This is a genomic window from Roseibium sp. MMSF_3412, assembly GCF_030733265.1.
In the GTDB taxonomy this organism is placed as follows: Bacteria; Pseudomonadota; Alphaproteobacteria; order Rhizobiales; family Stappiaceae; genus Roseibium.
In genome coordinates this window covers 169237-226907 of sequence record NZ_JASHJI010000005.1, presented here as the reverse complement: position 1 = coordinate 226907, position 57671 = coordinate 169237, and the positions used below count along the sequence as shown (strand labels likewise).

Sequence of the window (57671 nt, the reverse complement as noted above, 5' to 3'; positions counted from 1 at the left end):
ACATGTCGGCCAATGTGCGCGGCGACGGCTGGGCAACCCGGCATGGTGCGCTTCAACCCGGGGCTCCGGCGCTCGATTGTTTCCCCTATGAGGAATGGGCGCGGCATTTGCGCCGCGCGGCCAGAATGGAACGTGGCCCGGACCTGCAATACAGAAATTACTCGGGTGTACCGGCTCTCAAGGAACAGCTGGCACGGCACCTTGCATCGGAACGCGGTGTGCGCGCCCGGCCGGAGCAGATCCTCGTAACCAGTTCCATGCAGGCGAGCCTGTCGCTGTTGTCGATGGCGCTCGCCGAGCCCGGCGAAAATGCCTGGCTGGAGGAACCGGGTTATCTCGGTGCCAAAACGGCGTTTCACGTCGCCGGATTGAACGTGCATCCGCTGCCCGTCGATCACATGGGCGCGGACGTTGACCGTCTGCTGTCGTCCGGTACGAAGCCCCGACTGATCTACGTGACGCCGTCGCACCAGTATCCTCTGGGCACTCGCATGCCGCTCGGGCGGCGGCTCTCCCTGCTCGAGGCGACGCGTTCCGCAGGCGCGGTCATACTGGAAGACGACTATGACAGCGAGTTCCTGTTTGAAGGCAGACCCGTCGCGGCGCTGTATGGCCTCGCAGAGGAAGGCCAGGTGATCTATCTCGGAACGTTTTCGAAAAGCCTTCTGCCCGGCCTTCGGCTGGCCTATTGCGTTGTGCCTTCCAACCTTGCGCACCCCTTGCAGCAACTGATGCGCAACATGGGTTGTGCCGCAAGTGTTCAGGTGCAAGTCGCGTTGGCGCAGTTCATCGATAGCGGTGCCTACCAGAAGCACCTGAAGCTGATCCGCAAGATATACGAAGAGCGCGGAGCGCTTCTGGTCAGGACGCTGAAGGAACGTTTGGGCAATCGGGTCGACGTTGACATGCCAAACGGCAATGTGCAGGTCGCGATGCTGTTTCGCGAACCGGTTGACGATGTTGCCTTTGCACAGGCCATGCAGGAACGCGGCTTTTCGGTCTCGCCGCTGAGCAATTGCTATCAGGGTGAAACCCGGAAACCGGGTCTCATCATCGGTTTTGCCGACGCTACGCCGCGCCAGATCGAAAACGGCGTGAACACGCTGGGCAACCTGCTGGATGAACTGCCGGTACGAGCGCGGCGCCGGGCCGGGATTTGATCACAGGCGCATTTTCGGAACGTCGCCCCGCACAATCAGGCTGGCTTCCGTCGACGAAATGATGTCGTCAATCGTCACATCGGGGCCCATCTCCTTCAGAACCAGACCATCTTCCGTCGGTTCGATGACGGCCATCTCCGTGACGATCAGGCTGACACGGCGCTGGGCTGTGAGTGGAAGCGTGCATTCGTGCAGAATTTTCGGTTTGCCCTTCGCGGTGTGGACCATTGCGACAATCACATGTTTCGCGCCGGCGACGAGGTCCATCGCACCGCCCATTCCGGGAACCATCTTTCCTGGCACCATCCAGTTGGCGAGATAGCCGCGCTCGTCGACCTGAAGCCCGCCCAGAACCGTCATGTCGAGATGTCCGCCCCGAATCAGGCCGAAACTCATTGCGCTGTCGATAGACGCAGCGCCCGGAACGGCGGTCACAAATCCGCCGCCCGCGTCGGTCAGATCGGGATCTTCCATGCCCTCGGGCGGCCTCGAACCGAGACCGATGACGCCGTTTTCAGCCTGGAAGAACACATTGACTTCCTTGGGCAGGTAATTGGCCACCATGGAGGGCAGGCCAATGCCGAGATTGACCAGGGAATCCGGTTCGATCTCCTGCGCCACGCGCCGTGCGATGATTTCCTTAGCTTCCATCGGGCTGTCTCTCCAGAAGATGATCCACAAGAATACCGGGTGTTTTCACACTGTCGGGCGAGATGACGCCGACCGGCACGATTGTTTGCGGTTCGGCGATGACGGTCTCGCCCGCAAGCGCCATGATCGGATTGAAGTTGTGTGCGGTCAGCGAATACTCAAGATTGCCCACGTAGTCGGCCTGATGCGCCGCGATCAAAGCAAAATCCGCGTGGATCGGTTCTTCCAGGAGGAAGTCCTGTCCTTTCACGGTGATGATCTGCTTGCCTTCCTCGACCATTGTACCGAGGCCGGTCGGCGTCAGGATACCGCCAAGACCGACACCCGCTGCGCGGATCCGCTCCACCAATGTCCCCTGTGGGACCAGGTCGACGTCGATTTCACCTGAGATCATTTTCTGCTGGGTTTCCGGATTGAGCCCGATATGAGAGGCGACGACCCTGGATATGGCACCTGCCGTGACAAGCTTTCCGATGCCGCGACCGGGCATCGCGGTATCGTTGGCAACGACCGTCAGGTCCTTGGTTCCCCTGGCGACGATCGCATCGATGAGCCGGTGAGGGGAGCCGACCCCCATGAAGCCGCCGATCAGCAAAGTCGATCCGTCCGGAATGAGCTCGGCAGCCCGAGCCGCCTTGATGGCCTGTTTCATTGAGCGCGTCCTCGCAGTTCAATTCGCAGTGCGGAGACTAGCGTCTGCCAGGGCTGATGAGAAACGAATATTGTGCGACGCGGCATTTTTACGGAGCGGCCCGGCCGGCGTGCCGGCTGTTGAAGTCCGAATTCAGTCGGGACTGTTTTCGATGCAGTCGGCGGCATGGTTCGCGGCCGCAAGTATCTTGCCGTGATCCTGACCGTTACGGGCCAGCGCGTTCAGCCCGAGCAGGCAGGCCAGCGCGAACGCGGTGACTTCCCGTGCCTTTGCTTCGTTCCCGAGACCGCTCTCTCGCGTCAGCGCATCGTGGATCCTGCGTTCAAGCGTGTTCATGCGTGCACGCACGGGGTTGTCGCCGTCGCCTTTCTCGTTGAGCAATGCGCCGGAAGAAGTCAGCAACAGACAGCCTCGCGGGGTGTTTTTCGTCATGAAGATGCCGACATGGCGCACAAGGGCGGCAACCGCCTTCAGCGGATCCGCTTCCGCGTCCATCTGCTTCAAACCCAGTGCGGTGGCTTCATTCCAGTATTTCTCAAGCACGGAGTTGAACACGTCGTCCTTGCAGCCGAACGCGGCATAGAAACTGCCGCGCTTGATACCGGCAGCGTTCTGCAGGTCGTCCACGGAGGTTCCCTGATAGCCTTTCGTCCAGAACACGTCGACGAATGCATCGAGGGCCTGTTCCATATCGAATTTTTTCGGGCGTCCTGCCATCTTGCCTCTGTGTGCGGACGGGCCCCGGCAGTCCTGTGCCGGAGCCCGTTCGTTCATTCTGCTGCGGCCACTTCCGGTTTCCAGTCGAATTTCCTGAATGGTGCATCAACCGGAGTATCGGCCAGGTGGTTCACGTAATTAGACATGACTTTCTGGGCAACGCCAAGAATGATGTCGAGAACCTGACGTTTCGAATAGCCTGCTGAAAGGAACGCGCTGACGTCGGCGTCGGAGACGACACCGCGCTGGCGCACGACTTTCAGCGTGAACTGCCGCAGCGCCTCAAGCTTGTCGTCCTCGAGCGGGGCCGCATTTCTCAGGGCTTCGATAACCCCGTCATTGACCTTCTGCATATGCGCGATCGCTGTGTGCGCCGGCACGCAGTAGTGACACGCGTGTTCCACGTTGATCGTCATCCAGACAACAGTCTGTTCAACAACCGACAGGCTCGTCTGCTGAAACAGTTCATGAAGCTTTTGATAGGCTTCAAGGTGTTGCGGCGACTCTGCCATGACAGCGTGAAGGTTCGGGATCATGCCGAAGGCCTTGAGCGAATTGTCCAGAAGCGGACGGCTGTCTTCAGGTGCTGTTTCCTGCGTGTGAAGCGTGAATTCCGTCATGTTTGGTCTCCATTTTGAGGGTGTCCAACACCCGTCCTGCCAGTTTCTTGCAAACGGCATATAGGCATTCTGTACTGAGTAGTCAAAAATTAAGTTGAACAGAAAACCCGCAGAAATCCGGCCTTTGCAGAAAGGTTCACCGAAACGTGAAAAGTTCGGTCATCTGGACAGGTGTCCCGTTTGGCAGATGGACCGGCAACACGAGACACACTGGAAGCGGAGCCGTCTCGCGGTGCCGGCAAGGATCTGCCGTTCACGAAGCTGCAGCCAGATCTGGAAAACCGGACTGAAAGAACGGGATCATCCGACAAAGCGGCGATATGGCGGGCTCGCTCGCTTGACCTTCAACCGAAAGCCACTTAAGCCGCTAGCGCCAGTCGGCCGGACAGCCGCTGCCGCAAACGCCGAAAGGCCGCGGGAGAGGAAAGTCCGGGCTCCATGGAAACACGGTGCCGGGTAACACCCGGCGAGGGCAACCTCAGGGAAAGTGCCACAGAAAGCAAACCGCCCCGGCGTGCCGGGGTAAGGGTGAAAGGGTGGAGTAAGAGCCCACCGCGCTTCTGGTAACAGCGGCGGCACGGTAAACCCCACCGGGAGCAAGACCGAATAGGGACAGCATAGGCCGGGAGCGATCCCGGCACAGGCCGGTTTCCAGACCAGCTGTCCGGGTTGGTTGCGAGAGGTGTCCGGCAACGGACATCCCAGATGAATGGCTGTCGCGCCCGTTTCGGCGGGCCATACAGAACCCGGCTTACAGGCCGGCTGGCACATTTCCCCTTCCTGGTGCGCAGGGAGGCTTGCAGGTCAGGAATGGTTTCGCGGTATGGAGCGTTTCCACGAGGTTTCGTGGAACGGGGATCCGTTCCAGTGCACTGTCAGGGTACCATCAAGCAGGAAGAAGCTCCGGGTGCACCTGGTCCGCAGGGCGGTCTCAATGCGCGCGATGCCGTCCGGCCGTTCGAAACGCATCATGTGTTTGAAGTCGCAGGATGCAGACAGCGGATTTTCCGGCTGCAGCTGCATTTCGCCGCAGGTTTCGTAAGCGAATGTCGTCCCGATCGCAGGGTGGTGGACTGCGGTTTCACCCTGGTGCCAACCGGAGACCACACTGCCGTCTCCGTCGATGCGCCTGTACCGTGAAAGACGCGGCGCGGCGAGAACCTGATGTGTCTTTTCGGCAGGCAGATCGAGCGGTTCCGGCAGCGGCATTCGCAACGCTGCGATTTCACCTTCATGGCAGGGGAGATCGACGTAACCGTCCGTTATCCGGATGTCAGTCAATTCGGGTGGCGTCCAGATCAGCGGCCAGTAGGAAGTCCCAATGGAAAGCCGGATTCTATGCCCCCTGGCGAAACGATACGCCTTGGTATGAAACCGGATCTCCACCTGCCGGGGTTCGTTTGCGAAGCAATTGTCCGGTTCATCAAGCGCATCGTCCAATGCGAGATTGCGCACGGTCAGCGCAACCCGGTTCGAGCGTCCGTCCGGGGCGACATCGCAGAGCCGCAGGCAAAGCTGGCTGCGAGCCTGCTCCGCAGACACCGTGAGGATTACCTTTGCACCTCCGAAGAGGACGACGTCGCTTTCCAGGGGAAGGCTGTCGAGGGCAAGTGTTCGTGCATCCTCTTCCGACTGGTCCAGCGGCAGGCCGCCAAAGCGTCCGAAATACCCGGTGTCGCCGGACGCCTGACCCACGCCCAGGTCGTGCTTGAGATCGAAATCTGTTTTTGATGGCGTGTCTGCCAATCCGGTTGAAGACAGGAACAGTCGTCTGTTCGTCGTGTTCCGGCTGGCAGGTCCGCTTTCCATCCATCGGCCTTTTCGCACATCGATCGCATCCGCAGGGTCTTCGAACTCGCGCAGCCATACCCGTAGTCGCGGCCAATCCGGAACCGTTTCCTCCTTGAGCCAATTATCCCACCAGCGCAGAGCCAGGTGCTGAAATCCGATCCCGGGTCCGGGGTGCCCCTGGTCCGGATAGTGGTGTCCCCAGGGGCCGACGATCCCCCAGACCAGATCGGACCTTGCATCCACCAGCGACATGACCGAGTTCGAATAGCGGTCCGACCAGCCGCCAACGGCGAGGACGGGGCAAGATATGTGGTCCGTTTGATGCTTGATAGAGCCGTGCCGCCAGTAGGTGCCGCGTGCTTCTTCGCCGACCCAGTTTTCGACCGGGAAGGAGAGGGTTTCCAGCCTGGTCTTCCAACGTTCCATCCAATCCGGCCCGACCTGTTCGGAAGGCGGAGAGGCGAGTATCGCCGGGAGCGTTGCTCCCCACTCGAAGGTGTCGGTAAGCAGCAAGCCGCCCTTGTGGTGAATGTCGTCTTCATATCGATCGTGCGTTGCACAGACGGCGATGACGGCCCTCAATGCGGATGGGGCACTGATGCTTGCCTGCAAACTTGCCGTGCCTCCCCAGGAGGTTCCGAACATACCGACACGGCCATTGCACCACGGCTGTTCTGAGATCCAGTCGATCACGTGGCGTGCGTCGGCAAGCTCTTCCTCGCGGTACATATCCGGCATTTCGCCTTCACTGTCGCCCGAGCCGCGCATGTCCACCCTGAGACAGGCGTAGCCATGCTGTGCGAAGAAGGGATGATTGCGCTCGTCACGAGCGCGAACCATGTCGTGCTTGCGGTAGGGTATGGTTTCGACAATGGCTGGAACCGGCTGTTCCGCGGCGCCGACAGGCAACCAGAGCCGTACCGCAAGGCGGATGCCATCGGGCATGGGAACCCACAGGTGTTCTGTTTCCTGAACTTTCTGAACACCGGACAAATGCTTGTTCATGCTGACCTGAAACCTGATTCAGATGCCGGGGCACCCGATAAAAGTGCCCCGTTTTGACCGTCCGCGGTCAACGCTAGGATTTAAACCACCATCGGCGCGGCAGACGGCTATCGTCCATTCTGCGGGTGACACCGACCGGGCCGTGTCCAAGCTTGTCGGATTGCCCGATCAGGATATTGGCAAAAGCAAGAACGGCAGTGCCGCTTTCTTCCCAGAAGATCCGCTGGGCCTCGAAATACATGTCTCGGCGCTTGGTCTCGTTTGCCTCGGACCGAGCGGCAATGAGCAGGTTGTCAAAGGTTTCATTGCGAAACGCGCTGGAGTTCCATGCGCTGTCCGAGGTGTAAGTGGAACTCAGCATCCAGTCCACCGTCGGGCGTCCGTTCCAGTAGACCATGCACCAGGGCACCTTGAGCCAGACCTCCGACCAATAGCCATCAGCCGGACGGCGATCGACCTGAACGGTCATGCCGGCATTCGCCATGGAGTTCTGCATGAGCACCGCAGCATCCACCGCACCGCCAAAAGCACCGTCGCTGGTTGCCAGTGTCAGGTCAGCGCTGTCCAGGCCGGCCTGTTTCAAGTGGAAACGGGCCTTGTCCGGATCAAATTCACGATGCTCGAGTTGATCATTGTAGAACTGCTGTCCGCGGCTGATCGGAAGGTCGTTGCCGATGGTTCCAAAACCGTTCAACACCTTGTCGACGATTTCCTGACGATTGATGCCCCACTTGACCGCCTGCCGAAGATGCGGATCCGTGAACGGTTCCATGTCCGCACGCATGTCGCAGGTAAAGTGCTGTGTTGCCGGGACCTGGACGAGTTCAAAGCCCGGTGCCTGGGCAAGCCGGTTGGCGGTCTTCGTTTCCGGGGACCCGATCGCATGCAGTGTTCCGGACAAGAGACCCGACATACGCGACCCGGGATCTGTGATGTTCAGCAGTTCCACTTCGTCGAAATAGCCTTGATCGTCCCGGTAGAAATTGGCGAATTTGCGCCCGAGATACTGGACACCCGGCTGCCAGTCTTCCTTGACATATGGGCCCGTGCCAACACCCGATGCCCAATCTTCATTGCCTTGCTTGCCGATGATCATCGCATAAGAGGAAAGATGAGACGGCAGGTCGAAGTTGACTTCCCGCTGCTTGATCAAAACCGTATCAGGGCCGTCGGCACGCAATTCTTCGAAGTTCTGGACGATTTGCTGCGCCTCGGCGACGCGATTGTCCTTGTTCAAATGCTGCTGAAGCGACCAGACCACGTCGTCTGCAGTCAGGCTCTTGCCATCATGAAACTCGACGCCCTTGCGCAGTTTGAAGGCCCATGTGCCGTCCGGATTGCTCTCCCAGCTTTCAGCGAGGCTGGGGCGCGGCGCCCCGGTGTCATCGATCTCTGTCAGCGTGTCGAAGCTTGAGAGGATGGAAAGCGTGGGATGGTCAGCTCCGTTCATCTCAATCGGGTTGAACGTGTCCGTTGTTGCGCCGCCATCTGCGCCGGCTTTGAGTGTGCCACCCTTTGCTGCCGTAGCAGCGCGGGCTTCGGACCACAGTCCACCGGCAAGCGTGACGGACACGCCTGCACCAACGGCCGTACGCATGAAATCGCGGCGGGAAACACCTGATGCGGCATGTGATTTCAGGTGTGCCAGTTTCGAATCATTCATGACTTTTTTCACCCTCCGGAATGGAAACAAGGACGCCTGGTTTTTGTAGTGAGTGGCGACTTGAGTATTATATTACGCTCAAAAAAGAATTATTTGCAAAAATTCTTTTTTGAGCGCGTTGTTGAAAAATTTTTCTGGTCCGGTACCTTGAGCAGAATTCTTAAGTTCAAAGGATGAGGCGCATGCATGGCTGACAGCGGCAACGTGGTGTCATTGGCTGAAAACCTGCTGTCCCTGGGATCGGAAGTTCGCCAGCTTCGCAAGGCGCGGCAAATGACCTTGAAAGACCTGAGCAGCGCCAGCGGGATTTCGCTTAGTCATCTCAGTGCGATTGAGCGCGGCGCTTCCAATCCGTCGATGGACATGCTGGAAAGGTTGTCGGCTGCACTTTCGGTGTCCCCGGACTGGTTTTTCGCCAGGCGTCCCGGTGAAGGCCCGATGGAGCGTGCCTATGTCGTGCGTTCGCAGAACCGCAGAAACCTGAATGCGCTTTACGGACAAGATGCATCCGAGCTGGGGTATGCAGACTCGCTTCTGTCAAGTTCCGTCGGCGGTGAATTCTATATGGGACTGGCGGTCTATAAGCCGAATTCCGAAACGCCCAGCAACCGGTTGCAACGCCATGACGGCGAGCAGCATGGCCTTGTGATCGAAGGAGAGCTGGAGATCCAGATTGCCGAGGAAGTGATCACCCTGCGTGAAGGCGACAGTTACAGTTTCGACGCGCGCATTCCACATCACGCACGCAATCGCAGCGACCGTGTCTGCAAACTTATCTGGGCCGTGTCACCGGTCGTCATTCCGAACGAATTGGCGAACGCCGGAGACATGCAGCCCGGCACTCGCGAAAAGCAACAGCGCTAGAAAGTCGCCTGCGTTACTTGAGAAACCCTACTTCGTTCGCAGGTTCTTGTTCTTATGCGCCGGGCCTCCTTTTATCCCGCCACGTATTGCGGCGTGCTCGCTAGGAATTCTCCATAAGCATCGGCATCCGGATAGGAAAACTGTTCTGCAAACGGGTTCGAGCGTTTGGTCTTTCCGGCTCCCATATCCGCCAGCAGTTCGTCGAAATGCCGGAAATGAAACGGCGCGGAGCACAATCCGCCATAGACCTTGGCGGCGGGCCGTTCCTTGCGACGCCATTCAAGCATCGCTTCAATATCCTGTGTCATCTCTGCCGCGCTGGGCTGTTTGGCCAGTTTGCCGTCCGCATACCGAACCAGCCAGTTTGCGATCATCTCGGCCGAGAGCATCGTACAGAAACTGGAATTGAAGCCGACGAAACCCATGTCAGGCAAGTCGGGGTTCACCGCCAGCCTGTAAACACGGTACTGACCGTCGGGCTCGATCAGCTTGTCCTGAAATTCTTGTGCCAGGTAGGGCACGCCGAGCTTCCAGCCAACCGCGAGGACCGACAGGTCGCAGGGCACCTTGTCGCCGTTCGTCAGGACAACGTTGCCCTCCTCGTACCGCTCAAAGGTTCCCCTGACAGGCTTGATCGAGCCGTCCCTGAAGCCCTCGAACAGGCCCGGGGTGACGATGGGCAGTGAACAGGACGCTTCCTTCTCGATCGGTGCGTCTGGCACCATGTCCCATTTCTTGAGGCCAAGCTGCAGTTTGAGCAGGGTTTCAAGACCGCGGAAGTTGGCCCAGATCAATGGCTTGAAGGCGGCGAAGAGCGCCTTGCCGAGCGGGGAGCGACCCCAACTGTTGAACTGCTGTTCCTGCGCGCGCATGTAGAGGAGCCGTTTGAAATTGATGCCGCCGACGAAATACGGCACCCGCCAGACGGGCTCCCGGTAGACCAGTGTCACCGATCTGGCTCCGCTTGCGGCGGCATTCACGGCAATGTCTGTGGCCGATTTTGAGCCTCCCAGCACAACGACATGCTTGCCTTTTGCCGCTTCCGGGTCGGTGTATTCCGAACTGTGCATGACCTTTCGCCCTGAGGCCACGAAGTCATCCTGACCGGGGTGGGTGATGATGTTCTTGTCCGAAAACTGCCCGGTGCAGACGGCGACGAAATCAAAGTCCTGCGTCCGCACAATTCCGCCGGCCTCAAGCGTGAGCGTCCAGCCGGGCTCTCCGTCCTTCCTGCGATCCATGGAACGGACAATGGTGTTCAGCTGAAACAGTCTCGCCAGTTTGTGCTTGTCGGCATAGCTATGAAGATAGGCATGGACCTGAGGTCCCTTCGGCCATTCGGGATAGTCGTCCGGCATGGCAAGATCGGTGTACCTGTAAAGATCCTTCGGAGACTGGGTCTGGACGCCGGGATAGGACCTGGACAGTTCCCACACGCCGCCGAAATCGTGACTGCGCTCGAAGCCGAACACTCTGTGACCGCGCTCGTCGAACGCCTTTGCTGCGGCAAGACCGCTCACGCCGCCGCCGATAATCGCGACGTTCATCCGTTTCGTCATGTCAAAATCCTCCTGAAACCCTGCGATCCGTTCACGCCTGATCGGGCGGGGGGAGGAAGTCGACTTCGTGCAGGGCCGACAATCGAACGAGTTCCTGCGGGTCGGTCACACCGTTGAGCGCAATAAAGAGGTCGAAAAGCTTGCGTGCCGGAGCAACGCCGAAGACACAGGTCGCGGTCTCGCCGGAGCGGTTGAAGATGCCGTGCGCTTCGCCCATGGGCATGCGCACCGTGTCGCCCGCTTTCGCCACATGGGTCTCGCCGCCCATTTCGACCTCCAGCTCGCCTTTCAGCATGACGATCCACTCGTCCTGGGTCGGGTGGACATGCGGCGGGACAAAACTCTCCGCCGGAACCACGGCGTGCCAGATGAAGGCGTTGGTGCTGTGGATCTTGGGTGTGTAGGTCTGCCCGACAACGTTCCAGCTGATGTCGTCCAGGCCGGTGGCCGCGGATGTGATGCCTGCGCCGTTCTGCATGTTGTTCCCCTCCGTGAAGCAATCTGTCGGTTGGAAAATGCTAAGCTGCGGACACCGGTTTGTTTTATCCAGATTGCGAAAAAAACAGACGCATTGCTCCAATTCGCCGCGTTGACCGGCTCGAATGCTTGATCGAACCGCGAGCAGGCGGCATGATTTGTCATGCTCCGGACCGCGCGCAATTTGCCGCTTGGCGACTTCAACTGCTTCGAAACGTTCGACGTTGACGAGGCGCGCGAAATCGTCGCGCGCAAATTCTGCAGTCACAGGCTTGAGCGGATGTCAGCAAGCGACCGTTTCAATGCCTGCCAGAACAGGGTCGAAGGCAAGCGTCTTTCCCTGAACTACATTCGCTACGGGGCGGACGTCACCATTGATCCGGGTGAATTGTCGGATTTCTATCTGATCCAGATACCGATTGCCGGTACGGCAGACGTTCAAAACGGAACCCGGTCGGTCTGGTCGTCGCCTTCCACGGGCGTGGTCCTGAATCCCGACAGAAACACCACGATGCGCTGGCATGCGGGCTGTGAGCAGGTTCTGGTGCAGATCGAAAGGAGCTACGTTGCCGAAATCGCCACACGGATGACCGGGATCGGACTGAACGCGATCCGTTTTAAGCCGGGGCTCCATATGAACCGGGGACCGATCGCCGTTTGGACAAGGCGTTTGCGTGGCCTTTTCGGTGCGGCGGCGTCGGGGCAGATTTTCCGTCATCCGGACGACCCTTGCCAGCGGCAACTGGAGGAAGCCCTTGTGACGTCGCTGCTGGAAGTCCAGGCGAACACGGCGTCGCACTTTTTCAAAGAACCGGCAGCGGGTACTGCGCCGGCAATTCTGAAAAGAGCGATGGCCCTGATCAACGAAAGGTTCGATCAGGACATCAGCCTGCTCGACATCTGTGCCTTCGCCGGGACAACCCCGCGTAATCTGCAGATCCATTTCAAACGGGAGCTGGGATGCAGTCCGATGGAAAAGCTCCAGGACATCCGGTTCAATTTCGCGCGGCACCTGTTGCTGTCGGATAGCGGAAGCCTCTCCGTTTCAGAGATTGCCGAGATGTCGGGGCATCGGCACGCGGGCCGGTTCTCGCAAGGCTACAAGATGCGTTTCCAAGAGACGCCCAGGCAGACGCTCCGCCGCAGGCGGTTCTGCTGACCTGACCGCGCTGGGTAGCCGGTGTGTCCGAAAGTTTTTTGTTTGAATGGAAGAAATTCTTATCTTAAGTGTTTTATGTATTCGTGAAAATTTTCAAATTGAAATTTGAATAAATTGTGTCATGACGGTCACTGTATCGCCTTGAACATTTAATGTTTTGTCCATGTTGCAAACTTTCTTCCTTCCTAGTCTTGATTCGTTTTAATCAATACAGGTGGGAGAAAGATGGCAGGCACGTTCGAGGATTTTCTGGCGGCATTGCTCGCCTTTGAATCGGGATGGGACAGGGACCGCTACGATGCGGGCATCATTCAGGACTGGCAGCTCGATCAGTGGGCCGGAGGTGGTGTTGAAACCCGCTTTCCGCAATATACCAGTTGGTCTCAACTGACAGACGCCGAATGGGAAACAATGGCGTACCAGTCGATGAACTCGCTCGGGTTTGTCGGTTTCCAGTTCGGTGAAGCACTGCTGATCGACCTTGGATATTACGATGACACCGTCTTTTACGGGAATGGGGCAGCCACGAACACCTGGGACGGCACCTGGACCGGCAAGAATGGCGTGACATCGCTTCAGGATTTCACGACCAAGGACGCACAGACCGTCGCGATCCAGGAAGCCTTCGGCTACAATCTTGAGGTTCTGGAAACGCAGCTCGCGGGCAGCGGCCAGTCGCTGAGCGACTTCATCGGACAAACGGCCAGCTACACGCAAAACGGTCAGACCGTCACGGTGGAACTGACACTGACCGGTATTCTGGCGGCGGCGCACCTGCGCGGTGCCTGGGGCACGGCATCGCTCCTTCAGGGCGGGGCAGTCAGCACGGACGAATACGGAACGTCGATCCTTCAATATATCGATCAATTCGGCGGATATTCCGCGCCGACTATCGAGCAGATGATCGCATTCTACGAAGACCGGCTCACCGGCGACGAGGGGCTTGGCACACCGGGTGAGACGCCGGGCGGAACACCGTGCGCGGGTGATCCGGGCAGCAATGGCGGCGCGGGTGTCTCGGAAAGCGATGCCGACGTGGTCATTACATGGGCCTGGGGTCAGGAAGAGGTCGTGACCGGTTTCGATCCGGCAAACAATACGATCTTCATTGACTGGATCGGGGCCGCGGATCTTGTTGTTTCCGAAACGTCTGAAGGTGCCGTCTTTGCAGTTCCCGCCAACAGCCAGAGCACGACACTTGCCGGCGTGCAGCTGAGCGATCTGAGCAGCGCGAATTTCACCATCCTGGACGCGACGGCAGCAGCAAAGGTTCTGGCTCTGGTTGGCGACGGCCCCAGTGTACCCGACACACCGGATACGCCGGATATACCCGATGAACCGGATACCCCGGCCGAACCTGATGTGCCCGATGAGCCCGACACACCGGGCGAACCGGATACGCCCGTTACTCCCGTGCCGCCGGCAGCGCCCGACGGCTGGAACGGCACTGCCGGCGTGACGGCAGCGACTGCCAGCGTGGTGATCACCTGGGCGTGGGGCACGAACCGGACCATTTCGGATTTCGACCATGAGACCGACACGATTTTCATCGACTGGTTCGGACCCGAAGCGATCGAAATGACGGAAGTTGGCGGCAACACCGTTTTCACGATGGCGAGTAACAATCAGACGCTGACACTTGCAGGTGTTGCGCCGAATGATCTTTCCCCGGCCAACTTCACCATCATGAGCGATGCGACGGGGCAGGAAATTCTCTCCGGTGTTGGCAGCGGCCCGGCGGATCCTTCGGGCCCCGTTGCCCCCGTTGATCCGGACCCCACAGATCCTGTCGATCCCGGAACTCCGGACGGGCCTCAGATGATCATGATCATGCCGCAGAGCCCCTCACGTGTGATCGACGATTTCAATCCGGCCACCGACATGCTTCATCTGCAAGCCGGCATCATAGCGGAACGGCTTGAGTTCGCCGCGTATCCGTCAACGATCGCAGATGTTTCTGCCGGCCTGACGGTGCGTGTTCTCACGCCGACGGGAGAAATCGCCAGCGAGACGGTTCTTGTCGGTGTAGATGCTTCGGACCTCACCATGAACAATTTCATGGTTGCCGAGGAATCCGCCCTGAATGAGGTTGCAGCCCTCCTCGGCCAATCTGTTGAAACGCCCGGCGCGGGCGGCTTCGATGTTGTCTACGACACCGACGGCTCCAATCCGCCGGTTCCGGCTGGCGCGAGCGTGCTGGGCGGCGTCAAGTGGCCTGCGGATTTCGGCGCGGACGACATTATCGGCTTCGATCCGGCAGCCGACGAGATCGATTTCGGCAACGCATCGGTTCATGGCCTGATCCTGACGATGACACCTGCGGGCGAACCGGTGATCGACAACCCCTGGGGACCGGACATGCAGATCCTCCAGGGCGTTCAACTCTCGGAGCTGTCGATCGAGAGTTTCGGAATTGTCGGCAACGAGCACCTGCGTCAGGACCTGGGCGGGATTCTTTCCTGGGAGACCGGCGTTGGCCCGCGCGACGGCGACACCGTCTACCTCCGGTCCCACGAATACGGCGCACGCAACGTCATCGATGGCTTTGACCCGGCGGCGCAGAAGATCAGTTTCCTCTATTTCGGGACGCGGGAGCGTCTGAGTGTGGAGGATACTCCGGAGGGCATGGTGATCAGCTCCCTGCCGAGCGGTCAGAGTTTTGTCTTCTCCGGTGTTTCAAAGTCCGATCTCATCCCTGGAAATGTCGAGTTCCATCATGACCAGGTCATGGAGGACAATCTGGAAGCGCCCTTCGGCTTCGATCAGAACGATGTCACGCTGGTGTCGCGGAGCGCGCTCCTGACCCCTGCGGCGCCTCCCGGCGCGACGACGGACGGCGATCAGGTAAGGGATGGCGTCGGCGCTGTGACCGGGGCACCGGAAACACCGGATACACCTGATGCACCGGATCAGCCGGTCGTTCCTCCCGCTTCCGATGACGACATCGTGCTGCAAGACGGTGCGGACACGGTCCTGGTCACTTGGGACTGGGGACGGAAGTTCGCCGTCAAGGCCTTCAATCCGGCAGAGGACAGTTTGAACTTCAGCAGCCTGGGAGCGTCAGATGTCTCTCTCAAGGAAACCACCGAAGGACTTCACATTACGGTCGAGAACAATGGCGGTCACAGTCTGCTTCTGGAAGGGGTCCAGGCGGAAGATCTGTCGGCTGCAAACTTGACCGCGGCTGACTGGAACACCGTTGTCACTGATCCGGGCGGCGTTGCCGACCAACTGGAAAGTCTCGGCAATTCCGAGTTGCTTGGCTGATCTGCTGTCGTGTCATCGCAGTGAAGGCGCCGCGCATTTGCGCGGCGTTTTTGTTCTCCACAGGTCATTCACACGGGCGGTTTCGGGCGGCAGTTTTTGCCGGGTTGAGGTGGGGGTAAAGACAAAACCTCCGTAATCCTGCGAATCTGATTCTACAAATCTGTCAAGGCTTCATTAAGCATGTTTCGATTAACGTCATGCGATGGGGTCGTGAGCGATCAAATCCAGCCAGAATCCATGGGAATCCATTGACTGCCCATGTTTTCCCATGGTATCCCATAAAGACCCAGAACAGGGGATGCGGGCCCATATCAACGCGGTCCGGGGCATTGATTTACGGCTCGGTGGTAGCCGGTTTTGCAAAATGCATGTCCTTGGTCGTGTGGACCGTTTCCTAACGATGGGTGATTTGGGGATTTCGACAGGTGGGGACCTGTCTGAAGGGGATTTATGGCCGGATTTGTTTCTCACTTTACCAACCGGCTGGATGCCAAGGGTCGCGTGTCGATCCCTGCACCCTTCCGGGCGGTCTTGGCGAGAGATGGATTTGAAGGGCTTTACTGCATTACCTCCGCGCATTGCGATGCCGTCGATGCCGGCGGGAACGACCTTCTTGCTGAGATCAGCAAGCGTTCAGAAGCGTTTGCAAAACTGTCTCCGGATCATGACGCCCTGGCGGTCGCGCTTTTCGGTGCGAGCGAAAACCCTAAGATCGATGGGGATGGCCGCGTGACCATTTCCGACATGATCAAGGAGCACACCGGGATCGCCGACCAAGTCACCTTTGTCGGGCTGAATTACAAGTTTCAGATCTGGGAGCCGGAAAAGTTTCGCGAGTACCGCGCCGAGGCCCAAAGACGCGCACTCGCGATGTTGTCGGGGCAAAGCCCCGCGCCTTCACAGGGAGAGCCGTCATGATGGCGCTCGGCGACAGGGAAGCTGCTTCTGCCGCTGGCGGACCCGAGCGTCACGTGCCGGTTCTCCTGAGTGAAGTTCTTGAGTGGCTCGACCCCAAGCCGGGCGAGGTTATCGTTGACGGCACGTTTGGGGCCGGCGGCTATACGCGTGCCATCCTGGCGAAAGGCGCGCGGGTCGTCGGTATCGACCGGGACCCTGATGCGATTTCCGCAGGGCGTGCGCTGGAAGAAGACAGCGATGGCGCACTGATGCTCGTGTCCGGTCAGTTTTCCGATCTTGAAAGTCATGCGCGCAGCAGCGGCTTTGACGCTGTCGATGGTGTTGTCCTAGACCTTGGCGTGTCCTCGATGCAGCTGGATGAGGCCGAGCGCGGGTTCTCCTTTCTGCGTGACGGTCCGTTGGACATGCGTATGGAGCAGGCAGGGCCTTCCGCTGCCGATGTCGTCAATGAACTGCCGGTCCGGGATCTCATCCGTATCATCGGTCTTCTGGGCGAGGAAAAACGCGCGACTTCCGTTGCTCATGCCATTGATGCGGCGCGTAAGGAAAAGCAGTTCGACAGAACGCTTCAACTGGCGGACCTGATCGAGAAGGTGCTTGGGCGGTCGCCCAAGAAGGCTCAGATCCATCCGGCAACCCGCACGTTCCAGGCACTGCGGATCTACGTGAACGGCGAACTGCATCAGGCTGCCGAAGCGCTGGGCGCGGCGGAGCGCATCCTGCGGCCCGGCGGACGCCTGGTTCTGGTGAGTTTCCACTCCCTGGAAGACAGGATCGTGAAGCGGTTCTTCCAGGATAGGACCAGAACACGCGGCGGCGGTTCGCGCCACATGCCGGAAGAAGAAGTTCCGCCGGCAACATTCGAGCTTCTGACCCGCAAGGCGGTTGAGGCAAAGGCAGAAGAGACGGCAGGTAATCCAAGGTCGCGCTCGGCAAAGCTGAGGGCAGGGCGGCGCACGGACGCGCCCGCGCGCGTCATGGATGTGCATGCTGCCGGCGTTCCGCGACTTGCGGAATATCAGGGGCTTGGGGGCTGACGATGGTACGCACGCTGAACATTCTGTTCATTCTCGCCGTCGTGATCGGTGCGGCAACCGTTTACGATATGAAGCTTGCAGCGACCAAGTCGGCTGCGAAGGTCGCGGACTTGCAGCGGCAGATCGACGAAGAGCGCAACGCGATCCGGAACCTGAAGGCCGAATGGAGCCTCTTGAACAAACCGGACCGTCTCCAGGGCCTCGTCGAGCGCTACAACACCTATCTCGAACTGGATGCGCTTGACGTGAAGCAGATTGTTGTTCCCGAAGATCTTCCGGCGCGCCCCGTCATGCTTGAGCCTATCGGCGGCTCCAACCAGATGGGCGGCTATGCCGGCTCATCGGCTGCGATCCAGTAGGGGGCCCTGATGACGATCGTAAGCGAACCGGCAAGTTTTCTTCAGGTCAGGCGTTCCAGCCCAAGGAGCGTGCGCGGTTCAGTGTCTTCCAGCGCCGTCAGGTCCCGTGTCATCGTTGCCATGATGGCGTTTGCCTGTGTCTACGCCGCCATTGCCGGACGGCTCGTGCATCTGGCGCAAATGGAAGAAGCACCGTCGCATGCCTGGATCTCCGCGCAGGATTCTGTCTCTGCATCCCGGCCGGACCTGATCGACCGGAATGGCGAGATCCTCGCAACCGATATCAAGACCGCGTCGCTTTACGCGGAGCCGCGCCGGATCATTGACGTCGACGAAGCGGTCGAGGGGCTGATCAGGGCCTTGCCGGAACTGGACGAGAAACTGGTGCGCCGCCGCCTCGAAAGCGGTGCCGGTTTCGTCTGGCTGAAACGGGAAATGACACCGCAAAAGGCAGACGAAGTCCACAATCTTGGCCTGCCGGGCATCGGTTTCCTGTCGGAAAATCAAAGGTTCTATCCGGGTGGCCCGACGGCCGGCCACATTGTCGGGTCGGTGAATGTCGACAATCAGGGTCTCGCCGGGATCGAAAAGCATATCGACGACGAGTGGCTGGCGGACCTGCAGTCACTTGGCTTTGCATCGGACAAGTCGATGGAGCCGGTCAGGCTTTCCGTGGATCTGCGTGTTCAGCACGTGGTTCGCGACGAACTGGTCAAGGCAATGGAACGGTACCGTGCCATTGCGGCCGCCGGCATTGTTCTGGATGCCAAGACCGGTGAAGTCGTCGCCATGTCGTCATTGCCGGACTACGACCCGAACGACCGGGCGCAGGCCCTTGAGCGCGACCGGTTGAACCGGGCGACTGGCGGTGTCTTCGAGATGGGCTCGGTGTTCAAGGCGTTCACAACCGCGATGGCACTCGATTCCGGGTCCGTTTCCATCAATGACAGCTTCGATGCAACGCGTCCGATTCGTGCAGCAGGGCGGACAATTTCGGATTTCCACGGGAAAAACCGGATCCTGTCCGTGCCCGAGATCTTCATCTACTCGTCCAATATCGGCACGGCCAAGATGATGCTTGCGACAGGGGTTGCGCGTCAGAAGGAATTCCTGGAACGGCTTCACCTGACGAAGCGGCTTGCCACGGAATTGCCCGAAAACGCCGCGCCGCTCCTGCCTCCGAAGTGGAACGAACTGGCTGCCATGACAATCTCCTTTGGCCATGGCCTCTCAGTCACTCCGATGCAGACGGCGGTTGCCGCTGCGGCTGTGGTCAACGGCGGAAAACTGCTGCCGCCGACCTTCCTTCCACGGTCTCAGGAACAGGCGCAAGCAGTTGGAAAACAGGTCATTTCGCCTGATGTCAGCCGCATGATGCGCTACCTGTTCCGCCTCAATGTCCTGTCAGGGTCCGGCCGCCGTGCCGACGTTCCGGGATACACGGTCGGCGGCAAAACCGGCACCGCGGAAAAGATTGAAAACGGGCGCTATGTCAGCAACAAGCGGCGGAATTCCTTCCTGTCGGCCTTTCCGATGGATGATCCGAGATATGTTGTTCTCGTGGTCATTGACGAGCCCAAACCAGAGCGCAAGGGCATCGGTGCAACTGCGGGATTGAACGCGGCACCGACGGTCGGCGCAATCGTGAGGCGTTCAGCCCCGATGCTCGGTGTGATGCCGCGTTTCGGCAAGGGGGATGAACCGATCGAGATTTCCTATTAAGGAGACATAAGGAAGTCAGGCACCGGCGGGGTCGCAGCCGGAAATCGGTGCCAGCGCATTCAGACGACGACGCACAAACCGAACGATCAGGTGCAATGGATCTTGAATATTTGGCCGACGGCATTCCCTTGCCGGTTCAGGCGAAAGGTCTTGAAATTACGGGGCTCACGGCTGACAGCAGGTCCGTGCAGCCCGGATACCTGTTTGCCGCCTTCAAGGGCTCGACCGTAGACGGGACACGTTTCGTTCCGAATGCGGTTGCAGCCGGAGCGGTTGCGATTCTGTGCGCCCGGGAAGCAGCGGACGCTGTCAAGGCACAGGTCGCCGGAGACGTGGCGGTCATCACCGCTGAAGAGCCCCGCAGGGTCTTTGCACGTCTTGCAGCCAGATATTACAGCCGGCAGCCGGACGTGATCGTCGCGGTTACCGGCACAGCCGGAAAGACATCGGTTGCGCATTTTGTCCGCCAGATCTTTCAGGCGGCGGGCCACCCGGCTGCAAGCCTCGGGACGCTCGGCATCGTCAAGCCCGATGGCGTCACCTATGGCGGTTTGACGACCCCCGATCCCGTGGCTCTCCACAAGGAACTGAGCGAATTGGAGGCGGAAGGGATCAATCATGCAGCCCTTGAAGCCTCGTCGCACGGGCTGGATCAGTACAGGCTGGATGGCGTGCGCCTGACGGCGGCGGCCTTCACGAATCTGGGCCGCGACCACATGGACTACCATCCAACCATCGAGGACTACCTGCGCGCCAAACTCCGCCTGTTTAAGGATCTGTTGCCTTCCGGTGGAACGGTCGTTGTCGATCCGGGTGAAAAATATGCAGACCGGGTCCTGGATGTCGCAACGCAGCGCGGCTTGCCCGTCTTCGAAGTCGGGGAAACGGGACGGGATCTGAAATTGACCGGCCTTCGAGCCGAAGGCGCCGGACAGGAACTGACGCTCCAGACGGAGCGCGGGGAATACAGGGTCACACTGCCCCTGATCGGCCGTTTTCAGGTCTCCAATGCGTTGATCGCGGCAGGACTGGCCGTCGCTGCGGGAACGGATATGGGGCTTGTGCTGCGGTCTCTTGAAAACCTCAAGGGCGCGCCGGGGCGGCTGGAACTGGCCGGCAGAACGCAAGCCGGCGGTCTGGTGTTTGTCGATTACGCGCACAAGCCGGACGCACTCGACAATGCGCTTGCCGCCCTCCGGCCGATTGCGACCGGCAAGCTTGCCGTCGTCATTGGCGCCGGCGGAGACCGGGACCCCGGCAAGCGCAAGCTGATGGGCGAGGCTGCTTCCCGCCACGCGGATCTGGTCATTGTGACAGACGACAACCCGAGATCCGAGGATCCTGCCTCCATTCGCAGCGCGGTTATGTCCGGCGCGCCCGATGCGCTGGAAATCGGCGATCGGATGGAAGCCATCGCCGAAGGTGTTCGGGGCCTTCAGTCTGGCGATATCCTGTGTGTTGCCGGAAAGGGCCACGAAACCGGCCAGATTGTTGGCGACACAGTGATTCCCTTTTCCGATCACGATGCCGTGCAGCGTGCAATAAGCCTTCAAGGAGAACCATGAGCGACCCTCTCTGGACACTGGATGCATTTGCCGAGGCTGCTGGCGGCCGCATCAAGGGTGAAGCCGATGCGGAGATAACAGGTATTTCAATCGACAGCCGGTCGCTGGAAGCGGGCGATGCGTTCATTGCCATCAAGGGAGACCGCTTCGACGGTCACGACTATGTCGCCGCAGCGCTCGAAGCTGGCGCAGGCGTCGCGGTCGTTGCCGAAAGCAAGCTTTCAGAGCTACCGGAAGATGGAAGATATGTCGTTGTTGCAGACCCTTTGGAGGCGATGCGGCAGCTCGGTATCGCAGCGCGTGCACGCACAAATGCCCGGATCATTGCGGTCACCGGATCCGTCGGCAAGACCGGCACCAAGGAAGCGCTTCGGCTGACGCTGGAACAGTCCGGCAAGGTGCACGCGTCGGTCGCCTCTTTCAACAATCACTGGGGTGTCCCCCTGACACTGGCGCGCATGCCCGCCGATACCGAATACGGTGTCTTTGAAATCGGCATGAACCACCACGGAGAGATCACGCCGCTGGTCAAGATGGTCCGACCCCACGTCGCGATCATCACGACGGTGCAGCCGGTTCACCTGGAGTTCTTCGCTTCGGTCGAGAAGATCGCACAGGCCAAGGCGGAAATTTTCGAAGGTCTGGAACCCGACGGTATCGCGATCCTGAACAAGGACAATCGTCAATACGATCTGCTGCGCTTTCTAGCCACCACCGCTGGCGTTTCAAGGGTTCAGACCTTCGGCCTCGATCCTTCGGCGGACAGTCACGTGGAGAACGTCATCCGCTACGCGGGCGGATCGAGTGTCGATGCGTCCATTCTCGGAACCGAGATTACCTACAAGGTCGGGGCTCCCGGCAAACATGTGGTGAAAAACAGTCTCGCGGTTCTGACCGCGGTTCACGACGTGGGCGCTGACCTGGCGAAGGCCGGTCTTGCTCTCGACAGCATGAAGCCGCCGAAGGGGCGCGGTGAAGTCAGCCGGCTCATGACGTCCGGTGGAGCATTCGACCTGGTGGACGAGAGTTACAACGCCAATCCCGCCTCCATGCGCGCCGCGATTTCCGTGATCGGAGAGACGCCGGTAACGCGGCCCGGCCGCAGGATCGCGGTGATAGGCGACATGCGCGAACTGGGCGCGGAGGCGGACACGCTCCATGCGGAGCTGCTTGCTCCAATCACCGAGGCGCAGATCGATGCGGTCTACTGCGCTGGCCCACATATGCACGCGCTCTGGCAACGGCTGCCCCAGCAATTGCGGTCCCATTACAGCGAGGACGCAAAAGATCTGGAAGACGTCATTTTGAGGGACGTCCGGCCCGGTGACGTCGTTATGATCAAGGGGTCGCTCGGAACCCGCATGGGCCCGCTTGTCGAGGCCCTGAAGAAAGAATATCCGCCCGCGGACGACACCGCGGCGGCGTAAGGGATAGCTGATGTTTTATTTTTTGGGGCAATTTGCGGATCAGATCTCGGCGCTCAACGTGTTCAGATACATCACGTTCCGCACGGGCGGTGCGATCATGACCGCACTGTTTTTCGTTTTTCTGTTCGGACCGAAGATCATATCCAGCTTGCGCATCCGCCAGGGCCACGGCCAGCCGATCCGGGCCGATGGACCCGAAAGCCATCTGCTGACCAAGCAGGGCACACCCACGATGGGAGGCCTGATGATCATGTCGGGCGCAATGGTTGCAGCGCTCCTGTGGTCGGACCTGTCCAACCCGTATGTCTGGGTCGTCATCGGTGTTACGCTCGGGTTCGGCGGCATCGGCTTTTACGACGACTACCTGAAGGTCACGAAATCCTCGCACACCGGGTTTGGCGGCAAGGCGCGGCTCGGCCTGGAATTCCTGATTGCCGCGCTCGCGGCCTATGCCGTGACAATCCTCGACACATCCGAGTTCTCCGAAGCGATCACGTTCCCCTTCCTGAAAGACTTCACGCTCAACCTTGGTCTGATTTTCATCCCCTTTGCCGCCTTTGTCATGGTTGGCGCGGGAAACGCCGTGAACCTCACCGATGGGCTCGACGGGCTTGCGATCGTCCCGGTCATGATCGCCTGTGCATCGTTCGGTCTGATCGCCTATCTGTCCGGCAATGCCGTTTTCGCGAATTATCTGCAGATCCATCACGTGTCCGGGACCGGCGAACTCGCCGTGATCTGCGGTGCCGTGATCGGTGCCGGGCTCGGTTTCCTCTGGTTCAACGCGCCGCCTGCGGCGATTTTCATGGGTGACACCGGATCTCTGGCGCTCGGCGGCATGATCGGCGCGATTGCCGTTGCCACCAAGCATGAAATCGTCCTTGCGATCATCGGCGGCCTCTTCGTTCTCGAAGCCGTATCGGTGATCGTTCAGGTGTTCTCCTTCAAGCTGACCGGAAAGAGGGTGTTCCGAATGGCGCCGATCCATCACCACTTCGAGATGATGGGATGGACGGAAAGCCAGGTGGTGATCCGGTTCTGGATCATTGCCGTCGTCCTTGCCCTGCTTGGCCTGGCAACACTGAAGCTGAGGTAGGCCGCATGATCCCCGTCACGACATTTCAAGGCAGGAAAGTTGCGCTGTTCGGGCTTGGCGGGTCCGGCCTGGCAACGGCGCGTGCCCTGAAGGCTGGCGGGGCCGAAGTTGTGTGTCACGACGACAATGAGACACGGGTCCGGCAAGCGGCTGACGAAGGTCTTTCGACAGAGGATCTGCGCACGCTTGCGTGGGACGATGTCGCAGCGCTTGTGCTTTCACCCGGGGTGCCGCTCACGCATCCTGTGCCGCATTGGACGGTCGACCTTGCGCGCGAGGCTGGGGTCGAGATTATCGGAGATGTCGAACTGTTCTGCCGGGAACGCCGCAAGCAGTGCTTGTCCGCGCCGTTCATCGCGATCACGGGAACCAACGGCAAATCGACGACAACCGCGCTCATCGCCCACCTGCTTGCCGAACTCGGGCTGGATGTTCAGGTCGGCGGAAACATCGGTACGCCGGTCCTTGAGCTGGAACCGCCCGTGCCCGGACGTCACTATGTGGTCGAATGTTCGTCCTACCAGATTGATCTGTCTCCGACGCTCGACCCGAGCATCGGCGTACACATGAACCTGTCGCCGGATCATCTCGACCGGCACGGATCCATGGAAAACTACGCCGCGATCAAGGAACGGCTCGTGGCCGGTTCCAAAGTGGCGATCATTGGCGTTGATGATCGCCTGTCTTCCCTGATCGCCGACCGGCTTGAGCTTGCCCACAAGCCCGTGTGCAGGATCGCCGGAGAACGGGAACTGACCGAAGGGATTTATGCATCGCATGGATTCCTGATCGAAGCCCATAGCGGAACGCAGCAGCAGGTTGCCTTGCTTGGCGGGGTCGACAGCCTGCGTGGAGACCACAACGGCCAGAATGCCGCCGCCGCCTTTGCAGCCCTTCGTGCCCTGGAACTGCCATCTGAAAAAATCGCCGCCGCGCTGACCACGTTCCCCGGACTTCATCACCGTATGGAAATTGTTGCAAGGCGCGGGCGTATCCTGTTCGTCAACGATTCCAAGGCAACCAATGCAGACGCCGCTGCAAGGGCTCTTTCGAGCTTCGAGCGGATCTACTGGATTGCAGGCGGACGCGCCAAGGCCGGCGGGATCTCGTCCCTGGATGAGTATTTTCCGCGGATCGCAAAAACATTTCTTATTGGAGAAGCCGCCGAAGACTTCGCCGATGTTCTGGAAGGCCGTGTCCCGTTCAAAATCAGCGGAACGCTGCCCCAGGCCGTCATTGACGCGGCGAGCGCGGCCGCGGAGGACGGTGCTGAGGAGATCGCAATCCTTCTGTCTCCGGCCTGTGCGAGCTTCGATCAGTATCCGAATTTTGAATTGCGCGGCGCGGCTTTTGTCGACGCGGTGCGTGCCTTGCCGGGCGCTGGAAACTCGCAGGAGGTCGCATAATGGTATCTCGCGCGGATCGCAGCAAATTCGCCGAATGGCTCTGGACCGTCGATCACTACCTTCTTGCCGCCTTCGGTTTGCTGATGGTCGGCGGTGTGGTTCTGTCCTTCGCCGCCAGCCCGCCCGTTGCCGAGAGGCTCGGGATCGACACCCTCTATTTCGTCAAGCGGCAGGCGATGTTCCTGATCCCTGCCGTTGCCATCATGCTTGCCGGGTCGCTCATGCCACCCCGCATGGTCAGGCGGGCCGCGCTGATCCTGTTCGTGGTCTCGCTTGTGCTTCTGATTGCAACGCTGTTCCTGGGGTTTGAGGCCAAGGGTGCGCGGCGCTGGATCTACATTGCGGGCTTCTCTTTGCAACCTTCGGAATTTCTCAAACCCGCTTTCGTCATTCTGATTGCGTTTTTATTGTCCGAGAGCGGCCGGCGGCGCGAAGTGCCGGGCGTGCTGTTCGCCTTCGTCCTCTTTGCGGTTTGCGCAGCTCTGCTGATTGCACAGCCGGATTTCGGTCAGACCATGCTGCTCGGGCTGGTCTGGGCGGGACTGTTCTTCCTCAACGGGATATCGTGGCTGATCATCGTGGCGCTCGGTCTGATCGGTGTACTTGGCCTGTTTGCGGCTTACGCTTTCCTGCCGCACGTGACCAATCGTGTCGACAGGTTCCTGGATCCCAGCTCCGGGGATACGTTCCAGGTTGACACGGCGATGGACTCCTTCCTTGCCGGCGGCTGGTTCGGGCGCGGTCCGGGCGAGGGGACCGTCAAACGCATCCTGCCCGACAGTCATACGGATTTCATCTTCGCCGTGGTCGGCGAAGAGTTCGGTGTGATCGTCTGTCTCCTGGTGGTCGCCGTCTTTGCCTTTGTGGTCCTGCGCGGGCTCAGCCACGCAAGCCGGGACCAGGATGCTTTCAGCCGGCTTGCCACTGCCGGGCTTGTCGTGCTTTTCGGCCTGCAGGCGACGATCAACCTCGCTGTGAACCTGCATCTCATGCCGTCAAAGGGCATGACTTTGCCTTTCATTTCCTACGGCGGGTCTTCGCTGCTTTCTTCGGCTATGACGGCCGGCGCCATTCTCGCCTTGACGCGCAGGCGGCCGCAGCCGTCGCGTTCCGAAGTGGTGACGGTCAGCCGGCTTTCGCCTTCATCATTGATGTAATTCAAGTTGCCGCGTGACATGAGCAAAACAGTCCTTCTTACCGCCGGTGGTACCGGCGGTCATCTGTTCCCGGCACAGGCCCTTGCCTCCGAGCTTGGACGGCGCGGGTGGGTGGTTGAACTGGCTACCGACGAGAGAGCCGACAAGTACGGCAGCGCCTTCCCGGCACGCCAGGTTCACATCATTTCTTCCGAAACGATCCGGGGCCGGAACCCGATCGCGCTCGCAAAGACGGCGCTCAGCCTTTTTCGCGGCACGCTGCAGGCCCGTTCCGTCATCAAGTCTCTCAAACCGGAAGTCGTTGCAGGTTTCGGAGGCTATCCGACGTTTCCGCCGATGTTCGCCGCCCGCATGACCGGAACGCCGTCGATCCTGCATGAAGCCAATGGCGTCATGGGACGCGCGAACAGGATGCTGGCCAAGGGCGTCAGCGCGATCGCGACAAGCATTCCGCTGGCGAACCTGCCGGGCGATCTTGCCTCGAAGCAGGTCGAGACCGGCAATCCGGTCCGCGATGCGGTTCTGGAAGCCGCGGATCAGCCCTACCATGCTCCGGTGGCAGGCGGCGACTTCAAGCTGCTGGTCTTCGGCGGATCGCAGGGGGCGCGGTTTTTTTCAGATCTTCTTCCCCCCTCCGTCGAACTCCTGCCGGATGATCTCAGATCCCGACTGTCCATCGCGCAGCAATGCCGCCCGGAGGACATGGATCGTGTGCAGGACGTCTACGAAAGGCTCGGTGTCAGCGCTGACTGCGCCACGTTCTTTCAGGACATGCCGAAGCGCATTGCGGACGCTCATCTTGTCCTGTGCAGGTCAGGGGCGTCCTCGGTCAGCGAACTCAGCGTTCTCGGGCGTCCCTCGATCCTGGTGCCGCTCCCCGGCGCTCTCGATCAGGATCAGGCGGCAAATGCCAGGGTTCTGGAGCAGGCCGGCGGTGCCTGGCCGATCCCTCAATCCGAGTTGAGCCCGGAACGGCTTGCGGAAGAAATCACCCGACTGATAAATGCGCCGGACAAGCTGCAAGAGGCTGCCGCGAACGCGCTTAAAGTTGCCAAACCCGACGCGGTCAGCCGTCTGGCTGATCTGGTCGAGCAGATGGCTGCAGGAAAAGGAGAACGGCCATGAAGATGCCGCAGGATATCGGACCGGTCCACTTCGTCGGGATCGGCGGCATCGGCATGAGCGGTATCGCCGAGGTGCTCAAGACGCTGGGATACCAGGTGCAAGGCTCGGATATGGCGGAAAACGCCAACGTGCAGCGGCTGCGTTCCCACGGCATTCCGGTTGAGGTCGGGCATCGTGCCGAGAACATCGGCGATGCGGAAGTGCTCGTGGTTTCATCTGCGATCAGGAAGGACAATCCGGAACTGATTGCCGCGCGTGAAAAACTCATTCCCGTCGTGCGCCGCGCCGAAATGCTGGCTGAACTGATGCGTTTCAAACAGGCCATCGCGGTTGGTGGGACGCACGGCAAGACGACAACCACGTCAATGGTCGCGGCGCTCCTCGACGCCGGCAATTTCGACCCGACCGTCATCAATGGAGGGATCATTAACGCCTACGGAACAAATGCGCGCATGGGGGCGGGTGACTGGATGGTGGTTGAGGCCGACGAGAGCGACGGTACATTCGTGAAGTTGCCTGCGGACGTTGCGATCGTGACCAATATCGATCCGGAACATCTCGACCACTATGGCGATTTTGACGGCGTCAGGGCTGCGTTCCGGCAGTTTATCGAAAACGTCCCGTTTTACGGCTTCGCCGTCATGTGCCTCGATCACCCGGAAGTCCAGACCATGATCGGAACGATCGAAGACCGGCGCGTGGTGACCTATGGCACCAACCCGCAGGCGGATGTCCGCTACACGGACGTCTCCATGGACGGTGGCAAGGCGATATTCTCCGTGTCCATCCGGGACCGGCGGACCGAGGAAGTGGTCGAACTCAAGGACCTGGTGCTGCCGATGCCGGGCCTGCACAATGTTTCCAACGCCACGGCCGCAATAGCGGTTGCCTCGCAACTTGGTGTCAATGCGGAAGATCTGAAGAAAGGCATTTCCGAATTCGGCGGTGTCAAGCGGCGGTTCACGCATACCGGCACCGTCAATGGCGTTGAGATCTTCGATGACTACGGTCATCATCCGGTGGAGATCAAGGCGGTGCTACATGCAGCGCGTGAATCCACCGCCGGCAAGGTGATCGCCGTCATGCAGCCGCACAGGTTTACGCGGCTGCAAAGTCTCTTCGATGACTTCTCCAACTGCTTCAACGATGCAGACGCGGTGATCATCACACCGGTGTATGCGGCCGGGGAGCAACCCATAGACGGAGCTGCCCATACCGACCTTGTGTCAGGCATGAAGACACGCGGTCACCGCAACGTTCAGTCAATCGAAGGTCCGGAAGAACTGCCTGCTGCGGTCCATGAACTTGCGGATCCAGGTGACTTCGTTGTCTGTCTGGGGGCGGGAAACATCACGCAATGGGCTTACGCACTGCCCAAGCAGCTTGAAGAGCTTTAGGGACCTGCAATGAGTTTTCCTGACCTTTTGGAAACCTATCCGGGCCTTGACGAGGGCATACGCGGTAAACTCACCACCAATCAACCGATGTCGGCGGTAACATGGTTCCGCACGGGCGGCCCGGCGCAGCTGATGTTTCAACCTGCCGACGAAGACGATCTCGCGGCGTTCCTCACCAGACTTCCCAAAGAGGTGCCGATCCTGCCGGTCGGGCTCGGCTCGAACCTTCTGATCCGCGATGGCGGTCTTGAGGGTGTTGTCATACGTTTGAGCGCCAGGGGTTTCGGATCCATCGATCAGATCAGCGAAACCCGTCTCAAGGCCGGTGCCGCGGTGCCGGACAAGCGCCTGTCCGAAGCGGCAGCCAAGGCAGGCCTTGGCGGCTTTGCCTTCTATACCGGCATTCCGGGCGGTCTCGGGGGCGCATTGCGCATGAACGCGGGCGCACATGGAACGGAGACCCGCGACCGCATGGTGGAACTCACGGCGATCGACCGCGACGGCAACAGGCATGTCCTGTCGAACGCGGAGATGGGATACGCCTACCGGCATTCCTCCGCTTCAAGGGACCTCGTCTTCACATCGGCGGTCTTCGAAGGCGTCCCTCAGGACGAAATGGCGGTGCGCCAGGAGATGGCCGACGTCGTCGATCATCGGGAAAAGGCCCAGCCGATCCGGGAAAAGACGGGCGGGTCAACATTCAAGAACCCGCCGGGGACTTCTGCCTGGAAGGAAGTCGATGCAGCTGGTTGCAGGGGCTTGCGCGTCGGCGGCGCGCAGATGTCGGAGATGCACTGCAATTTCATGATCAACACGGGGTCTGCGACGGGTCACGACCTTGAACTGCTGGGTGAAACCGTGCGCTCGCGCGTTCTGAAGCACAGCGGCATCCGTCTTGAGTGGGAAATCAAGCGCCTCGGCCGGTTCGGAGACACCGGCACCGTAGAGCCGTTTTTGGGATTGGAAGGGGAGGCTGCGTAGATGGCCAAGAAACACGTCGCCGTTCTCATGGGCGGATGGGTCAACGAACGCCCGGTCAGTCTGACCAGCGGCCGCGAGTGCGCAGACGCACTGGAAGAGGCCGGTTACAGGGTCTCCCGCATCGATGTTGACAGGAACATCTCGGCAGTTCTCCACAATCTGAAGCCGGATGTTGCGTTCAATGCGCTTCACGGTCCTTTCGGTGAAGACGGCTGCATTCAGGGAATTTTAGAGTTTCTTAACATTCCCTACACGCATTCCGGCGTCATGGCATCGGCTCTTGCAATGCACAAGATCAAGGCAAAAGCGGTGATGCAGGCGGCTGGTGTGCCGGTCACGGACGACATTATCGTCAACCGCCACAACATCTTGCGCGAACACCCTATGAAACCGCCTTACGTGCTTAAGCCAATCAATGAGGGCTCCAGCTTCGGAGTGCTGATTGTCAAGGAAGATCAAGAGTTTCCGCCGCAGGAGCTAAGCCGGCAGGACTGGCCTTACCCCGATATTCTGATGTGCGAAAAATTCATCGAAGGCAGGGAACTGACCTGTGCCGTCATGGACGACAAGGCACTGGGTGTCATCGACATCGTGCCGATGGGGCACAGCTTCTACGATTACGATGCAAAATATGTTGAAGGTGGATCAAAACACATTCTTCCTGCAAAAATTTCACCGATTGTTTACCAAACCATAGAGACACTAGCGGTTAAGGCGCATCAGGCCCTGGGATGCCGCGGTGTTTCGCGTGCGGATTTTCGATTCGACGAGCGCGAAGACGGATCCGGGACCCTGATCTGCCTAGAAGTGAACACGCAGCCAGGCATGACGCCAACCTCTCTTGTGCCGGAAATGGCGGCGCACAAGGGGATGAGTTTCAGGGATCTGGTCAGTTGGATGGTTGAGGACGCGAGTTGCTGTCGCTAGGTCGCAAATGGAATAGAGAAACGCTGACACCGCTGGAGGCCGAACTGGCTCCGCGCGGCCGTGGTGTTTCGCGTTTGCACAGGCAGCCGGTCTGGCGCTCGGCAGGGCGGCTCGCTGAGCTTCCAAGGTGGACCGGTTCGGCCGCTGCGCTCGGTTTCTTAACCTTAACAATTGGTTATGGAATAGTCATAGGGGGGCACGGCCGGGTCGTTTCCGATGCGCTCCTTTCCGCCGCCGGCTTCGGTATCGAGGCTGTGAAACTGTCCGGCCAGCGTGAAATCAATGAATTCCAGATCCTGGAAGCGCTTGAAATTCATGAAGGCACGTCTCTGGCCCTTTTTGATGCAGCCGGTGCACGCGAGCGACTGAACGCGATGGCGTGGGTCAAGAACGCGTCGGTGATGAAACTCTATCCGAGCACGCTTCAGATCAAGATCGAGGAGAGGGTGCCCTATGCGCTCTGGCAGCGCGGCGACCTTGTCTCGATCGTCAACCGGGCAGGCGACGTGATCACGGACGATGTCGATGGCAGATATGCCAATCTTCTGCTTGTCGTTAATCACGGAGCACAGCGCAGGGCCTCTGAGATCAATTCCGCACTGGAAGAGGTGCCGGCATTGCGCCCGCGCGTCCGCGCCGCGTTCCTCGTCAGCGACCGCCGCTGGGACCTTCAGCTGGAAAACGGAATTTCGATCCGCCTGCCGGAACAGAACTACCAGGCGGCGTTGGCCGACCTTGTTGAAATGGACGAGGAAAGCGGTTTGCTCTCCAGGGATATCGTTGCGATCGACATGCGCCTTGCCGACAGGGTCACCGTCAGGTTGTCGGACGAAGCCGCCGAGCAGCGCAAGATCATGACAGGCGGCCGTGACCGCTCGGGCAAGAAGGAGCAGGACACGTGAGCCGCTCCGACAAGAATCTTTACCTGCCCAGAATGCGCCCGCTACCAACGCGGCGCTCCGTGATCATGTCGGTACTGGATGTCGGGTCGACAAAGATCTGTTGCCTGATCGCAAAGCTGGTGCCGCAGGACGAAAAGTCCGTTCTGTCCAGCCGGTCCCACAAGGTCGAGGTCCTGGGCTACGGATATCAGCGCTCCCGGGGGATCAAGTCCGGTGTCGTCGTTGACATGGATGCTGCCGAACAGGCGATCCGGCTTGCGGTCGACAGCGCCGAGCGGATGGCGGGCGTGACGGTCGAATCCCTGATCGCCAACATCAGCTGCGGACGGCTGCAGAGCGAGGTCTACAGCGCAGGTGTGCCCCTGGCAGGCGAAAGCGTTTCGGAAGCCGACATTCAAAGGGTCCTGTCAGCGGGCTCCAGTCATTCCGTGACCGAGGGACGGGCGGTGACGCATGCGTTGCCGATTTCCTATTCGCTGGACGGCAGCCGCGGTATCCGCGACCCGCGCGGCATGATGGGGCACAAGCTCGGCGTCGACATGCAGGTCGTGACCGCTGAAGTGCCTCCGGTCCGCAATCTCGAACTTTGCATCAATCGTGGCCACCTTCATGTTGAGACCATGGTCGCGACACCTTTTGCCAGCGGCCTGTCGACGCTTGTCGACGATGAGGCCGAGCTGGGTGTCGCCTGCATCGATATGGGCGGTGGAACGACCACGCTGTCCGTTTTTGTCGAGGGACACATGGTGCATCTCGACGCGATCGCGGTTGGCGGCAATCACGTCACGACCGACATCGCCCGGGCGTTCGCAACCCGGCTTCAGGATGCGGAACGCCTGAAGACGTTGTACGGCTCGCCGCTGGCCTCCAGCTCGGATGAGCGCGATCTTCTGACGGTGCCGCCGCTGGAAAGCGACAACGAACTGCCCAATCAAATCCCCCGCTCGGCACTGACCCGTGTCATCCGGCCGCGCGTGGAAGAAATCCTTGAACTCGTGAGGGATCGCTTGACCGCTTCCGGCTTTGCAGGCCGGGTCGGTAAACAGATCGTTCTGACAGGGGGTGCCAGTCAGCTCACGGGTCTCGGAGAGGTTGCGCGTCACATTCTGGGGCGCAACGTCCGTCTTGGCCGGCCATTAGGCGTCGCCGGTCTTCCCGAGGCTGCCAAAGGACCGGCGTTTGCCGCCGCTGTCGGCCTCTTGATTTATCCGCAAGTTGCCCAGATCGAACAGTTCGAACACAAGAACCGTCGAACCGGGTGGAGCGGACAATCTGGTTACCTGGCACGTGTGGGCCAGTGGATCAGGGAAAGCTTCTGACGACATGAGCCAAGAAGACGACAGCCACGAAATGGAGCTGCCAGGCATGGCAGCTGAAGTTAGGGAAGAAGAGGGGTCTCCCGTACCGGGGGAGCCAATGGGTCGCGAGGATAATATGACCATCAACCTTAAGATGCCCGACATTCAGGAGCTGAAACCGCGCATTACGGTTTTCGGCGTCGGCGGCGCGGGCGGAAACGCCGTCAATAACATGATCACAGCCGGCCTCCAGGGTTGCGACTTTGTCGTGGCCAACACGGATGCCCAGGCCCTGGCAATGAACCACTCGGACCGACTGGTCCAGATGGGTGTGGCCGTTACTGAAGGTCTCGGTGCCGGTTCGCAGCCGGAAGTCGGTTCTGCCGCGGCTGAAGAGGTGATCGACGAAATCAACGACCACCTGTCCGGATCGCACATGGTGTTCATCACCGCCGGCATGGGCGGTGGTACAGGCACCGGCGCAGCCCCGGTCATCGCACGCGCGGCGCGCGAACAGGGCATTCTGACCGTCGGTGTCGTCACCAAGCCGTTCCAGTTCGAAGGTGCGCGGCGGATGCGCATTGCCGACACGGGCATTGACGAGCTGCAGCGCAACGTCGATACGCTCATTGTCATTCCGAACCAGAACCTGTTCCGGATCGCCAATGCGCAGACAACGTTTGCCGATGCCTTCGCCATGGCCGACCAGGTCCTTTATTCAGGCGTTGCCTGCATCACCGACCTGATGGTCAAGGAAGGCCTGATCAACCTCGACTTCGCCGACGTCCGCTCCGTCATGCGCGGCATGGGCAAGGCGATGATGGGGACCGGTGAAGCAAGCGGCGAAAAGCGCGCACAGCAGGCGGCAGAAGCTGCCATCGCCAATCCGCTTCTGGACGAATCGTCCATGAAGGGCGCGAAAGGACTGCTGATCTCCATCACGGGCGGCAACGACCTGACGCTTTTCGAAGTGGACGAGGCCGCAACGCGGATCCGCGAAGAGGTCGATTCAGACGCCAACATCATTCTCGGCGCGACATTCGACGAAACGCTGGATGGCATAATCCGCGTGTCCGTCGTGGCAACGGGGATCGACAAGGAAGCCGGGTTTGAAGCCGCACCTTATCCGTCACCTGCGGAACAGGCTCTCAAGTCCGATATGCCGGCAATCGTGCGCAGCACGGAAGCCGCCCCGGCCAAGCTTGCTCCGGCAGCGGAAAAATCCGGTGTCCAGACGGCTGCCGCGCAGGCTGTTGCCAATCTTGAAAAAGAGCTTGCCATTCCGGAGCCTGCTCCGGTTGCCGTCGCAAGCGATCCCGATGTCGAGATCAAGCGGGTCAAGCCGACCGGTGCTTCCATGACGGCAAAAAGCCCGATGATCGACATCGAGGAAGACACGCCGACCTCGGTTGTTGAGGACGCTCCGGTCAGCCAGCCGTACATTCCGCCCGTCGCGGAAGAACACAGCCCGGCACCGCGCATGCCGAGGGTTGAGGACTTCCCGCCGATCGCTCAGCGCGAACTGCGCGCACAGCAAGCGCCCGCAGCGGCCGCGCAATCCGCACCTGCCGCAAAGCAGGCGGAGCCGGCAGCTGCCGCTCCCGCGCCGGTCTCCCAGCATGATGGCGGTGAGGACTTCGGCGATGACGAGCGCCGCCCGATGGGTCTGCTGCGCCGTCTTGCCAGCGGTCTTGGCCGCCGGGAAGACGAGGAAGACCACGAGGAAGAGGCGCCCGTCGTTCGCAAGGCTCCGCAGTTGCAACCCGCTCCCATGTCCGCACCGCGTCCGCCGCAAGCGCGGCCATCAGCGTCCGGAGCGGCGGGGCAACTGGACGAAACCGGCCGTGCTGCACCCAAGCCGGTCGCTGCCGCGGATGACGATCAGTTGGAAATCCCGGCGTTCCTGCGCCGCCAGGCCAACTGATTCGTTCGCGATCTTCTTCCCTGATCGCAGCGGCTCGGAACACACGTTCCGGGCCGCTTCCGTAAGGTAAGTAATTTCCCTTTTAATTCAGTAATTTGCGAGCCTGTGAATCGTTACAAACCGTAATAAAGCTTTATTTCGCTCTGCAATGGATCGCGACTATCTTCGCGGCCAACTGGTGATCGTTAAAAGTCCGTATGTGCATTGGGGCAAATTTTGGGCTTCGCGTTCGCAAACCGGAAGGGTTGGGGTATATGACCACACATGTTGACCGACAGACGACGCTGGCCGAGCAGGTGACACTGACCGGTATCGGCGTTCATTCCGGCAAGCCGGCGTCGATCACACTTGTGCCAGCTGATGCCGGAACCGGCATCGTGTTCTCGCGGACGGATCAGGAAGCTGCCACGGAAGTGCGCGCTCTCTGGGATCAGGTCACAGCCACGGCGTTGTGTACGGTCCTCGGAGATCCCACGCAGGACGGCATATCCACGGTCGAGCATCTCATGGCCGCCCTCTTCGGGATGGGTGTGGACAATGTGATCGTCGAGATCGACGGGCCCGAGATGCCGATCATGGATGGCAGCAGCGCCGTCTTCGTCGAGGCGATCGAGCAGGCGGGTCTGAAAAAACTGGACCGTGGCCGCCGGTATCTCAAGATCAACAAGAAAGTCCGTGTCGACAATGGCAGTGCCTGGTGCGAGTTGCACCCGCATGAGGGAACCAAGTTCGATATCACCATCGATTTCGAAACACCGGTCATCGGACGGCAGCAATATGTGTCGGAGATGACCCCGTCAGTGTTCCGCGACGACCTTTCCCGCGCACGTACCTTCGGTAATGTCAAAGACGTGGAACAGCTCTGGAAGATGGGTTTTGCTCTCGGCTCTTCGCTGGACAATTCAGTCGCGATCTCCGAGGACAAGGTGCTCAACCCGGAAGGCACGCGCTGGCCGGACGAGTTTGCACGGCACAAGGCACTGGATGCGGTTGGAGACCTGGCTCTTGCGGGCTTGCCGATCCTTGGCATGTACCGGTCTTACAAGGGTGGTCACAAGATGAACCACTCCATTCTGGTCAAGCTGTTTGAAGATCCGAGTGCGTTCGAAGTTGTCGAAGCGCCGGCGTTCCGTCAGGTTGGCCAGGTCAGCAAGGGCGGACTTGCAGCCACAGCCGCTTTCGGACCGGACGTTTCCTGACCTTACTGATCCTGTGGTTCAACAGTTTGCGAATTCTTCGGAATTCGGTGCAATTTGGGCATGTTGCCATAAAAATGCTCAAAAAAACCGTCAGATGACCTCGAAGGGCGTGACGGGGACCGGAGAATTCCGGTAAACACTCCTGTGAGTTAATACAGGCCGCAAAATCTGCATGGCCGCATGGGCTGGAGACGGCTCGGGAGTTTGGGTGTGAACGGATTTGGAATTGTTTCTGGTTCGAGCAGAACCTTGAGCATGAAGACAGTGTTGAGATTGGCCGTTCTCACGACGCCGATCCTGCTGGCTGCGTGCAGCGGCAAGGAAGACCTTGACGAACTTGCGCTGAACGATACTCCGCCCGAAGTCCTGTTCAATGAAGGACTGGCCTTGCGGGCGCAGGGCAAGCTGAGCGATTCCACAACCAAGTTTGAAGAGATCGACAAGCTCTACCCCTATTCCGAATACTCCAAGAAATCCCTGGTCAACCTCGCTTTCCTCAATTATTCGCGCGGCAAGTATCCGGAGACCGTAACGGCAGCCCGGCGGTTTGTGACGCTTTACCCGGGAGACGAGGATTCGGCCTATATGCTCTACCTCGCCGGACAGAGCTATTACCGTCAGATGCCTGACATCACGCGCGACCAGGCCGTGACACGAAAGGCCGCAGGGGCGTTCACCGAACTCATCCAGCGTTTTCCGGAATCTGAATACGCTCCTGATGCGGAAGAAAAACTCCGTATTGTCGAGGACCAACTCGCCGGCAAGGAAATGCAGGTGGGACGTTACTACCTGAAACGCCGCAACTATGTTGCCGCCATCAACCGTTTCCGGGCGGTGGTTGTCGAATTTCAGACGACGCGGCACGTGGAAGAAGCGCTCTTCCGCCTGACCGAAGCGTATTACGCGCTCGGCGTCGTCAACGAATCCCAGACGGCCGCTGCGGTTCTCGGTCACAACTATCCTGACACGCAGTGGTACAAGGACGCCTATTCTCTTCTGAACAAGGGCGGATACGAGCCATCTGAAGATTCTGGCAGCTGGATTAGCCGCGCATTCAGGAGTATCTAACGGGTTCTGGAAAGACGACTCGGTCCTCCTATATGGTGGACCGCAACTTAGTCTGGGGAGCTCGCCTTCATGCTGGTCACGCTGTCTATTCGTGACATCGTTCTCATTGACCGTCTTGATCTGGATTTCGCCGCCGGCATGTCGGTTCTGACCGGTGAAACCGGCGCAGGCAAATCCATCCTGCTTGATTCCCTGTCGCTTGCACTCGGTGCGCGCGGCGACGCGGATCTTGTGCGGGAAGGGGCATCGCAAGGACAGGTCACAGCCGTTTTCGACGTGAACGGACAGCATCCTGTCAGAGCCTTTCTGCAGGAAAACGACGTCGACGATGATGGCGATGTGATCCTGAGGCGGATACAGACCTCTGATGGACGCACGCGGGCGTTTGTCAACGATCAACCGGTCAGCGCCGGACTTCTGCGCCAGGCAGGCAGTCTCCTGGTAGAGATCCACGGGCAGCATGACGACCGCGCCCTTGTCGATCCGGAGAGCCACCGCGCCCTGATTGACAATTTCGGCGGACTGACCGGTGACGCGGAAAAGGTCGCATCCTTGCATGCTGCATTCAAAAACGCGGAAAAAGCGGTGATCGAGCATGAGCGGCGGATCGAGGCCGCGCGCAACGAAGCCGACTATCTGAGGTCTTCGGCGGAAGAACTGGGGGTTCTCAAGCCGCAGCCGGGTGAAGAAGAAGATCTCGCGGGCCGGCGCACCGACATGATGCAGGTCGAGAAGATTGCCGGGGATCTCAACGAGGCCTTTGAAACGCTCAACGGGACCGCGTCGCCGATCCCTGAACTTGCCAGCCTGCTCAGACGGCTGGAACGGAAATCCGATCAGGTGCCGCAATTGCTCGCGCAACCGGTCAGAACGCTGGCGGAGGCGCTGGACCAGCTTGAGGAAACGCGCAGTGGTCTGGAAAGTGCGCTGCGCGAGACGGAGTTCGACCCACGCGAGCTGGAGAGCGTCGAGGAACGACTGTTTGCGCTGAGGGCGGCATCGCGCAAATACTCTGTTCCCGTCGACGAGTTGGCAGCGTTGTGCCATCGGATGAAGACCGATCTCGCGGATCTCGATGCGGGAGAAGATAAACTCTCGGCGCTGGTGGACGCCGCGGAGAAGGCCAGGGCCGGCTATGACCGCGCGGCCGCGTCGCTATCTGTGAAGCGCGGGAAGGCGGCGAAGGCCCTGGAAAAGGCGGTCGAGGTTGAACTGCCCGACCTGAAACTTGAGCGTGCCCGCTTTATTGTCGAAATGTCCAGCGACCCGGACATGCGGGCGCGTACCGGCATCGATCAGCTCGAATTCCACGTTCAGACCAACCCCGGAACACGCCCCGGACCGATGATGAAGGTTGCCTCGGGAGGTGAACTCTCGCGCTTTCTGCTGGCGCTCAAGGTCTCGCTGGCCGACAAGGGCTCGGCGCCGACGCTGGTCTTTGACGAGATCGACACCGGCGTCGGCGGAGCTGTTGCGGAGGCAATCGGGGTTCGACTTGCCCGGCTTGCAGGCAACGTCCAGGTGTTGACCGTGACGCACGCGCCGCAGGTGGCCGCGCGGGCGGAGGGCCATTTTCTCATTGCCAAGGAGGCAACGCGGCCTGACCGGGTCGCTACCCGCGTCCAACAGATTGAAAATGACCATCGCAGCGAGGAAATCGCCCGCATGCTCGCGGGCAGCGTGATCACCGAGGAAGCCCGGGCCGCCGCCCGCAGACTTCTGACCGCAGCCGAATAGGGACCCGCATGAGCGAACACGCGACCGGTATCGAGCACGGCAAGGGCATCCCTGTCGAGGATCTGACAGCCGATCAGGCCCGGCAGGAACTGGTGCGGCTGGCCGAAGAGATTGCCGAGAACGACAGGCTCTATCACCAGGACGATGCGCCGGTGATCTCCGATGCCGACTATGATGCGCTGCGGCGCCGCAACCTTGCGATCGAAGAACGTTTTCCGGAGCTTGTGCTTGGCGATGGCCCGTCTGTGCAGGTTGGAGCGGCACCGGCTTCGGGCTTCGGCAAGATTTCGCATGTCGTGCCGATGCTGTCCCTCGACAATGCCTTCAACGATGAGGATGTCCGTGACTTCGTCGGGCGCGTGCGCCGCTTCCTGAAATTCGACCCGCTGATGGGTGCTCTTGCCGTCACGGCTGAACCCAAGATCGATGGCCTCTCGCTTTCGCTTCGCTATGAAAATGGCGCGCTGGTTTATGCAGCGACCCGCGGCGACGGAACGACAGGCGAAAACGTCACCTCGAATGCCCGGACCATCAAGGACATTCCGGAAACACTTGAAGGGGACGTTCCGGCCGTCGTGGAGATACGCGGCGAAGTCTATATGGCGCACAAGGATTTTCAGGATCTGAATGCGCGGATGGAGGCAAATGGCGGCAAGGTCTTCGCCAATCCGCGCAACGCGGCTGCCGGGTCACTTCGTCAGCTGAAGTCGGAAATCACCGCATCGCGGCCTCTCAGGTTCTTTGCCTATGCCTGGGGCGAGATGAGCGAGATGCCATCCGACACCCAGGCCGGCATGGTGGACTGCTTCGGCACCTGGGGTTTCAAGACCAACCCGTTGATGAAACGCTGCGAAACCGTTGACGAGCTGCTGGCTGTCTATCACGGGATCGAGGAAAACCGGGCCGGGCTCGACTACGATATCGACGGTGTCGTCTACAAGGTCGACCGGCTGGATCTCCAGGAACGCCTCGGGTTCGTATCAAGGTCGCCGCGTTGGGCGATCGCGCACAAGTTTCCGGCCGAGCAGGCTTTCACGGTCCTGAACGATATCGAGATCCAGGTGGGACGGACCGGGGCCCTGACACCGGTGGCCAAGCTGGAGCCCATCACCGTCGGCGGCGTTGTTGTGTCCAACGCGACGCTTCACAACGAGGACTATATCAAGGGGATCGGCCAGGACGGAGAACCGATCCGCGACGGCAAGGACATCCGCGTCGGCGATACTGTGAAGATCCAGCGGGCCGGAGACGTCATCCCCCAGATCGTCGATGTTGATCTCGACAAGCGCCCGGCGGATGCGGTGATGTTCGAGTTTCCGACCGTCTGTCCTGCCTGCGGCAGTCATGCCGTGCGCGAAGAGAACGAGAAGACGGGCCGCCGCGATGCCGTGCGCCGCTGTACCGGCGGGCTGATCTGTCCGGCGCAGGCAACGGAGAAGCTGAAACACTTCGTCTCCCGCAATGCCTTCGATATCGAGGGCTTTGGCGACAAGCAGGTCGATGCCTTCTACAAGGACGGCCTTGTGATGGCGCCCGCCGATATCTTCACGCTCGAGGAACGTGACAAACGCGCGCTGACCAAGCTGCGGAACCGGGAAGGCTGGGGCGCGCTTTCGGCGAAGAACCTCTTTGAAGCGATCACGGCGCGCCGCAACATTGACCTTCACCGTTTCATTTTCGCCCTCGGGATTCGTCATGTCGGCGAAGGCAACGCCAAGCTGCTTGCCCGCGCGTATGGCTCCTGGACCGCGTTTTATGACGCGATGACCGCCGCGCATGATCACGAGAGCGATGCCTGGGCGGAGCTGAATGACATCGACGGGATCGGCCACATCGTGGCCGAGGCTCTGGTCGAGTTCTTTGCCGAAGATCACAATCGCGGACAGCTGGATGCGCTTCTGGCCGAGGTCACGCCCCAGGAAGCGGAGAAGATCGACGCGTCCGGGTCGCCCGTTGCCGGCAAGACGGTGGTCTTCACCGGGTCTCTGGAACGGATGACGCGCGACGAGGCCAAGGCGATGGCGGAGCGTCTCGGCGCCAAGGTGTCCGGTTCGGTTTCCAAGAAGACAGATCTGGTCGTTGCCGGGCCCGGTGCCGGGTCGAAACTGAAGAAGGCACAGGATCTTCAGATCGAAGTGATTTCAGAGGATGGCTGGTTCGATCTGGTAGGCGCCTGATCCGGTACTCCCGGCATGTATGCGGCCTGAAAGCCGATCCAAAAACGATTTGGCAACGGTGCCGCTGTACAGCCTATCCGGACGCCACGCCGGATCGATTTTGTCATTTCTTCGCGGTTGGTTTTTTCGCACCGCGCACCTTTACCTGTCAAAAATGACAGTCCTACAAAAATTAGTTTTACCACCTGAAATTGATAAACTTGGCATTTTACGAAAATAGTGTCGCAATCGGTCAAGTTTGCTTCTGACGTTAAGTAACAAGTAATGCCGCCCCGGCAGTTTGGAGGAAAGATCTCTGTGCCAGAGGGGACCAGGCAATGAAACGTATCAAACTGCAGATTGCGGCGCTCGCGGGTGTGCCGATGCTTGCGGTTGTCGGTTTCGCGACGTTAAGTGTCTACGAAAAAGTCGTTGAACTGCACCACCACGATTTTATGCGACCACTGACGCGGATCGCAGAGGACAGCGGCAATCTCATCCACGAGCTTCAAAAAGAACGCGGAATGAGCGTCAGTTACATCAAGTCGGGCTACGATCCTGAAATTAAGGCCAAACTCGATGCGCAGCGGCCAATATCTGACGCCGCATTGAAGATTTTCGATGAGCACCTGGCGGCTATCGACCTCAACGACGAAGATATGCTGAAAGATCTTCAGCATACGGCCGAACAGGTTCACAAGACGGGTGGTTTCCGCAAGGCGATTGATGCGAAGGAATTTGCGGTCGGTGATGTTCTAAAGGGCTACACGGGCGAAATTCATGAACTGATCCATGTGATCGGGCTGACGACGGAGTCCAGTCCGTCGCAGAAAATCACGGCTGAACTTTTACCTTACCTCACGATTGTCGAGGCGATGGAATCGGGTGGTTTGGAACGAGCCAACGGCGCGGCGCTGCTCAACGAGTTCAACCGGACAGGCGAAGTCAACCTTTCGACATTCAAGAAAGTCATCACCCACTACGGCGGTGAAGCGGCATTCATGAAGGAGTTCAAGTCCGTCGCACTGCCTGAGCACAAGGCCATGCTCAAGGAGATGGTCAAGGGCCCGGATGTCGATCAAGCTCTGGACTGGCGCGAATTGATCCACGCGCTGCCGGAAACGAAGGATTCTCAGGGGCTTGAAGGCGGTGTGTGGTTCGCGACGGCGACCAAGCGTCTCAACCTCATGAAAGGTCTGTCAGACGAACTCATTCACCGGGCAGAAGCGGCAGCCGATGCGGATTCTGCACAGCTCAACTCCGAGATCTTCTGGTTGACCGTCGTTGCTGTTGTCCTGACCGGTCTTGCCCTCGTGCTCGCTGTCTTTCAGGTCTTTGCGATCAGTAAAATGCTTGGCCGTCAGCGCGACGCAATTTCCGAGCTCGCCGAAGGTAACCTCGATGTTGTGGTATCCGACACGGACCGGCCGGACGAAATCGGTGATATCGCACGGGCATCGGAAGTCTTTCGCGACAAGCTGATCCATCAGAAGCAGCTGGAAGAAGAGGCCGAGGCTGGCCGCGTCTTGCGCGCGCAGCGCCGGGCGCAGCTGGAAAACGCCATTCATCACTTTGAATCTTCGGTCTTGACCATTCAGACGCAGCTTGCGTCGGAAACCGAAGGCGTCAGTAGCAACGCCCAGGACATGGTGCAGATCGCGCTCCACGCAGACGAAAGCGCCCGGGCCGCAAACTCGGCGACCGAGGAAGCAACGACCAACGTTCAGACGGTCGCCTCCGCAGCGGCCGAGTTGTCGGCCTCTATCGGCGAGATCTCGCGCCAGGCCGCTTCGGCAACCGAGATTTCCTCCGTCGCGGCGGAAACGGCTGTTGCCGCCGACAAGGACATTTCGCTGCTGGCGGAGACCGCCGATAAGATCGGTGAAGTGGTCGAGATCATCCGCGCCATTGCCGAACAGACCAACCTTCTTGCCCTGAACGCGACCATTGAGGCCGCCCGGGCAGGTGAGGCCGGCAAGGGCTTTGCGGTTGTTGCGGCGGAGGTGAAGGAACTCTCCACGCAGACCGCAAAAGCGACAGACGAGATCGCCAGCCAGATCTCCGGTGTCCAGAGCTCGACCCAGAAGTCCGTTGCCGCGATCCGTTCGATCGTTGAAAAGATCGAGGAAGTCCGTTCGGTCAGCGAAACCATCGCGGTCTCGGTCGATGAGCAGAATGCGGCGACCAGCGAGATCACCCAGAGCATCACGTTCGCCTCGGACGGCGCAAAGGCGGCTGCGACCAACGTCTCCGGCGTCTCCGGTTCAATCGACCAGACCCGGCAGAAGTCGGAAACGCTGAGCGTCTCCGCCGAACAACTCGGTCAGGTGGCGTCGAGCCTGTCTGAAGCGGTGAACACGTTCCTCGAAGAGGTCCGTGACGAGGAAGAGCGCGGCGAGGAGGCCGCGTAGGCTTCCCACGTTTTCTTTCCGAGACTTCCAAAGGATCCCGGCTTGCTTGAAGGCAAGCCGGGATTTCTTTTGTCGGGGGTTAGCATTGTCTCAGGTAAACTTGGGACGATGCGGCCTCATCCTGAGGAAGCACGCCAGTGCTGTCTCGAAGGATGGGTTGCACGGACAGGGAGCGTTGCCGATCCTTCGAGACGTGTCTATCGGTCCTCCTCAGGATGAGGTTTTCAATCCGGTGGGAGTTGAACCCGCAGACGCCCGCGACTACTGGATCCCTGCCTTTGCAGGGATGACAAGTGTTGAGGTCATTCGCCTGTCGATATCGCCATCCGTCCCGCGAGTTCCCTTGCGTTGTCATCCCGGTTTGCCGCCGACGCGGCAAGGCCGGGACCCAGTAGCCCCGGCAGGAGTTCGAGCCGCAGACGCCTGCGTTTACTGGATCCCTGCCTTCGCAGGGATGACAAATCTTGAGGTCATTCGCCTGTCGATATCGCCATCCGTCCCGCGAGTTCCCTTGCGTTGTCATCCCGGTTTGCCGCTTGGCGGCAAGACCGGGACCCAGTAGCCCCGGTAGGAGTTGGAGCCGCAGGCGCCTGCGTTTACCGGATCCCTACCGGAGTTTACGCCCGCGAAAGTGGGGGCAGGGATGACAAGCCTTTAGGCTGTGTGCCTATCGACATCGCCATCCGTCCCGAGAGTTCCCTTGCGTTGTCATCCGGTTTGCCGCTTGGCGGCAAGACCGGGACCCAGTAGCCCGGTAGGAGTTGAACCCGCAGGTGCCTGCGACTACTGGAACCCTGCCTTCGCAGGGATGACAATTTGGTATGGTTTGCGAAATACATTCTAAAGTAGCATTTTCATTCAATGCATCTTGATCGGCAATACTACGTCTACATTCTTGCAAGCAAACTGGGCGGTACGCTTTATGTCGGCGTGACCAATGACTTGATGGGACGGGTCAGTCTGCATCGGGACGGCTTGGGTGCGTCTTTCACGGCAAAACACAAGGTGTGTACCCTCGTCTATTACGAAGTACACGAAGAGATAGAACAGGCGATCAAGCGCGAAAAGCAGATCAAACGCTGGAAACGTGCCTGGAAAGTCCGGATGATCGAGGATAGGAACCCCAACTGGGATGATCTCTTCTCCGGACTAGTTTAAACACCTTTGTCATCCCGGTTTGCCGCCGACGCGGCAAGACCGGGACCCAGTAGCCCCGGTGGGAGTTAGACCCGCAGGCGCCTGCGACTACTGGATCCCTGCCTTCGCAGGGATGACAAGTCTTGCGGTTTTTTGTGTGGCACGCGCATAAAGCCTTTCGACCGCGCTCTTCTAAAGTTGTCATCCCGGTTTGCCGCTTGGCGGCAAGACCGGGACCCAGTATCCCCGGAGGGGGTTAGGCCCGTAGGCGCCTGCAACTACTGGATCCCTGCCGGAGTTTACGCCCGCGAAAGCGGCAAGGCCGGGAGCCAGCCAATCGTGTGGTGCTTGGGCTCGCGTAAGCTTGGAAAGCAAAGAGAAGGATTGCTGCAGCGGCCTCATCCTGAGGAAGCACGTCAGTGCTGTCTCGAAGGATGGGATGCACACACGGACCGAGTATGTTGCGGATCCTTCGAGACGGGCCTTTTGGCCCTCCTCAGGATGAGGCTGTATTTCTTTCAGTCGCGCCTTGCCAGGATGCTGTGATTGCGGGTGGGTGTTCATACGGTCGTTTCATTTCGCTCGATCACCACGACGAAATCGCCAGGTCCCGTCACCTCAACACCTCGCCTTGTCCCCACCTATTGATATTTTCCTGCCTCGCCAGAAACATTTTGTTGCTATATTGTTCTTCAGGGCCGGAAAGGGGTGTTCCTGACGGGCTTTTGTGGAACTGGACCAGCGCATCATGGCAGACCCGGGCGGGTACGACGATTCCTTTGACGATCCTTTTCAGGCCTCCGGTCCCCGGAGGGAGCCTGCGCCCGTACCGCCGCGTGCAGCTGGCGGGATCGCCGCAAGAGCGATGGCTGCACGGCAGGCACCGGACTATTTCACCGGACTGAACCCGGAGCAAAAGCTTGCCGTCGAGACAACAGAAGGACCGGTGCTCGTCCTCGCCGGAGCCGGAACCGGCAAGACCAGGGTTCTGACGACACGCATTGCGCATATTCTGGCGACGGGACGCGCCCGACAATCGGAAATCCTGGCGGTGACTTTCACCAACAAGGCCGCGCGCGAGATGAAGGAGCGCATCTCCGGTTTTGTCGGCGGCAATGTCGAAGGCATGGCCTGGCTCGGTACGTTTCACTCGATCTGCGTGAAGATCCTTCGCAAGCATGCCGAACTCGTCGGCCTGAAATCGAGCTTTTCGATTCTGGATACGGACGACCAGATCCGCCTGATCAAGCAGATCATCCAGGCGGAAGGTCTGGACGACAAGCGCTGGACCGCCAAAACCTTTGCCGGAATGCTGGATGGCTGGAAGAACCGGGCACTGACGCCCGATCAGATTCCCGAAGGCGAAGCCCGGGCCTTTGCCAACGGCAAGGGACGCCGCCTTTACGAGGAGTATCAGGAGCGGCTGTCGATCCTGAACGCTGCAGATTTCGGCGATCTGCTTTTGCACGTGATCACGCTGTTCAAGACACAGCCCGGCGTATTGAAGGAATACCAGCGCCGCTTCCGCTACATGCTCGTGGACGAGTATCAGGACACCAACATTGCCCAGTATCTGTGGCTGCGGCTGCTGGCACAGGGCAATCCGAATGTGTGTTGCGTCGGCGACGACGATCAGTCGATCTATGGCTGGCGCGGTGCGGAGGTCGACAACATCCTGCGCTTCGAACATGATTTCAAGGGCGCGACGGTGGTCCGGCTGGAACGGAACTACCGCTCGACCAGTCATATTCTTGCCGCCGCCTCGCAGCTGATCTCCCACAATGAAGGCCGTCTCGGCAAAACGCTGTTCACCGATTTTCATGAACCGGACCACGACCTGGTTTCCGTTGCCTCCGTCTGGGACTCCGAAGAAGAGGCAAGGACAATCGGTGACGAGATCGAGTCCCTGCAAGGCAAGGGACACGCCCTCAACGAAATGGCCGTGCTTGTCCGGGCTTCGTTCCAGATGCGCGAATTCGAGGACCGGTTCATCACGCTGGGTCTCAACTACCGCGTGATCGGCGGCCCGCGCTTTTACGAGCGCATGGAGATCCGCGATGCGCTTGCCTATTTCCGCTGTGTCACGCAGCCCGCGGACGATCTTGCCTTCGAGCGGATCGTCAACACGCCCAAGCGTGGGCTCGGCGATGCCACGCTGAAGCTCGTGCACGGGCTGGCACGTGCGGAACGCATCCCCTTGATGCAGGCCGCGCAGCAGCTGATCGATACCGAGGAACTCAAACCCAAGCCGCGCAATTCACTCAAGACCGTTCTCGACAACTTCGACCGGTGGCGCCGCCAGCTCGACCAGCTCCGGCACACCGAACTTGCCGAGATCATTCTCGATGAAAGCGGCTACACGGAAATGTGGCGTCTCGACCGGTCCGCCGAAGCACCGGGCCGGCTCGACAACCTGAAGGAACTGATCCGTTCGATGGAAGAGTTTGAATCCATGGCGGGTTTCCTGGAACATATTTCGCTCGTGATGGACCGCGACAGCGCGGACGCAAGCGACGCGGTCTCGATCATGACGCTTCATTCTGCCAAGGGGCTGGAATTCGACACGGTTTTCCTGCCCGGTTGGGAAGAGGGACTTTTCCCGCATCAAAGATCGCTGGATGAGAGCGGCAGGGCCGGGCTGGAGGAAGAGCGGCGGCTTGCCTATGTCGGCATCACGCGCGCCAAACAGCGTGCGAAGCTCTATTTCGCCTCGAACCGCAGAATTCACGGGCTTTGGCAATCGACCGTGCCGTCGCGATTCCTGGACGAGTTGCCGCCAGATCATGTTGAGATCGCTGAACCCTCGTCGAGCTACGGCGGCTATGCCGGCGGCGGCTACGGCCCTTCGCGCTTTGACAGCAACGATCCGTTCGAGCGCGGCAGCTACTCAACCCCAGGCTGGCAGCGGGCACAGCGGGCGCGGCAATCGGATGACGGATTTTCCGAAGGGGGCAGGGGCTACCAGTCCGCCCGCATGAAACGGCAGGGGCCTCTCACGATCGAGGGTGAGCTTGTCGCGAAGTCGGTCAGCGAGACCCCGTCGGACTATTCTCTCGGCGAACGTGTCTTCCACATCAAGTTCGGCTACGGCGCCATCACCTCGATTGAAGGCAACAAGCTCACGATCGACTTTGAGAAGGCCGGCGTCAAAAAGGTGATCGACAGTTTCGTCGAGAGGCACTGAAGAGCAAGGCTTGGGCCGGATTTCAGAGATCAACACCCTTCGGTTTGATGAGCAGCGCGCGTTCCTTCAAGTAAGGATGCACGTTGACCGCATCGCGCAGTGTCTTTTGAGCAAGTTCCGCCCGGCCCTGCGTTATGTAGATCATCGCCTGGCCTGAGAGTGCACCGAAGTGCCGGGGTTCGAGCTCCAGGACCTTTTTGATGTCTTTCAGACTGGCTTCATAGTCGCCTTGGAGAAACAGGATGAAGGCCCGCTGATTCCAGCCCTCGGGATAATCCGGTGCCTCGGCCACGACCTTGTCGAGGACTTCGCGTGCACCCTGATAATTGTATTCGCCGCGCATGCGCATGGCGCTTTCCACCTGTTCGCGCAGGTCGGGAGTGGGCGCTGCGTCAATCCAGGCTTCCCAGATTTCGGTCTCGATGAGCCTGGCTTCTTTTTCGTTCGGCGCGTTTTTCAAGGCTTCAAACAGATCGTCGGTGGACGTTTGCGCACGCGCAGCGCCGGTGAAGGCGACGAGACAAAGAAGGAAAGCCGCTAACAGGTGTCCCGCCTGAAACGTTGAATTTTTTTGCCATTTCCCGATCATTACACACCTCCGCTCACCGGAATCATGGCGCAGTTCGCGAATTTGACCAGTCAATTGTTTTTGACGCTGGTGTGTTTGCGCCGGCAAGGCTATACCGCACGCCTTGATCAATCCATCTGGGCAGACACCGGCATGAAAACCATCCGCGTTCGGATCGTGGCTGAAGAACTGGAAGCGAAACGGATTTCGGAGATCCTCGCGCAGGCCTTCGAAGAAGAAGGCAACCCGGTCACGATTTATGAGGCGTCAGAAGACGGCAAGTTCTGGGCGGCCGAAATCCTGCTGTTCGACATGGAGGCTGACGCAGCGCAGGCGCTGGTTCTCGACCGGGTCGGCAGCGACGCCTTCGCGGCACCGGTTGAGGCAGAGGAACTGCCAGACATCAACTGGGTGGAAAAGAGCCTTGAGGGCCTGAAACCCGTACGCGCAGGTCGTTTTCTCGTGCATGGAAGCCATGACAGGGACAAGGTTCCACCGGGCGCAATCGGTCTTGAAATCGAGGCTGCGCTGGCTTTCGGGACAGGGCACCACGGAACCACGGCGGGATGCCTGGAAGAAGTCGACCGGTTGCTGTCGCTGCGCGAATACGATCGCATTCTTGATCTTGGCACCGGGACCGGTGTTCTGGCGATTGCCGCAGCCCTCAAGGCCAAACAGGCTGTCCTGGCAACCGACATTGATCCGGTCGCGACCAGGACCGCATTGGAAAATGCCGCACTGAACGGCGCTGGTCATCTGGTGTCCGGCTTCACGGCAAACGGGGTTGAGGATCGGCGTTTTGGCGATTACGGCCCGTTCGACCTTGTGATCGCCAACATACTGGCGCGGCCGCTCATGAAAATGTCGAAGTCCATCGGCGCGCAGATGGCGCGGTCGGCAACACTGGTTCTGTCCGGCCTGCGGATTGAGGACGGACCGCGGATCCTGTTCGCGTATCGCTGCCAGGGGTTCGTTCTGGATCGCAGACGGGAAAAAGACGGCTGGCTGACGCTGACGCTTGTGCGCGGGCGCAATCAGGCCTGATCCGCTTTGCATTTGGCGTGACAAAAGAAAAGGGTCTGCCGGAACTCCGGCAGACCCTTTTTCATGTGCACAGTGCTTTAACTTAGCGCCTGAGCCCCTTAGAACGGGTTGGTCATGGACCCTTCACGTTCCAGCTGCTTGCGGTCGTAGCCGTGGGCAGCGAGCGTTGCGTCGTCGAGGGACAGGAGGTAGCCGTTGACATAGCGGCGCGCCTGGCTGGACCGGGCTTCGACCATGCGGTCGAAAGCGCGACGGACAAAGCTGCTGCCGGTACGGGTCGAAGTCGTGGTTGCGATAGTCATCGTGGTAATTCCCATTTGAAGTTCAAGAGCTTCCCTAGGGAGAAACGTCTTTATTCGTTGTTGCTCTCTATATGCAGTCTGCAGGTTCGTTCAGGTAGGTCTCCAGACGCATGACAGGCTTGCATATTTCGCATATGCGAAAACAAATGCTGCGCTGCAAACGGCAATGCCCATCCAATTGAACTGGCGCGTTTTTCGAAAAATATCCGGCTTGATCCGCGGTGGAGGTCACACTACCGTGCCGGGCATGTTCCAGTCCTTCGATGATCTCAGTGATCCCTCCTGCGGAGCGCCGCGTGCAGCGCTTCTCAGGGCCGAACTTGCCCGCCTCGGTCTCGACGGCTTTCTCATTCCGCGTGCCGATGCGCATCAGGGCGAATATGTGCCACCCAATGATTGCCGCCTGCAATGGCTGACCGGGTTCACCGGTTCGGCGGGTGTTGCAGCGATCCTTGGGGATAAGGCGGCGATCTTTGTCGACGGACGCTACACGATCCAGGTGCGCGATCAGGTTGACCTTGAGGTCTTCGCCGCCCAGCATCTCATCAATGAGCCGGTTTCCGATTGGTTGAAGGAAAACCTGCTGCCCGGGCAGAAACTCGGTATCGATGCGATGCTGCACACGGTGCGTGAGGTCCGCCGTCTGCGCTCCGTTTGCGAGGAGGCGGGCGCTGAACTCGTCACCCTGAATGAAAATCCCGTTGATGCGGTCTGGGAAGACCGGCCAGCCGCCCCCGTCGGGCAGGTGTCGCTTTATCCGCTGGAACTTGCCGGCAAGGCATCTGGCGACAAGATTGCGGAAATCCAGGCCGTTCTCAAGGAAAAGAAGGCCGATGCCTGTGTCCTGACACAGCCGGACTCCATCGCGTGGTTGTTCAACATCCGCGGATCGGACGTCGAGCATACGCCTCTGCCGCTGTCCTTTGCGACCGTGCCTTCGTCCGGCAAGCCATCGCTGTTCATTGACGGCCGGAAACTCTCCAATTCCGTGCGGGACGCGCTTTCCGAGCTTACCGATCTCGCGGAACCTTCCACTTTCAAGACGGGCCTGAGCGATCTTGGAAAACCCGGCGCGAAGGTGATGATCGATCCGGCACTTGCCGGCATCGGGATCGCCGACGCGATCACGGAGGCCGGTGGCAGCCTGATCGAGGCACAGGATCCGGTACTTTTGCCGAAAGCCGTCAAAAACGCGACGGAACTGCAGGGCGCGCGCAATGCACATCTCCGGGATGCCGCCGCCTATGTGAATTTTCTTTGCTGGTTCGACGAGGAAGCGCCGAAAGGCGGCCTCGACGAGATCCAGGTTGCCCAGAAACTGGAAGGCTTCAGGCGTGAAACCGGTGTCTTGAAGGACATTTCCTTCGACACGATTTCGGCGGCGGCCTCCAACGGTGCGATCTGTCACTACCGGGTCAGCCGCTCCAGCAATCTGAAAGTGCCCGTGGGCAAGCCGTTCCTGATCGATTCAGGCGGCCAGTACGAGGACGGAACCACCGACATCACCCGAACACTCGCGGTCGGTGACGTTTCGGACGAAATGAAAAGGCACTTCACGCTGGTTCTGAAGGGCCACATCGCCATCTCCACAGCGCGTTTTCCGGAAGGAACAAGCGGCGCGCAACTTGACACGCTTGCCAGGATCGATCTCTGGAAGGCCGGTCTCGACTTCGATCACGGCACCGGACATGGCGTCGGGGCCTATCTCGGTGTCCATGAAGGACCGCAGCGGATTGCAAAGACCGGCACGGTGCCTTTGAAACCGGGCATGATCCTTTCCAACGAGCCGGGCTACTATCCGGCGGGTGAATACGGCATCCGGATCGAGAACCTTGAGATCGTCACCGAAGCCCGGGACATTGCCGGAGGCGAACGGCCGATGCTCGGATTTGAAACGATCACGCTGGTGCCGATGGATCTTCGCCTGGTCGATGCGTCTCTCCTGACCAAGGCCGAGCGCGACTGGCTGAACCGCTACCATGCGCGTGTGCGCGAAGAAATCGGTCCGCTTGTCGGTGCGAAGGAACGGGTCTGGCTGGAAAAGGCAACGGAAGCGGTCTAGCACATCAGGTCCCTGGCCTGCGACTGCTGAAACCTGGTCTCAGTGGTGCTCTTCCTTGGTCGCCTTGATGAGTGCGGCGTTGAAGTATCGCAGGCCCCGGACATGTCTTGCCAGCCCTACGACCTCGGTCGCATCGCCGTGACGGACGACCGGCAAGGTCGCCTTGCCGCAGGAATCGAAGCTCTTCAGCGCGCTTTCCAGCGTGTCCGTGTCATGGAGATAGGGGCCGTCTTCGCCCGGATTGAACGTCCGGTCTTCTTCCGTTTCCGGCGGCGGATCCATGAAGTCGCGCACCTTTACCGTTTCGCTCAGGAACTGGTGCGCACCTTCATTGACGAAACACCCGCGCATGCCGAGTTGCCAGTGAAAATAGGACTTGCCGTGAACAGCCTGTGTCAGTCCGGTTGCAATTGAGACGGCGAGCAGAAGCGCGATTGAAAGCGCATAACCGCCCGTCAGTTCAAACACGATCACCGTCGTTGAAAACGGCGCGCCGAGTACGGCTGCCGCAACCGCGCCCATCCCCAGAATGGCGTAGAGGCCGTGACTGGACGCTATTTCCGGAAACACCGATGCGGCTATCAGACCGAATGCGCCCCCCGTCATGGCCCCCAGATAGAGCGACGGCGAGAAAATGCCGCCGCCGAAACGCGATGCCAGCGTAATCGCGGTTGCAGCTGTCTTGACCACCAGAAGCGTGAGCATGGTGTTGATCGTCAGTTCCTGCTTCAGCGCCAGGTCGGTTGCCTCGTATCCGACGCCCAGAATTTCCGGATAAAAGACGCCGATTGCACCGACTGCGAGGCCGCCGATCACGGGCCGCAGCCACAGCGGCATGGTGATGTTCCGGGCTGTCCAGTCCGTCCCGATCAGCGCAAACTGAAAGATGATGGCGACAGCAGCGCAGGTCAGGCCAAGGAGCGCAAAGGCAGGGATCTCGAGATAAGACGTGATCGTGTATTGCGGGATTTCGAAAGCGGCAACGTTGCCGAACCAAAGCCGCGAGAGGAGCGTTCCCACGACAGACGCCAGCACGATCGGAACGAAGGCGGAAACCGCATAGTGGGCGAGCACCACTTCATGGGCGAACAGGACACCCGCGATCGGCGCGTTGAACGAGGCGGAGACGCCGCTGGCGACAGCACAGGCGAGCAGCATTCGGCGGGCGGAGTCGGGCAGCTGGAAAAACTGGCACACCGCCGTACCGAGGGTCGCTCCCAGGTGAACAACCGGGCCTTCACGGCCGGCGCTAGCGCCCCCGCCAAGGGAAATGGCGGTCACGAGCGCGGACCACAGACCGGCCTTGAGCGGCAGGCCACGTCCACCATAGGCCCGCGCCTCGATGACGTCGGCCACTCCGCCGGCACGCTGATAGGGATGATATTTGTGCAGGATCCAGCCAACCACCAGACCGGCTGCGACCGGAGCCAAAAGGATGTAGTACCAGGGCTGCTGGAGTGCAGCGTGTATCGTGAATTCGGTTGTGGTTCTCAGCCAGGGCCACTGTATGAGCCCGATCGCCGTTCTGAAGGCAATCGCGGCAAGAGCCACCAGAGCACCAACCAAAATTGCCAGCAGCCAGACGAGCGGAAGCTTGTTGGCTCTGAACTGGCGCACGTTCGGCGTTATCCAGCTGATAAGGATATCCGGTAGCTGACCCGCGGTTTCAAATATCTTGCGCATAAGTAGGGCCGGGAAAACGATCACATTGCCTGTTGGCAGCCATTTTGCCCGAGTCGGCGTTAATGAACAGGTCTACTTGAGCGTCAATCGGCAAAAATCACCCTAAAGTGTACTTAGACTGCCTTTTTCGGGATCTCGATGCGTCTGCCGGCCGCTTCAGGTCTTTCAAGTGCGGCCTGCGCGCTTGAGAGCGCGGCCAGGTTGGTGCGAATGTCCTCTGGCCAGGGGGCAACCTTGCGGGCAACCATATCCACGTGGAGGCTCATCTGTTCCGATGTCGCCGAGAGCCAGTCTTCGTCCGCGTGGCGCAATTCCTGAAAGAAGTGCGCGCGCTTTGAATCGAAATCGAGCAGCTGAAGGGTACCGACGACCGGCATCCCAGCGCTGAGTTCGCGCAGGTAGCAAACATGAACCTCGGCGGTAAAAAACGATGCGCCACGTTCCTTGAGATATTCCGGCCCCATGCCGAGCCGTTCGAAAACCTGATCTACCGCTGTATCGAACAGAACGTTGTAGTAGGCCATGTTGAGATGGCCGTTATAGTCGATCCAGTCGTCCTTCACGGTCATGACGTCACTTCTTACCAGCCCGTTGCCCCATTGTGCGGTCATTCGGCTCTCCTTTTGGAAACTGTTCCAACGCTCTGCGGCAAAAGCCGGATTTGGCTTTGACCTTTTTGTCTTCCGCTAACATATTCACACCTGAGACAAGGGGCCAAGATCCGGCCCGCAGGAAGGATGGCGGTCAGCGATGGCGATCGAAGCAAATGTAATGCATTCAGACGACCCGAGCGGAAGTGTTTCGGGCGTGATCGAAAGACTGAAAGCCCGGTTCGCGGACCGCTGCGCCACCTCTCAGGCCCTCAGGGAGCAGCACGGTCATACCACAACCTGGCTGGAGAACCAGCCGCCGGATGCGGTGGTGTTCGCTGAAACAACGCAGGAAGTTGCCGAAACGGTCAAGATCTGTGCTGAGGCCAATGTCCCTATCATACCGTTTGGAACGGGCACATCGCTTGAAGGTCATGTAAATGCGCCTGAGGGTGGAATATCTATTGATCTCAGCAGGATGAACAACGTTCTGGAAGTAAATTCCGATGATCTCGACTGCCGGGTCGAAGCCGGTGTCACCCGAAGGCAGATGAACAGCTATATCCGGGATACCGGACTTTTCTTCCCGATCGATCCGGGCGCCGATGCCAGTCTTGGCGGCATGGCGGCAACGCGGGCGTCAGGCACCAATGCGGTTCGATACGGAACCATGAAGGATGCCGTTCTCGGGCTCACGGTCGTGACGGCGGACGGCAATATCATTCGGACCGGAGGACGCGCACGAAAGTCGTCGGCCGGTTATGACCTGACGCGGCTCTTCGTGGGCAGCGAGGGAACTCTCGGGATCATCACCGAACTGACCGTCCGCCTGCACGGGCAACCGGAAGCAATCTCCGGCGGGGTTTGCCCTTTTCCCGACGTGCAGTCGGCCTGTCAGGCCGTCATCATGACGATCCAGATGGGTTTGCCGGTTGCGCGGATAGAGTTGCTCGACAGCATGCAGGTTCGGGCCTGCAATCTTTATTCGAAGATGGATCTTGCCGAAACGCCAACGCTCTTTCTCGAGTTTCACGGCTCCGAGGCCGGCGTCAAGGAACAGTCGGAAACGTTCTCCGCCATTGCGGATGAATTCGGGGGCGGCCCGTTCAACTGGGCAACGGTTGCGGAAGATAGGACGAAGCTCTGGTCGGCGCGGCACGATGCCTATTGGGCAGGACGCGGGCTCCGGCCGGATGCTCAAGTCGTGGCGACGGATGTCTGCGTTCCAATCTCAAGGCTCGCCGAATGTGTCACGCAGACTGCTGACGATATCGAGGCCGAGGGGTTGCTCGCGCCGATCGTGGGGCATGTGGGAGACGGAAACTTCCACGTTCAGGTGCTTGTGGATCCGAACAATCCGGACGAAATGAAGACATGCGAAGCGTTCATAGAAAGGCTCGCGATCCGCGCGCTCGACATGGAAGGCACCTGCACGGGCGAACACGGGGTCGGTCAGGGCAAGCAAAAATACATGAAGCGCGAACACGGCGACGCGCTTGAACTCATGCAGTCCATCAAGGAGGCGCTTGATCCGCACAATTTGATGAATCCGGGCAAGATCCTGCCGCAGTCATGATATTGTATCGAATCAGTTCAATAAGCTCGTTTTAACTGCGATGGTTTATGTGTAAGGGGGTCATTGCAACTTTCCGGCACGCTGTTTGCGGAAGAGGAAAGATGCGCTAAGTGTCCCATGTTGGGGCCGGAGACTTTGGTGAGCAAGGAGACAAGGCCTGAACTCCGTTTACATCACGCTGGGAATTTCCGTCATTCTGGTGCTTGTCGCAGCGCTGGTGGGACCGTTTTTTATTGACTGGACTGTTTACCGCTCGACATTCGAAACCTACGCGGAACGCGCGCTCGGGCACAAGGTCACCGTGCTCGGGGAAGCGGATCTGCGCCTGTTGCCTGCACCGTCCCTCAGCTTTTCCGATGTACGCGTCGGCGAGGCCGAAGATCCCCTCCTCGTTGTTTCGCAATTCAATGTCCGCATAGAGCTGCCGCCGCTCCTGAAGGGGGAAATCCGGGTCATCGACATGGAGCTGGATCGGCCCCATCTTGCGCTGTCACTCGATGAGAGCGGCAGGCTGGACTGGCTGACGGCCCGCACATCCGACGGTGCCCTGGCCAATCTCCCGCCCGAAGACGTGGCGTTTGAAAAAATCACCATTCGAGATGGTGCACTTTCCATTGTGGATGCGCGGTCCGGTGAGACGCACAGGATCGATGATGGCAATCTCGCGGTCAGCGCCCGGTCGCTTGCCGGGCCTTTCAAGGCAACCGGCAGCCTGACGCTTGAGGGCTCGCCCTACAACCTCTCCATTGCCACGGGCCGCGCTCAAAAAGATCTCGGTATCCGGATCAAGGGTGAACTGACGCCGATTGACTGGGCGGTGAATTTTGCTTTCGACGGGATGTTGCAGCAGTCCGACGCGGCCCCTGCGTTCGATGGCAACTTCAACATCGCCTCGATTGTACTTGACGACGACACGAGCAAGATCTGGTCTTCCGAGGGCCGCTTCACGGCTGATATCGCCGAAGTGGCGGTGCCTGAGTTCGAATTCAGATACGGACCGGAAGACCGGCGTCTGAGTGTCAGCGGCAGTGCCGATCTGGTTTACGCAGGTGACAAGCGGTTCGAGATCCGGGCGCGCTCAAAGCAGGTTGACCTGGACCGGCTGCTTGGGGGTGGGCCGCAGCAACCTGTGGAGATCAATTCGGCGGGAGAGCAGCTCGTGTCCGCGCTTCGTGCCGTGCCCCTGCCAACCATTGACGGCACGATTTCGCTCGATGTGCCCGCGGTCGTTGCCGGTGGCGGTATCATTCAGAATGTCCGCCTCGATCTGGAAACGATGCTGGGTGGATGGCGGGTCGCGCGTCTTGCCGGCCGTTTGCCCGGGCGGACACTGGTTGCGACCCAGGGCGATCTCGGCCTGGAACCCGCAATGAGCTATCGCGGGGCTTTGTCCATCAGTTCCGATCAGCCCGGCTCCTTTCTGGGATGGTGGCGGCAGAAAGAGGGCAGCGCTTCGGCCATGGAGCCGATCACCCTTGAGGGCAGACTGAACCTTCTCCCGGAAGGGGCAGCGCTCGACAATCTGCGGCTGACGCTGGCCGGGTCTGAGGCTCGCGGCGGGCTCGCCTATCGCAAGCCGCGCAGCGGTGCCGATGAGTTTTCACTTAACCTGGAAGCGGACCGGCTGGATCTGGATGCGATCGAAAAGATCGCAACGCTGATGCGCCCGCAGGCGGGCGGTGAGGGAGAACCCGCCGAAACGCCAGCGCTGAACGTATCGGTTCGCCTGCGTGCCAAGGAAGTCGTGGCGCGCGGTGTCGATGGCAAGGGATTGGCCCTTGAAGCCGACTATGCCGATGGCGGTGTCCGGATTGACCGGCTCTTTGCGGAGGATCTCGCGGGGGCGCGTCTTGACGTTGCCGGTGAAATCCAGAACCTCTTCTCAGCGCCCGAGGGTGCCGTAGCAGGCGAACTTGAGGCACGGGATCTGTCTGGTCTCGTTGCTCTGGCAGGAAGCGTGTTTCCGGACAGCGTCTTTACGGAGCGTTTGGCAAAGGCTGCCGGGAGCCTGGTGCCTGCGAACTTCCAGGGTGAACTCAAGGCCGCGGCGCGGAACGGCGAGACGGACATGACGCTCTCGCTCGACGGCAATGCCGGAGGGGCGGAAGCCGCCTTCAGCGCCGGACTG

The 57671-nt window shown here is 59.8% G+C and carries 43 protein-coding genes and 1 other RNA gene (2 of these 44 only partly in view); 32 read left to right on the top strand and 12 right to left on the bottom strand.

Translation table 11 applies throughout. The features are described from left to right. Positions 1-1160 carry the 3' portion of a PLP-dependent aminotransferase family protein gene (locus tag RBB49_RS11835; protein WP_306142992.1) on the top strand. The gene continues 334 nt to the left of window position 1, outside the view, so the window shows 1160 of its 1494 coding nt (coding positions 335-1494); the start codon falls outside the window, past its left edge; the stop codon is at positions 1158-1160. On the opposite strand, the gene RBB49_RS11830 is transcribed toward RBB49_RS11835, so the two are convergent. The 4 genes from RBB49_RS11830 to RBB49_RS11815 form a co-directional block, all read right to left on the bottom strand. Continuing rightward, positions 1161-1811, bottom strand: a complete 651-nt coding sequence (locus tag RBB49_RS11830) for a 3-oxoacid CoA-transferase subunit B (RefSeq protein ID WP_306142991.1) — start codon at positions 1809-1811, stop codon at positions 1161-1163. Beyond that, complete coding sequence (locus RBB49_RS11825) at positions 1801-2463, bottom strand: CoA transferase subunit A (RefSeq protein ID WP_306142990.1); 663 nt, start codon at positions 2461-2463, stop codon at positions 1801-1803. The genes RBB49_RS11830 and RBB49_RS11825 overlap by 11 nt, the downstream gene beginning before the upstream one ends. Positions 2464-2595: 132 nt before the next feature. Next, positions 2596-3237 (bottom strand): TetR/AcrR family transcriptional regulator, encoded by a 642-nt coding sequence (locus tag RBB49_RS11820; protein ID WP_306142989.1) that lies wholly within the window; start codon positions 3235-3237, stop codon positions 2596-2598. After that, on the bottom strand, positions 3234-3800 hold the full coding sequence (locus RBB49_RS11815) for a carboxymuconolactone decarboxylase family protein (RefSeq protein ID WP_306142988.1): 567 nt from the start codon (positions 3798-3800) through the stop codon (positions 3234-3236). The genes RBB49_RS11820 and RBB49_RS11815 overlap by 4 nt, the downstream gene beginning before the upstream one ends. Before the next feature lie 373 nt (positions 3801-4173). On the opposite strand from RBB49_RS11815, the gene rnpB reads away from it, so the two are divergent. After that, an RNA gene (gene rnpB, locus RBB49_RS11810) (RNase P RNA component class A) lies at positions 4174-4570 on the top strand. A gap of 34 nt (positions 4571-4604) precedes the next feature. On the opposite strand, the gene RBB49_RS11805 is transcribed toward rnpB, so the two are convergent. After that, positions 4605-6596 (bottom strand): CocE/NonD family hydrolase, encoded by a 1992-nt coding sequence (locus RBB49_RS11805; RefSeq protein ID WP_306142987.1) that lies wholly within the window; start codon positions 6594-6596, stop codon positions 4605-4607. 73 nt (positions 6597-6669) lie between these two features. After that, positions 6670-8259: an ABC transporter substrate-binding protein gene (locus tag RBB49_RS11800; protein ID WP_306142986.1), complete on the bottom strand. Its 1590-nt coding sequence runs from the start codon at positions 8257-8259 to the stop codon at positions 6670-6672. Positions 8260-8445: 186 nt separating this feature from the next. Between RBB49_RS11800 and RBB49_RS11795 the strand changes: the two genes are divergently transcribed. Further along, complete coding sequence (locus RBB49_RS11795) at positions 8446-9123, top strand: helix-turn-helix domain-containing protein (RefSeq protein WP_306142985.1); 678 nt, start codon at positions 8446-8448, stop codon at positions 9121-9123. A 71-nt stretch (positions 9124-9194) separates the two neighbouring features. Here the strand turns inward: RBB49_RS11795 and RBB49_RS11790 are convergent, their stop codons facing one another. Both RBB49_RS11790 and RBB49_RS11785 read right to left on the bottom strand, forming a co-directional pair. Continuing rightward, on the bottom strand, positions 9195-10682 hold the full coding sequence (locus RBB49_RS11790; RefSeq protein WP_306142984.1) for an NAD(P)/FAD-dependent oxidoreductase: 1488 nt from the start codon (positions 10680-10682) through the stop codon (positions 9195-9197). Between the two features lie 31 nt (positions 10683-10713). Next, positions 10714-11160 carry a cupin domain-containing protein gene (locus RBB49_RS11785; RefSeq protein ID WP_306142983.1) on the bottom strand — a complete coding sequence of 149 codons (447 nt, stop codon included), beginning with the start codon at positions 11158-11160 and terminating at the stop codon, positions 10714-10716. 162 nt (positions 11161-11322) lie between these two features. On the opposite strand from RBB49_RS11785, the gene RBB49_RS11780 reads away from it, so the two are divergent. From RBB49_RS11780 to RBB49_RS11660, 25 genes are all read left to right on the top strand, one after another. Continuing rightward, positions 11323-12318 (top strand): AraC family transcriptional regulator, encoded by a 996-nt coding sequence (locus RBB49_RS11780; protein ID WP_306142982.1) that lies wholly within the window; start codon positions 11323-11325, stop codon positions 12316-12318. 225 nt (positions 12319-12543) lie between these two features. Further along, positions 12544-15585: a hypothetical protein gene (locus tag RBB49_RS11775; protein WP_306142981.1), complete on the top strand. Its 3042-nt coding sequence runs from the start codon at positions 12544-12546 to the stop codon at positions 15583-15585. Positions 15586-16035: 450 nt separating this feature from the next. After that, positions 16036-16503 (top strand): division/cell wall cluster transcriptional repressor MraZ, encoded by a 468-nt coding sequence (locus RBB49_RS11770; protein WP_306142980.1) that lies wholly within the window; start codon positions 16036-16038, stop codon positions 16501-16503. Beyond that, positions 16500-17540: a 16S rRNA (cytosine(1402)-N(4))-methyltransferase RsmH gene (gene rsmH, locus RBB49_RS11765; protein ID WP_306142979.1), complete on the top strand. Its 1041-nt coding sequence runs from the start codon at positions 16500-16502 to the stop codon at positions 17538-17540. Before RBB49_RS11770 ends, rsmH begins: the two co-directional genes overlap by 4 nt. A 2-nt stretch (positions 17541-17542) precedes the next feature. Beyond that, a complete protein-coding gene (locus tag RBB49_RS11760; RefSeq protein WP_306142978.1) occupies positions 17543-17899 on the top strand; it encodes a hypothetical protein in 357 nt (118 codons plus the stop codon). Between the two features lie 9 nt (positions 17900-17908). Then, positions 17909-19621 carry a penicillin-binding protein 2 gene (locus RBB49_RS11755; RefSeq protein ID WP_306142977.1) on the top strand — a complete coding sequence of 571 codons (1713 nt, stop codon included), beginning with the start codon at positions 17909-17911 and terminating at the stop codon, positions 19619-19621. A 95-nt stretch (positions 19622-19716) separates the two neighbouring features. Continuing rightward, a complete protein-coding gene (locus tag RBB49_RS11750; RefSeq protein ID WP_306142976.1) occupies positions 19717-21186 on the top strand; it encodes a UDP-N-acetylmuramoyl-L-alanyl-D-glutamate--2,6-diaminopimelate ligase in 1470 nt (489 codons plus the stop codon). After that, on the top strand, positions 21183-22613 hold the full coding sequence (locus RBB49_RS11745; RefSeq protein WP_306142975.1) for a UDP-N-acetylmuramoylalanyl-D-glutamyl-2,6-diaminopimelate--D-alanyl-D-alanine ligase: 1431 nt from the start codon (positions 21183-21185) through the stop codon (positions 22611-22613). The genes RBB49_RS11750 and RBB49_RS11745 overlap by 4 nt, the downstream gene beginning before the upstream one ends. A 10-nt stretch (positions 22614-22623) precedes the next feature. Next, complete coding sequence (gene mraY / locus RBB49_RS11740; RefSeq protein WP_306142974.1) at positions 22624-23709, top strand: phospho-N-acetylmuramoyl-pentapeptide-transferase; 1086 nt, start codon at positions 22624-22626, stop codon at positions 23707-23709. A 5-nt stretch (positions 23710-23714) separates the two neighbouring features. Then, a complete protein-coding gene (gene murD, locus RBB49_RS11735; RefSeq protein WP_306142973.1) occupies positions 23715-25115 on the top strand; it encodes a UDP-N-acetylmuramoyl-L-alanine--D-glutamate ligase in 1401 nt (466 codons plus the stop codon). After that, complete coding sequence (gene ftsW / locus RBB49_RS11730) at positions 25115-26272, top strand: putative lipid II flippase FtsW (protein ID WP_306142972.1); 1158 nt, start codon at positions 25115-25117, stop codon at positions 26270-26272. Before murD ends, ftsW begins: the two co-directional genes overlap by 1 nt. An 18-nt stretch (positions 26273-26290) precedes the next feature. After that, entirely contained in the window at positions 26291-27397 is a 1107-nt protein-coding gene (murG, locus tag RBB49_RS11725) for an undecaprenyldiphospho-muramoylpentapeptide beta-N-acetylglucosaminyltransferase (RefSeq protein WP_306142971.1), read from the top strand. Then, entirely contained in the window at positions 27394-28794 is a 1401-nt protein-coding gene (gene murC, locus RBB49_RS11720; protein WP_306142970.1) for a UDP-N-acetylmuramate--L-alanine ligase, read from the top strand. The genes murG and murC overlap by 4 nt, the downstream gene beginning before the upstream one ends. Before the next feature lie 9 nt (positions 28795-28803). Further along, on the top strand, positions 28804-29775 hold the full coding sequence (gene murB / locus RBB49_RS11715; protein ID WP_306142969.1) for a UDP-N-acetylmuramate dehydrogenase: 972 nt from the start codon (positions 28804-28806) through the stop codon (positions 29773-29775). Then, a complete protein-coding gene (locus RBB49_RS11710; RefSeq protein ID WP_306142968.1) occupies positions 29776-30702 on the top strand; it encodes a D-alanine--D-alanine ligase in 927 nt (308 codons plus the stop codon). It abuts the gene before it with no gap. After that, positions 30690-31604, top strand: coding sequence for a cell division protein FtsQ/DivIB (locus tag RBB49_RS11705; RefSeq protein ID WP_306142967.1), 915 nt, complete (start codon positions 30690-30692; stop codon positions 31602-31604). The genes RBB49_RS11710 and RBB49_RS11705 overlap by 13 nt, the downstream gene beginning before the upstream one ends. 32 nt (positions 31605-31636) lie before the next feature. Next, the gene (ftsA, locus tag RBB49_RS11700) at positions 31637-32923 is read left to right on the top strand and encodes a cell division protein FtsA (protein ID WP_306143117.1); all 1287 of its coding nucleotides are present in this window, start codon (positions 31637-31639) and stop codon (positions 32921-32923) included. 115 nt (positions 32924-33038) lie between these two features. Beyond that, positions 33039-34826, top strand: coding sequence for a cell division protein FtsZ (gene ftsZ, locus RBB49_RS11695; protein WP_306142966.1), 1788 nt, complete (start codon positions 33039-33041; stop codon positions 34824-34826). A 254-nt stretch (positions 34827-35080) separates the two neighbouring features. Further along, positions 35081-36025 carry a UDP-3-O-acyl-N-acetylglucosamine deacetylase gene (gene lpxC / locus RBB49_RS11690; RefSeq protein WP_306142965.1) on the top strand — a complete coding sequence of 315 codons (945 nt, stop codon included), beginning with the start codon at positions 35081-35083 and terminating at the stop codon, positions 36023-36025. 255 nt (positions 36026-36280) lie between these two features. Beyond that, positions 36281-37093 carry an outer membrane protein assembly factor BamD gene (locus RBB49_RS11685; protein WP_306142964.1) on the top strand — a complete coding sequence of 271 codons (813 nt, stop codon included), beginning with the start codon at positions 36281-36283 and terminating at the stop codon, positions 37091-37093. A 69-nt stretch (positions 37094-37162) separates the two neighbouring features. Continuing rightward, positions 37163-38830 (top strand): DNA repair protein RecN, encoded by a 1668-nt coding sequence (gene recN / locus RBB49_RS11680; RefSeq protein WP_306142963.1) that lies wholly within the window; start codon positions 37163-37165, stop codon positions 38828-38830. A gap of 8 nt (positions 38831-38838) precedes the next feature. Beyond that, positions 38839-41007, top strand: a complete 2169-nt coding sequence (ligA, locus tag RBB49_RS11675; protein ID WP_306142962.1) for an NAD-dependent DNA ligase LigA — start codon at positions 38839-38841, stop codon at positions 41005-41007. Positions 41008-41324: 317 nt separating this feature from the next. Further along, on the top strand, positions 41325-43397 hold the full coding sequence (locus RBB49_RS11670) for a methyl-accepting chemotaxis protein (protein ID WP_306142961.1): 2073 nt from the start codon (positions 41325-41327) through the stop codon (positions 43395-43397). An 861-nt stretch (positions 43398-44258) separates the two neighbouring features. Continuing rightward, positions 44259-44555 (top strand): GIY-YIG nuclease family protein, encoded by a 297-nt coding sequence (locus RBB49_RS11665; RefSeq protein ID WP_306142960.1) that lies wholly within the window; start codon positions 44259-44261, stop codon positions 44553-44555. Between the two features lie 727 nt (positions 44556-45282). After that, positions 45283-47718: an ATP-dependent helicase gene (locus RBB49_RS11660; RefSeq protein ID WP_306142959.1), complete on the top strand. Its 2436-nt coding sequence runs from the start codon at positions 45283-45285 to the stop codon at positions 47716-47718. Between the two features lie 22 nt (positions 47719-47740). Here the strand turns inward: RBB49_RS11660 and RBB49_RS11655 are convergent, their stop codons facing one another. Continuing rightward, entirely contained in the window at positions 47741-48307 is a 567-nt protein-coding gene (locus RBB49_RS11655; protein WP_306142958.1) for a tetratricopeptide repeat protein, read from the bottom strand. Positions 48308-48439: 132 nt separating this feature from the next. On the opposite strand from RBB49_RS11655, the gene RBB49_RS11650 reads away from it, so the two are divergent. Continuing rightward, on the top strand, positions 48440-49330 hold the full coding sequence (locus RBB49_RS11650; protein ID WP_306142957.1) for a 50S ribosomal protein L11 methyltransferase: 891 nt from the start codon (positions 48440-48442) through the stop codon (positions 49328-49330). 98 nt (positions 49331-49428) lie between these two features. On the opposite strand, the gene RBB49_RS11645 is transcribed toward RBB49_RS11650, so the two are convergent. Then, positions 49429-49632 (bottom strand): hypothetical protein, encoded by a 204-nt coding sequence (locus RBB49_RS11645; protein WP_306142956.1) that lies wholly within the window; start codon positions 49630-49632, stop codon positions 49429-49431. A gap of 247 nt (positions 49633-49879) precedes the next feature. Between RBB49_RS11645 and RBB49_RS11640 the strand changes: the two genes are divergently transcribed. Beyond that, complete coding sequence (locus tag RBB49_RS11640; RefSeq protein WP_306143116.1) at positions 49880-51694, top strand: aminopeptidase P family protein; 1815 nt, start codon at positions 49880-49882, stop codon at positions 51692-51694. A gap of 39 nt (positions 51695-51733) precedes the next feature. On the opposite strand, the gene RBB49_RS11635 is transcribed toward RBB49_RS11640, so the two are convergent. After that, positions 51734-53377, bottom strand: a complete 1644-nt coding sequence (locus RBB49_RS11635) for a chloride channel protein (RefSeq protein WP_306142955.1) — start codon at positions 53375-53377, stop codon at positions 51734-51736. Between the two features lie 113 nt (positions 53378-53490). Then, a complete protein-coding gene (locus tag RBB49_RS11630; protein ID WP_306142954.1) occupies positions 53491-53988 on the bottom strand; it encodes a thioesterase family protein in 498 nt (165 codons plus the stop codon). Between the two features lie 139 nt (positions 53989-54127). On the opposite strand from RBB49_RS11630, the gene RBB49_RS11625 reads away from it, so the two are divergent. Together RBB49_RS11625 and RBB49_RS11620 are read left to right on the top strand one after the other, a co-directional pair. Continuing rightward, complete coding sequence (locus tag RBB49_RS11625; protein ID WP_306142953.1) at positions 54128-55543, top strand: FAD-binding oxidoreductase; 1416 nt, start codon at positions 54128-54130, stop codon at positions 55541-55543. Between the two features lie 157 nt (positions 55544-55700). Then, positions 55701-57671, top strand: the 5' portion of a protein-coding gene (locus RBB49_RS11620; RefSeq protein WP_336623420.1) for an AsmA-like C-terminal region-containing protein. It continues 1869 nt past the right edge of the window; the window shows 1971 of its 3840 coding nt (coding positions 1-1971); its start codon is at positions 55701-55703; its stop codon lies off the right edge, out of view.

What these genes read in the sequence shown, in the direction of transcription:
- RBB49_RS11830 (WP_306142991.1), bottom strand. Translation starts at nt 1,811, where the DNA reads ATGGAAGCTAAGGAAATCATCGCACGGCGCGTGGCGCAGGAGATCGAA.
- RBB49_RS11825 (WP_306142990.1), bottom strand. Translation starts at nt 2,463, where the DNA reads ATGAAACAGGCCATCAAGGCGGCTCGGGCTGCCGAGCTCATTCCGGAC.
- RBB49_RS11820 (WP_306142989.1), bottom strand. Translation starts at nt 3,237, where the DNA reads ATGAACGAACGGGCTCCGGCACAGGACTGCCGGGGCCCGTCCGCACAC.
- RBB49_RS11815 (WP_306142988.1), bottom strand. Translation starts at nt 3,800, where the DNA reads ATGACGGAATTCACGCTTCACACGCAGGAAACAGCACCTGAAGACAGC.
- RBB49_RS11805 (WP_306142987.1), bottom strand. Translation starts at nt 6,596, where the DNA reads ATGAACAAGCATTTGTCCGGTGTTCAGAAAGTTCAGGAAACAGAACAC.
- RBB49_RS11800 (WP_306142986.1), bottom strand. Translation starts at nt 8,259, where the DNA reads ATGAATGATTCGAAACTGGCACACCTGAAATCACATGCCGCATCAGGT.
- RBB49_RS11795 (WP_306142985.1), top strand. Translation starts at nt 8,446, where the DNA reads ATGGCTGACAGCGGCAACGTGGTGTCATTGGCTGAAAACCTGCTGTCC.
- RBB49_RS11790 (WP_306142984.1), bottom strand. Translation starts at nt 10,682, where the DNA reads ATGACGAAACGGATGAACGTCGCGATTATCGGCGGCGGCGTGAGCGGT.
- RBB49_RS11785 (WP_306142983.1), bottom strand. Translation starts at nt 11,160, where the DNA reads ATGCAGAACGGCGCAGGCATCACATCCGCGGCCACCGGCCTGGACGAC.
- RBB49_RS11780 (WP_306142982.1), top strand. Translation starts at nt 11,323, where the DNA reads ATGCTCCGGACCGCGCGCAATTTGCCGCTTGGCGACTTCAACTGCTTC.
- RBB49_RS11775 (WP_306142981.1), top strand. Translation starts at nt 12,544, where the DNA reads ATGGCAGGCACGTTCGAGGATTTTCTGGCGGCATTGCTCGCCTTTGAA.
- RBB49_RS11770 (WP_306142980.1), top strand. Translation starts at nt 16,036, where the DNA reads ATGGCCGGATTTGTTTCTCACTTTACCAACCGGCTGGATGCCAAGGGT.
- rsmH (WP_306142979.1), top strand. Translation starts at nt 16,500, where the DNA reads ATGATGGCGCTCGGCGACAGGGAAGCTGCTTCTGCCGCTGGCGGACCC.
- RBB49_RS11760 (WP_306142978.1), top strand. Translation starts at nt 17,543, where the DNA reads ATGGTACGCACGCTGAACATTCTGTTCATTCTCGCCGTCGTGATCGGT.
- RBB49_RS11755 (WP_306142977.1), top strand. Translation starts at nt 17,909, where the DNA reads ATGACGATCGTAAGCGAACCGGCAAGTTTTCTTCAGGTCAGGCGTTCC.
- RBB49_RS11750 (WP_306142976.1), top strand. Translation starts at nt 19,717, where the DNA reads ATGGATCTTGAATATTTGGCCGACGGCATTCCCTTGCCGGTTCAGGCG.
- RBB49_RS11745 (WP_306142975.1), top strand. Translation starts at nt 21,183, where the DNA reads ATGAGCGACCCTCTCTGGACACTGGATGCATTTGCCGAGGCTGCTGGC.
- mraY (WP_306142974.1), top strand. Translation starts at nt 22,624, where the DNA reads ATGTTTTATTTTTTGGGGCAATTTGCGGATCAGATCTCGGCGCTCAAC.
- murD (WP_306142973.1), top strand. Translation starts at nt 23,715, where the DNA reads ATGATCCCCGTCACGACATTTCAAGGCAGGAAAGTTGCGCTGTTCGGG.
- ftsW (WP_306142972.1), top strand. Translation starts at nt 25,115, where the DNA reads ATGGTATCTCGCGCGGATCGCAGCAAATTCGCCGAATGGCTCTGGACC.
- murG (WP_306142971.1), top strand. Translation starts at nt 26,291, where the DNA reads ATGAGCAAAACAGTCCTTCTTACCGCCGGTGGTACCGGCGGTCATCTG.
- murC (WP_306142970.1), top strand. Translation starts at nt 27,394, where the DNA reads ATGAAGATGCCGCAGGATATCGGACCGGTCCACTTCGTCGGGATCGGC.
- murB (WP_306142969.1), top strand. Translation starts at nt 28,804, where the DNA reads ATGAGTTTTCCTGACCTTTTGGAAACCTATCCGGGCCTTGACGAGGGC.
- RBB49_RS11710 (WP_306142968.1), top strand. Translation starts at nt 29,776, where the DNA reads ATGGCCAAGAAACACGTCGCCGTTCTCATGGGCGGATGGGTCAACGAA.
- ftsA (WP_306143117.1), top strand. Translation starts at nt 31,637, where the DNA reads ATGCGCCCGCTACCAACGCGGCGCTCCGTGATCATGTCGGTACTGGAT.
- ftsZ (WP_306142966.1), top strand. Translation starts at nt 33,039, where the DNA reads ATGACCATCAACCTTAAGATGCCCGACATTCAGGAGCTGAAACCGCGC.
- lpxC (WP_306142965.1), top strand. Translation starts at nt 35,081, where the DNA reads ATGACCACACATGTTGACCGACAGACGACGCTGGCCGAGCAGGTGACA.
- RBB49_RS11685 (WP_306142964.1), top strand. Translation starts at nt 36,281, where the DNA reads ATGAAGACAGTGTTGAGATTGGCCGTTCTCACGACGCCGATCCTGCTG.
- recN (WP_306142963.1), top strand. Translation starts at nt 37,163, where the DNA reads ATGCTGGTCACGCTGTCTATTCGTGACATCGTTCTCATTGACCGTCTT.
- ligA (WP_306142962.1), top strand. Translation starts at nt 38,839, where the DNA reads ATGAGCGAACACGCGACCGGTATCGAGCACGGCAAGGGCATCCCTGTC.
- RBB49_RS11670 (WP_306142961.1), top strand. Translation starts at nt 41,325, where the DNA reads ATGAAACGTATCAAACTGCAGATTGCGGCGCTCGCGGGTGTGCCGATG.
- RBB49_RS11665 (WP_306142960.1), top strand. Translation starts at nt 44,259, where the DNA reads ATGCATCTTGATCGGCAATACTACGTCTACATTCTTGCAAGCAAACTG.
- RBB49_RS11660 (WP_306142959.1), top strand. Translation starts at nt 45,283, where the DNA reads ATGGCAGACCCGGGCGGGTACGACGATTCCTTTGACGATCCTTTTCAG.
- RBB49_RS11655 (WP_306142958.1), bottom strand. Translation starts at nt 48,307, where the DNA reads ATGATCGGGAAATGGCAAAAAAATTCAACGTTTCAGGCGGGACACCTG.
- RBB49_RS11650 (WP_306142957.1), top strand. Translation starts at nt 48,440, where the DNA reads ATGAAAACCATCCGCGTTCGGATCGTGGCTGAAGAACTGGAAGCGAAA.
- RBB49_RS11645 (WP_306142956.1), bottom strand. Translation starts at nt 49,632, where the DNA reads ATGACTATCGCAACCACGACTTCGACCCGTACCGGCAGCAGCTTTGTC.
- RBB49_RS11640 (WP_306143116.1), top strand. Translation starts at nt 49,880, where the DNA reads ATGTTCCAGTCCTTCGATGATCTCAGTGATCCCTCCTGCGGAGCGCCG.
- RBB49_RS11635 (WP_306142955.1), bottom strand. Translation starts at nt 53,377, where the DNA reads ATGCGCAAGATATTTGAAACCGCGGGTCAGCTACCGGATATCCTTATC.
- RBB49_RS11630 (WP_306142954.1), bottom strand. Translation starts at nt 53,988, where the DNA reads ATGACCGCACAATGGGGCAACGGGCTGGTAAGAAGTGACGTCATGACC.
- RBB49_RS11625 (WP_306142953.1), top strand. Translation starts at nt 54,128, where the DNA reads ATGGCGATCGAAGCAAATGTAATGCATTCAGACGACCCGAGCGGAAGT.